The organism is Metabacillus hrfriensis (assembly GCF_030127205.1).
GTDB lineage: Bacteria > Bacillota > Bacilli > Bacillales > Bacillaceae > Bacillus_P > Bacillus_P dongyingensis.
Genome location: NZ_CP126116.1, coordinates 3,497,626 through 3,555,296 on the forward strand (window position 1 = coordinate 3,497,626; position 57,671 = coordinate 3,555,296).

General features: G+C 40.8%; 62 protein-coding genes (1 of these 62 running past the window's edge). 8 read left to right on the forward strand and 54 right to left on the reverse strand.

What is annotated here, in order from left to right:
- Positions 1 to 13: 13 nt before the first annotated feature.
- A complete protein-coding gene (prli42, locus tag QLQ22_RS17320; RefSeq protein ID WP_307432596.1) occupies positions 14 to 106 on the forward strand; it encodes a stressosome-associated protein Prli42 in 93 nt (30 codons plus the stop codon).
- Between the two features lie 102 nt (positions 107 to 208).
- On the opposite strand, the gene QLQ22_RS17325 is transcribed toward prli42, so the two are convergent.
- The 9 genes from QLQ22_RS17325 to QLQ22_RS17365 form a co-directional block, all read right to left on the reverse strand.
- Positions 209 to 724 carry a L,D-transpeptidase gene (locus QLQ22_RS17325; RefSeq protein WP_284015262.1) on the reverse strand — a complete coding sequence of 172 codons (516 nt, stop codon included), beginning with the start codon at positions 722 to 724 and terminating at the stop codon, positions 209 to 211.
- Between the two features lie 20 nt (positions 725 to 744).
- Positions 745 to 1,728, reverse strand: a complete 984-nt coding sequence (locus tag QLQ22_RS17330; RefSeq protein WP_223436546.1) for an aromatic acid exporter family protein — start codon at positions 1,726 to 1,728, stop codon at positions 745 to 747.
- A gap of 216 nt (positions 1,729 to 1,944) precedes the next feature.
- Complete coding sequence (locus QLQ22_RS17335) at positions 1,945 to 2,667, reverse strand: amino acid ABC transporter ATP-binding protein (protein ID WP_223436548.1); 723 nt, start codon at positions 2,665 to 2,667, stop codon at positions 1,945 to 1,947.
- A complete protein-coding gene (locus QLQ22_RS17340) occupies positions 2,660 to 3,319 on the reverse strand; it encodes an amino acid ABC transporter permease (RefSeq protein ID WP_223436550.1) in 660 nt (219 codons plus the stop codon). Before QLQ22_RS17340 ends, QLQ22_RS17335 begins: the two co-directional genes overlap by 8 nt.
- Positions 3,320 to 3,544: 225 nt before the next feature.
- Positions 3,545 to 4,324 (reverse strand): transporter substrate-binding domain-containing protein, encoded by a 780-nt coding sequence (locus QLQ22_RS17345; protein WP_284015263.1) that lies wholly within the window; start codon positions 4,322 to 4,324, stop codon positions 3,545 to 3,547.
- 243 nt (positions 4,325 to 4,567) lie between these two features.
- Positions 4,568 to 5,005, reverse strand: coding sequence for a BrxA/BrxB family bacilliredoxin (locus QLQ22_RS17350; RefSeq protein ID WP_223436554.1), 438 nt, complete (start codon positions 5,003 to 5,005; stop codon positions 4,568 to 4,570).
- Between the two features lie 137 nt (positions 5,006 to 5,142).
- A complete protein-coding gene (meaB, locus tag QLQ22_RS17355; protein WP_223436556.1) occupies positions 5,143 to 6,162 on the reverse strand; it encodes a methylmalonyl Co-A mutase-associated GTPase MeaB in 1,020 nt (339 codons plus the stop codon).
- Entirely contained in the window at positions 6,159 to 8,321 is a 2,163-nt protein-coding gene (gene scpA / locus QLQ22_RS17360) for a methylmalonyl-CoA mutase (RefSeq protein ID WP_252207171.1), read from the reverse strand. The genes meaB and scpA overlap by 4 nt, the downstream gene beginning before the upstream one ends.
- A gap of 1 nt (position 8,322) precedes the next feature.
- Positions 8,323 to 10,215, reverse strand: a complete 1,893-nt coding sequence (locus QLQ22_RS17365) for a methylmalonyl-CoA mutase family protein (RefSeq protein ID WP_284015264.1) — start codon at positions 10,213 to 10,215, stop codon at positions 8,323 to 8,325.
- 401 nt (positions 10,216 to 10,616) lie between these two features.
- Between QLQ22_RS17365 and QLQ22_RS17370 the strand changes: the two genes are divergently transcribed.
- Positions 10,617 to 11,519, forward strand: a complete 903-nt coding sequence (locus QLQ22_RS17370) for a diacylglycerol/lipid kinase family protein (RefSeq protein WP_284015265.1) — start codon at positions 10,617 to 10,619, stop codon at positions 11,517 to 11,519.
- An 85-nt stretch (positions 11,520 to 11,604) separates the two neighbouring features.
- Here QLQ22_RS17370 and QLQ22_RS17375 read toward each other — a convergent pair whose 3' ends face one another.
- The 8 genes from QLQ22_RS17375 to QLQ22_RS17410 form a co-directional block, all read right to left on the reverse strand.
- Positions 11,605 to 12,912 carry a dihydrolipoamide acetyltransferase family protein gene (locus QLQ22_RS17375; protein ID WP_284015266.1) on the reverse strand — a complete coding sequence of 436 codons (1,308 nt, stop codon included), beginning with the start codon at positions 12,910 to 12,912 and terminating at the stop codon, positions 11,605 to 11,607.
- Positions 12,913 to 12,942: 30 nt separating this feature from the next.
- A complete protein-coding gene (locus QLQ22_RS17380; RefSeq protein ID WP_223436565.1) occupies positions 12,943 to 13,926 on the reverse strand; it encodes an alpha-ketoacid dehydrogenase subunit beta in 984 nt (327 codons plus the stop codon).
- 12 nt (positions 13,927 to 13,938) lie between these two features.
- On the reverse strand, positions 13,939 to 14,931 hold the full coding sequence (locus tag QLQ22_RS17385; protein ID WP_223436567.1) for a thiamine pyrophosphate-dependent dehydrogenase E1 component subunit alpha: 993 nt from the start codon (positions 14,929 to 14,931) through the stop codon (positions 13,939 to 13,941).
- A 45-nt stretch (positions 14,932 to 14,976) separates the two neighbouring features.
- Positions 14,977 to 16,398, reverse strand: coding sequence for a dihydrolipoyl dehydrogenase (gene lpdA, locus QLQ22_RS17390; protein ID WP_223436568.1), 1,422 nt, complete (start codon positions 16,396 to 16,398; stop codon positions 14,977 to 14,979).
- Positions 16,399 to 16,415: 17 nt separating this feature from the next.
- A complete protein-coding gene (gene buk, locus QLQ22_RS17395; RefSeq protein ID WP_284015267.1) occupies positions 16,416 to 17,531 on the reverse strand; it encodes a butyrate kinase in 1,116 nt (371 codons plus the stop codon).
- Between the two features lie 81 nt (positions 17,532 to 17,612).
- Complete coding sequence (gene bcd / locus QLQ22_RS17400) at positions 17,613 to 18,707, reverse strand: branched-chain amino acid dehydrogenase (protein WP_252207174.1); 1,095 nt, start codon at positions 18,705 to 18,707, stop codon at positions 17,613 to 17,615.
- Positions 18,708 to 18,758: 51 nt separating this feature from the next.
- Entirely contained in the window at positions 18,759 to 19,649 is an 891-nt protein-coding gene (gene yqiS, locus QLQ22_RS17405; RefSeq protein ID WP_223436574.1) for a phosphate butyryltransferase, read from the reverse strand.
- Between the two features lie 146 nt (positions 19,650 to 19,795).
- Positions 19,796 to 21,856, reverse strand: coding sequence for a sigma 54-interacting transcriptional regulator (locus QLQ22_RS17410; protein WP_252207175.1), 2,061 nt, complete (start codon positions 21,854 to 21,856; stop codon positions 19,796 to 19,798).
- A 151-nt stretch (positions 21,857 to 22,007) separates the two neighbouring features.
- On the opposite strand from QLQ22_RS17410, the gene QLQ22_RS17415 reads away from it, so the two are divergent.
- Complete coding sequence (locus tag QLQ22_RS17415; protein WP_223436578.1) at positions 22,008 to 22,262, forward strand: DUF2627 domain-containing protein; 255 nt, start codon at positions 22,008 to 22,010, stop codon at positions 22,260 to 22,262.
- Between the two features lie 16 nt (positions 22,263 to 22,278).
- Here the strand turns inward: QLQ22_RS17415 and QLQ22_RS17420 are convergent, their stop codons facing one another.
- Positions 22,279 to 23,001: a glycerophosphodiester phosphodiesterase gene (locus tag QLQ22_RS17420; RefSeq protein ID WP_284015268.1), complete on the reverse strand. Its 723-nt coding sequence runs from the start codon at positions 22,999 to 23,001 to the stop codon at positions 22,279 to 22,281.
- Between the two features lie 46 nt (positions 23,002 to 23,047).
- Between QLQ22_RS17420 and QLQ22_RS17425 the strand changes: the two genes are divergently transcribed.
- Positions 23,048 to 23,194, forward strand: a complete 147-nt coding sequence (locus QLQ22_RS17425) for a YycC family protein (RefSeq protein WP_284015269.1) — start codon at positions 23,048 to 23,050, stop codon at positions 23,192 to 23,194.
- Positions 23,195 to 23,795: 601 nt separating this feature from the next.
- Here the strand turns inward: QLQ22_RS17425 and QLQ22_RS17430 are convergent.
- The 26 genes from QLQ22_RS17430 to QLQ22_RS17550 form a co-directional block, all read right to left on the reverse strand.
- A complete protein-coding gene (locus QLQ22_RS17430) occupies positions 23,796 to 24,236 on the reverse strand; it encodes a cell wall hydrolase (RefSeq protein ID WP_284015270.1) in 441 nt (146 codons plus the stop codon).
- A 469-nt stretch (positions 24,237 to 24,705) separates the two neighbouring features.
- Positions 24,706 to 24,864, reverse strand: a complete 159-nt coding sequence (locus QLQ22_RS17435) for a YjcZ family sporulation protein (protein WP_223436586.1) — start codon at positions 24,862 to 24,864, stop codon at positions 24,706 to 24,708.
- Positions 24,865 to 25,168: 304 nt separating this feature from the next.
- On the reverse strand, positions 25,169 to 25,288 hold the full coding sequence (locus QLQ22_RS25195; RefSeq protein ID WP_223436587.1) for a multicopper oxidase domain-containing protein: 120 nt from the start codon (positions 25,286 to 25,288) through the stop codon (positions 25,169 to 25,171).
- Between the two features lie 103 nt (positions 25,289 to 25,391).
- On the reverse strand, positions 25,392 to 26,183 hold the full coding sequence (spo0A, locus tag QLQ22_RS17440) for a sporulation transcription factor Spo0A (protein ID WP_223436589.1): 792 nt from the start codon (positions 26,181 to 26,183) through the stop codon (positions 25,392 to 25,394).
- A 302-nt stretch (positions 26,184 to 26,485) separates the two neighbouring features.
- On the reverse strand, positions 26,486 to 27,775 hold the full coding sequence (gene spoIVB / locus QLQ22_RS17445; protein ID WP_223436591.1) for a SpoIVB peptidase: 1,290 nt from the start codon (positions 27,773 to 27,775) through the stop codon (positions 26,486 to 26,488).
- A 225-nt stretch (positions 27,776 to 28,000) separates the two neighbouring features.
- A complete protein-coding gene (gene recN, locus QLQ22_RS17450; RefSeq protein WP_284015271.1) occupies positions 28,001 to 29,725 on the reverse strand; it encodes a DNA repair protein RecN in 1,725 nt (574 codons plus the stop codon).
- A gap of 31 nt (positions 29,726 to 29,756) precedes the next feature.
- Positions 29,757 to 30,206: a transcriptional regulator AhrC/ArgR gene (gene ahrC, locus QLQ22_RS17455; protein ID WP_223436595.1), complete on the reverse strand. Its 450-nt coding sequence runs from the start codon at positions 30,204 to 30,206 to the stop codon at positions 29,757 to 29,759.
- A 127-nt stretch (positions 30,207 to 30,333) separates the two neighbouring features.
- Positions 30,334 to 31,176, reverse strand: a complete 843-nt coding sequence (locus QLQ22_RS17460; protein ID WP_252207176.1) for a TlyA family RNA methyltransferase — start codon at positions 31,174 to 31,176, stop codon at positions 30,334 to 30,336.
- A gap of 3 nt (positions 31,177 to 31,179) precedes the next feature.
- Positions 31,180 to 33,072, reverse strand: a complete 1,893-nt coding sequence (gene dxs / locus QLQ22_RS17465) for a 1-deoxy-D-xylulose-5-phosphate synthase (protein WP_223436599.1) — start codon at positions 33,070 to 33,072, stop codon at positions 31,180 to 31,182.
- Between the two features lie 306 nt (positions 33,073 to 33,378).
- Entirely contained in the window at positions 33,379 to 34,263 is an 885-nt protein-coding gene (locus QLQ22_RS17470; RefSeq protein WP_284015272.1) for a polyprenyl synthetase family protein, read from the reverse strand.
- Positions 34,263 to 34,496 (reverse strand): exodeoxyribonuclease VII small subunit, encoded by a 234-nt coding sequence (locus tag QLQ22_RS17475; RefSeq protein ID WP_070876663.1) that lies wholly within the window; start codon positions 34,494 to 34,496, stop codon positions 34,263 to 34,265. Before QLQ22_RS17475 ends, QLQ22_RS17470 begins: the two co-directional genes overlap by 1 nt.
- Entirely contained in the window at positions 34,489 to 35,841 is a 1,353-nt protein-coding gene (xseA, locus tag QLQ22_RS17480) for an exodeoxyribonuclease VII large subunit (protein ID WP_284015273.1), read from the reverse strand. The genes QLQ22_RS17475 and xseA overlap by 8 nt, the downstream gene beginning before the upstream one ends.
- Positions 35,842 to 35,855: 14 nt before the next feature.
- Positions 35,856 to 36,731, reverse strand: coding sequence for a bifunctional methylenetetrahydrofolate dehydrogenase/methenyltetrahydrofolate cyclohydrolase FolD (gene folD, locus QLQ22_RS17485; protein WP_223436604.1), 876 nt, complete (start codon positions 36,729 to 36,731; stop codon positions 35,856 to 35,858).
- Positions 36,732 to 36,762: 31 nt separating this feature from the next.
- On the reverse strand, positions 36,763 to 37,155 hold the full coding sequence (gene nusB / locus QLQ22_RS17490; RefSeq protein WP_223436607.1) for a transcription antitermination factor NusB: 393 nt from the start codon (positions 37,153 to 37,155) through the stop codon (positions 36,763 to 36,765).
- A 201-nt stretch (positions 37,156 to 37,356) separates the two neighbouring features.
- Positions 37,357 to 37,764: an Asp23/Gls24 family envelope stress response protein gene (locus tag QLQ22_RS17495; RefSeq protein WP_223436610.1), complete on the reverse strand. Its 408-nt coding sequence runs from the start codon at positions 37,762 to 37,764 to the stop codon at positions 37,357 to 37,359.
- A 23-nt stretch (positions 37,765 to 37,787) separates the two neighbouring features.
- Complete coding sequence (accC, locus tag QLQ22_RS17500; RefSeq protein ID WP_223436611.1) at positions 37,788 to 39,140, reverse strand: acetyl-CoA carboxylase biotin carboxylase subunit; 1,353 nt, start codon at positions 39,138 to 39,140, stop codon at positions 37,788 to 37,790.
- Positions 39,141 to 39,151: 11 nt separating this feature from the next.
- Entirely contained in the window at positions 39,152 to 39,649 is a 498-nt protein-coding gene (gene accB / locus QLQ22_RS17505; protein ID WP_223436613.1) for an acetyl-CoA carboxylase biotin carboxyl carrier protein, read from the reverse strand.
- 253 nt (positions 39,650 to 39,902) lie between these two features.
- Positions 39,903 to 40,487 carry a SpoIIIAH-like family protein gene (locus tag QLQ22_RS17510; RefSeq protein WP_223443539.1) on the reverse strand — a complete coding sequence of 195 codons (585 nt, stop codon included), beginning with the start codon at positions 40,485 to 40,487 and terminating at the stop codon, positions 39,903 to 39,905.
- A gap of 17 nt (positions 40,488 to 40,504) precedes the next feature.
- The gene (spoIIIAG, locus tag QLQ22_RS17515; protein WP_223436615.1) at positions 40,505 to 41,158 is read right to left on the reverse strand and encodes a stage III sporulation protein AG; all 654 of its coding nucleotides are present in this window, start codon (positions 41,156 to 41,158) and stop codon (positions 40,505 to 40,507) included.
- Complete coding sequence (gene spoIIIAF / locus QLQ22_RS17520) at positions 41,151 to 41,783, reverse strand: stage III sporulation protein AF (RefSeq protein WP_252207178.1); 633 nt, start codon at positions 41,781 to 41,783, stop codon at positions 41,151 to 41,153. The genes spoIIIAG and spoIIIAF overlap by 8 nt, the downstream gene beginning before the upstream one ends.
- Positions 41,784 to 41,795: 12 nt before the next feature.
- Positions 41,796 to 42,965 carry a stage III sporulation protein AE gene (spoIIIAE, locus tag QLQ22_RS17525; protein WP_223436618.1) on the reverse strand — a complete coding sequence of 390 codons (1,170 nt, stop codon included), beginning with the start codon at positions 42,963 to 42,965 and terminating at the stop codon, positions 41,796 to 41,798.
- A gap of 26 nt (positions 42,966 to 42,991) precedes the next feature.
- On the reverse strand, positions 42,992 to 43,381 hold the full coding sequence (gene spoIIIAD, locus QLQ22_RS17530; RefSeq protein ID WP_223443542.1) for a stage III sporulation protein AD: 390 nt from the start codon (positions 43,379 to 43,381) through the stop codon (positions 42,992 to 42,994).
- 12 nt (positions 43,382 to 43,393) lie between these two features.
- A complete protein-coding gene (gene spoIIIAC / locus QLQ22_RS17535; RefSeq protein WP_029279768.1) occupies positions 43,394 to 43,600 on the reverse strand; it encodes a stage III sporulation protein AC in 207 nt (68 codons plus the stop codon).
- Positions 43,601 to 43,621: 21 nt separating this feature from the next.
- Entirely contained in the window at positions 43,622 to 44,137 is a 516-nt protein-coding gene (spoIIIAB, locus tag QLQ22_RS17540) for a stage III sporulation protein SpoIIIAB (protein WP_223436620.1), read from the reverse strand.
- Positions 44,130 to 45,053, reverse strand: coding sequence for a stage III sporulation protein AA (gene spoIIIAA / locus QLQ22_RS17545; protein ID WP_252207179.1), 924 nt, complete (start codon positions 45,051 to 45,053; stop codon positions 44,130 to 44,132). The genes spoIIIAB and spoIIIAA overlap by 8 nt, the downstream gene beginning before the upstream one ends.
- A 72-nt stretch (positions 45,054 to 45,125) precedes the next feature.
- Positions 45,126 to 45,407, reverse strand: a complete 282-nt coding sequence (locus tag QLQ22_RS17550; protein ID WP_223436624.1) for a YqhV family protein — start codon at positions 45,405 to 45,407, stop codon at positions 45,126 to 45,128.
- Between the two features lie 116 nt (positions 45,408 to 45,523).
- On the opposite strand from QLQ22_RS17550, the gene QLQ22_RS17555 reads away from it, so the two are divergent.
- Positions 45,524 to 45,700 carry a hypothetical protein gene (locus tag QLQ22_RS17555; protein ID WP_223436626.1) on the forward strand — a complete coding sequence of 59 codons (177 nt, stop codon included), beginning with the start codon at positions 45,524 to 45,526 and terminating at the stop codon, positions 45,698 to 45,700.
- A gap of 20 nt (positions 45,701 to 45,720) precedes the next feature.
- Here the strand turns inward: QLQ22_RS17555 and efp are convergent, their stop codons facing one another.
- The 4 genes from efp to QLQ22_RS17575 all read right to left on the reverse strand — a co-directional run bounded on the left by efp (position 45,721) and on the right by QLQ22_RS17575 (position 48,462).
- On the reverse strand, positions 45,721 to 46,278 hold the full coding sequence (gene efp / locus QLQ22_RS17560; protein ID WP_223436628.1) for an elongation factor P: 558 nt from the start codon (positions 46,276 to 46,278) through the stop codon (positions 45,721 to 45,723).
- Positions 46,279 to 46,328: 50 nt separating this feature from the next.
- Positions 46,329 to 47,390 carry a M24 family metallopeptidase gene (locus QLQ22_RS17565; RefSeq protein ID WP_223436630.1) on the reverse strand — a complete coding sequence of 354 codons (1,062 nt, stop codon included), beginning with the start codon at positions 47,388 to 47,390 and terminating at the stop codon, positions 46,329 to 46,331.
- Complete coding sequence (gene aroQ / locus QLQ22_RS17570; protein ID WP_223436632.1) at positions 47,380 to 47,832, reverse strand: type II 3-dehydroquinate dehydratase; 453 nt, start codon at positions 47,830 to 47,832, stop codon at positions 47,380 to 47,382. The genes QLQ22_RS17565 and aroQ overlap by 11 nt, the downstream gene beginning before the upstream one ends.
- Positions 47,833 to 47,916: 84 nt before the next feature.
- On the reverse strand, positions 47,917 to 48,462 hold the full coding sequence (locus tag QLQ22_RS17575) for a YqhR family membrane protein (protein WP_284015274.1): 546 nt from the start codon (positions 48,460 to 48,462) through the stop codon (positions 47,917 to 47,919).
- A 298-nt stretch (positions 48,463 to 48,760) separates the two neighbouring features.
- Here QLQ22_RS17575 and QLQ22_RS17580 point away from each other — a divergent pair, with 298 nt between their 5' ends.
- A complete protein-coding gene (locus QLQ22_RS17580) occupies positions 48,761 to 49,708 on the forward strand; it encodes a DUF1385 domain-containing protein (protein ID WP_223436636.1) in 948 nt (315 codons plus the stop codon).
- A gap of 42 nt (positions 49,709 to 49,750) precedes the next feature.
- On the forward strand, positions 49,751 to 50,128 hold the full coding sequence (locus QLQ22_RS17585; protein ID WP_223436638.1) for an SA1362 family protein: 378 nt from the start codon (positions 49,751 to 49,753) through the stop codon (positions 50,126 to 50,128).
- Positions 50,129 to 50,135: 7 nt separating this feature from the next.
- Here the strand turns inward: QLQ22_RS17585 and QLQ22_RS17590 are convergent, their stop codons facing one another.
- From QLQ22_RS17590 to QLQ22_RS17605, 4 genes are all read right to left on the reverse strand, one after another.
- Entirely contained in the window at positions 50,136 to 51,020 is an 885-nt protein-coding gene (locus tag QLQ22_RS17590) for a patatin-like phospholipase family protein (protein ID WP_223436640.1), read from the reverse strand.
- A gap of 179 nt (positions 51,021 to 51,199) precedes the next feature.
- Positions 51,200 to 51,631, reverse strand: a complete 432-nt coding sequence (gene mntR, locus QLQ22_RS17595) for a transcriptional regulator MntR (protein WP_223436641.1) — start codon at positions 51,629 to 51,631, stop codon at positions 51,200 to 51,202.
- 129 nt (positions 51,632 to 51,760) lie between these two features.
- On the reverse strand, positions 51,761 to 54,319 hold the full coding sequence (locus tag QLQ22_RS17600) for a vitamin B12-dependent ribonucleotide reductase (protein WP_284015275.1): 2,559 nt from the start codon (positions 54,317 to 54,319) through the stop codon (positions 51,761 to 51,763).
- Positions 54,320 to 54,644: 325 nt separating this feature from the next.
- Positions 54,645 to 55,481, reverse strand: a complete 837-nt coding sequence (locus tag QLQ22_RS17605) for a lipoate--protein ligase family protein (RefSeq protein ID WP_284015276.1) — start codon at positions 55,479 to 55,481, stop codon at positions 54,645 to 54,647.
- 220 nt (positions 55,482 to 55,701) lie between these two features.
- On the opposite strand from QLQ22_RS17605, the gene QLQ22_RS17610 reads away from it, so the two are divergent.
- Positions 55,702 to 56,073: a rhodanese-like domain-containing protein gene (locus QLQ22_RS17610; protein WP_223443545.1), complete on the forward strand. Its 372-nt coding sequence runs from the start codon at positions 55,702 to 55,704 to the stop codon at positions 56,071 to 56,073.
- A gap of 89 nt (positions 56,074 to 56,162) precedes the next feature.
- Here QLQ22_RS17610 and gcvPB read toward each other — a convergent pair whose 3' ends face one another.
- Both gcvPB and gcvPA read right to left on the reverse strand, forming a co-directional pair.
- The gene (gene gcvPB, locus QLQ22_RS17615; RefSeq protein WP_223436647.1) at positions 56,163 to 57,623 is read right to left on the reverse strand and encodes an aminomethyl-transferring glycine dehydrogenase subunit GcvPB; all 1,461 of its coding nucleotides are present in this window, start codon (positions 57,621 to 57,623) and stop codon (positions 56,163 to 56,165) included.
- Positions 57,616 to 57,671: the 3' portion of an aminomethyl-transferring glycine dehydrogenase subunit GcvPA gene (gene gcvPA / locus QLQ22_RS17620; protein ID WP_284015277.1), read on the reverse strand. It continues 1,291 nt past the right edge of the window; only the last 56 of its 1,347 coding nucleotides appear in the window; its start codon lies beyond the right edge, outside the window; its stop codon occupies positions 57,616 to 57,618. The genes gcvPB and gcvPA overlap by 8 nt, the downstream gene beginning before the upstream one ends.

A 57,671-nucleotide genomic window follows, 5' to 3' on the forward strand; every position in this document is an offset into this window, starting at 1 on the left:
AGGAGTGAAAATTATGTCTAAAAGATTTCAAAAAGTGGTTATTTATCTGATGCTTGCCGTAATGATTGCCACAACTTTACTTGCTGGAATGAGTATGTGGTTTTAATAGAAAAGCGGCTTTGCCCGTTTAGCTCTGGCCTGGCATCGTGAAAAATCGTAATCGGCATATGACCGGCATTTAAAAAACAAAAAAGGTGATTCCCTCAGGTCAGGAATCACCTTTTTTCATTGCTCCTTTTTCTGCAGCAATTTCTTCAAACGGCTTGTCGTTTTTTGTTATAAATACTTTTGTTCCAATTGGAATATGTTCAAACAGAATTTCTACTTCCTCATTGTACATGCGCACACATCCCTGTGTAACAAAGGAGCCAATTGAATCTTCATTATTCGTTCCGTGAATGCCGTACGTTCTGCCATCTGAACCTTCCGCGTCGAATCCAATCCACCTGGTGCCGAGCGGATTTTTAGGGTCACCGCCCGGAATGTTCTTTTTTCGGTAATACGGATCTGCCGCTTTCACGGTGATGGTGAATTCCCCTTCGGGTGTAAGCTCTTCATTCTTGCCTGTAGCAACGTCAAATACTTTCACTACCTGACCATTATCAATAAATGCAAGTTCGTTTGTCTCCTTATTGATAATGACATATGGATCGCCGACAGATGGATTTTCTCCAAGCGGCCAAAGCGGAGAAAGGAACATGATGAATAGAAGCAATGGCTTCATTATGAATCACCCTTTTTTCTTTATGTTGCACGGGAAGGGCGAAATTCATGCTCTGCAATTATGCCTTTAAACTGACTTTTTAAAACAAGATACTGCTCCATCTCCCGCACAAAGTGCAAGAGAGCAGCTCTTGCTTCAAATTCTTCGCGTGTTTCAGGAAGCGGCATCTCTTCAAAGCTTTTTCTCATATGATGCAGCTTGACTAAAAACTTGTGTGCCGTATTTCCAGGATGTATCGCTTCTCTTACTTCCTGAATAAATTCAGCGATAATTTGCGCCTGATCAACGGTCACATTAATAGAAGTAATAATTGGGAGAACACGTTCAATAATTTCAAATTGTTTTTCCCTCATCTTGAAATAGTGGTAGTAAAGATTTTCATGCCTCATAAAGTGGTTTTCCACATCTCTGAATGCCAGAGTTTTTGCTTCATTAATTAATTGAGCGGTCTCCGTTATTTCTTTACCGTCCCATGAACTATCGTTTGAAAGTAAATATTCCTCGATCTCCAGAAAGATTTTTGAAAGATTATCTTCAATTTTCAGCTGATATTCCTTCAGCTTTTTATCAACACTTGGCATATAAAGGTTCATAATCAGGGCCACCCCTATTCCAGTGGAGATAAGTGCGATTTCATTCAAAACAAGGCTGAACGTAATATGTGAGGATGTGTATAAGTGCAAAATGATGACGGAACTAGTTACAATCCCTTCTTTTGCATGAACAATCACAGTCACAGGGATAAAGAATAATAGAAGAAGTCCGATGACAAAAGGATAATACCCAATTCCTTCAAAGAAAACAAAAGAAAAAAGAATGGCAATTAAACAGGCAAAAAATCTAGCCCAGGAAGTCTGCAATGATTTTTTCTTTGTTACCTGAATACAGAGAATCGTTAAGATTCCGGCTGAGGCAAAATTATCAAGCTGAAACAGCTGTGCCAGACTGATGGCAAACGCTGCTCCCAATGCTGTTTTAAGTGTGCGGTATCCGATTTTAAACATTTGCTTTCCCCTTGCTTCATCATTCTGTTTATTAGTGTAACCAAAAGAAGAATGATTTTTTGAATAATTTACATGTTCGCTGCTGAAGATTCTTTTTTGAGCAGTTAATGAAAAGGCGTTTCTTTTGAATTCGATATCTATAAATGAATAGGTCTAAATCATTAGAAAGCGCCAAAAAGAAAAAGATGATCATCATGATCATCTTTTACTTTAGGATTATAGCATTTTTTCAAGGAAAATTTGAGCACGTTTCGTTTTAGGATTTGTAAAAAATTCCTTAGGCGGTGCATCTTCAACTAAAATGCCCTCATCCAGAAAGAGGACTCTGTCTGCTACTTCTCTTGCAAATCCCATTTCATGGGTAACAATTGCCATTGTCATACCTGAGAAAGCCAGATTTTTCATAACCTCTAACACTTCCTTGACCATCTCTGGGTCAAGAGCAGAGGTCGGTTCATCAAACAACATAACCTCCGGGTTCATCGCAAGTGCTCTGGCAATGGCAACCCTCTGCTTTTGTCCGCCTGATAACTTGCTTGGATATACTTGAGCTTTTTCAGCAAGACCAACTTTCTTTAAAAGCTCGTGCCCTTGTGCTTCTGCTTCCTTTTTAGAAGTTCCCTTAACAGTTAATGGAGCGTATGTTAGGTTTTCAAGAACGGTTTTGTGAGGAAAAAGATGAAAATGCTGAAAGACCATGCCAACATTTTGACGTACTTTGTTTATATCTGTTTTGGGATTCGTAATATCCTGATCTTTAATCCAAACATGTCCGTCTGTAGGGTCTTCCAAACGATTTAAACAGCGGAGAAAGGTTGATTTTCCGGAGCCCGATGGCCCAATAATCGCCACTACTTCTTTTTCAGCAATAGATGTAGTGATTCCTTTCAGCACTTCTAATTTCCCAAATGACTTATGAAGCTTGTCTACTTTAATCACTGCGCGCCATTCTCCTTTCAACGAGTTTGCCAAGGAGCGTTAATATGATAACCATGACATAATAGATTAAACCCGCAATTAAGATCGGTTCAAAATAACGGTATGTTTGTCCGCCGACAATATAAGAACTTCTCATAATATCCTGAACTCCAATGATGGTTACAATAGCTGATTCCTTTGTCAGTGTAATGAACTCGTTCATTAAGGCAGGAAGAATATTTTTAATGGCCTGAGGGAAAATGATATCCTTCATCATCTTTGAATAAGGAACACCAAGAGCCATCGCAGCTTCGCGCTGACCTTTATCGATTGCCATGATGCCTGCTCTGATTACCTCAGAAATATATGCACCTGAATTCAGGGCAAAAGTTGCAACTGCTGCAGGATAAGGATCAATCTCAAAGCCAAGTATTTGCGGTGCACCATAATAAATAATTAATAATTGCAGAATGAGCGGCGTGCCGCGAAAAACGGACGTATATGCGTCAGCAATCCACATCAGCGGCTTAATTCTGCTGATCTTCATGAGAGCAAGAATGACAGCCAGAATAAATCCAATTAAAGCAGAAAGACCGACAATTTTCAATGTCACAGGTATCCCTTGAAGAATAAAGGGTATGGAAGGCGCTATAGCCGGAAAATCCAGATTCATTTTTCATGACACTCCTTTCTGTATAGGGAAATAAAAAACGTTCAACATTCGTTCCGTTGAACATTTATTTATAGAAAAAATTTTGAGCAATGTTGCCCTGGCTCAATCGCCCCAGCGCCTCAGCCAGAACAAATCCCGCAAAAAAGCCAAACACGGACTTTTCTGCAGGATTATTATCTGTCATATCTGCGCTAAACGGGCAATTCCGCTTTTCTTATGTTCTGCTTATTTTGCTTCTCCGCCGAACCATTTTACTACTAATTTTTCCAGCTCGCCGTTTTCTTTCATTTCCTGAAGTACTCTGTTGAATTCTTCAGTATATTTGCTGTCTTTAGGGAAAGCAATCGCAGAACCTGCTTCTTCCGTTTCCCCGTCTTCAATTGTTATGCCTTCTAACTCTTTATCCTTTTCAAAATAGCCTTTTGCTACAGTATCTTCAATAATTGCTGCATCGAAACGGCCTGATTTCATTTCTTGGATAAGTTCAGGAATTCTGTTGCGGTTTTCAACTTTGATATTTACTTCTTTAGCAATTTCTTCCGCTTTGCCCTCTTGGATGGAAGAAAGCTGAACACCAACCGTCTTGCCTTCTAAGTCTTCAACAGATTTAATGCCGCTGCCTTTTTGAGAAATAATCATATGTTTAGCTGTATAATATACATCTGAGAAATCCACGCTTTTTTTGCGTTCTTCCGTTGGCGTCATCCCAGCTAAAACCATATCAGCCTTCTTAGCCTGAAGTGCTGGAATTAAACCAGTGAAATCCATGTCTTCTACTTTAATTTCGTAGCCAAGCTCTTTTCCGATTGCTTTTGCAAGATCAACATCAAATCCGATGATGTCACTGCCTTTTGCCGTATCAATGTACTCAAACGGAGGATAATCTGCAGATGTTGCCATTTTTAATACCTTTTTCTCTTCTCCTGATCCATTGTCTGAAGATCCGCATGCAGCAAGAACTCCAATTACTAAGATCGAAATCATAAATAATAATACTTTCTTCATTTTCTTCCTCCTAGTTATTTTCTTAACATTCTAAATTTAATAATATTATCTTCTATAGAATAATATTTTACAAGCAATTTTTCACTAATAAATATCCGACTTAATGTATTTTAACACACACTTATAAATATGCAATATAAAGATAAATTATTTATTTTTATACAAAATTACTATAGTGGAAAAGAATGTTAAACTTTTCAGAAATAAAAAAACCACAAAAAAAACTGCCGTATTAACGGCAGCTTAAATTTCTTCACAATGCTGATCAAACGCTTCTTGAAGCTTTGATACAACACTCATTGGATCGTGTCCTTCAATTTCATGGCGCTCAACCATAGCCACAAGCTTGCCGTCTTTTAACAGGGCAAAAGATGGTGAAGAAGGCGGGTATCCAGTGAAATGCTCTCTTGCATATGCTGTTGCTTCTTTATCCTGTCCTGCAAAAACAGTCACAAGACGGTCAGGTCTTTTATCATAATGAACAGAGTGTGCAGCTGCAGGTCTTGCAATACCGCCTGCACAGCCGCAAACCGAGTTGACCATCACAAGGGTTGTTCCCTCTTTTTTAAACGTTTCTTCCACCTCTTCAGGTGATGTCAATTCTGTATATCCTGCAGCCGTGATTTCTTTTCTTGCCTGTGCGACTACATCATTCATAAACATATTAAAATCGATATTCACGTCATAATCTCTCCTTTGCTTACAATAAATACATTTTACCAAGATTTGCGGTAAATGACCACCGAAATGCGGAACTGCATGTATAGCGCAGGCAGACAGATAAGGCTCCGCCACCAAAGCTTCGGCAGAAAAACCGCTTATCTGCTTAAAAAAGCAGAAATCAGCTCTTTCACACTGCCTGAAACCGGCCGCTTTCCTTCCACCACGTCTTTTTCATAGTTCAGCATATTGCCTTTTATATAGCTATGCTGAAAAAAGTGATGCTTCAGCTGTTCCTGAATCATTTCATAGAGCCATTCCTTCTGCTGAAGTTTCCTTCTGCCTTCAAATGTTCCGTTTTCTTTCGTTTCATTTGCGAAAACGGTTATTGTCTCCCATATTTCGCGTATTCCTGTTTCATAAAGGGCAGAAGCGGTCACTGCTTTAGTTTCCCATCCTTGTGTATAGGATTTTAGAAAATGAAGAATATGATTGTACTCTTGTTCAGCTTTTTTTGCATTTTTAAGGTTATCTCCATCTGCTTTGTTGACAACCACGAGATCGGGAAGTTCCATAATTCCTTTTTTCATTGTCTGCAGCTCGTCTCCGGCACCGGTCAATACTAATAAGAGGAAAAAATCGACCATGCCCCTTATTGCAAACTCCCCCTGCCCGACACCCACCGTTTCAACGAGAATCACATCGTACCCTGCCGCCTCGCAGACAATAATGGATTCCCTTGTTTTTCTCGTTACCCCTCCAAGTGTTCCGCTTGATGGAGAAGGTCTGATAAAAGCATCAGGATTACGGGAGAGCCTCTCCATTCTCGTTTTATCACCCAATATACTTCCTTTTGAAACCTGGCTGCTCGGGTCGACAGCAAGCACTGCAACTTTATGTCCGAGACTGCACAAATACGTCCCGAAAGCATCAATGAACGTGCTCTTTCCTGCACCCGGAACCCCTGTTATCCCAATTCTTATGGAAGAGGTCTCTTTTTGCTGAAGCTCTTCAATCATTTGCTGCGCTTTTTCAAAATGTTTTTCGGCGTTGCTTTCCACTAGAGTGATAGCCTGCGCAACAGCCACTCTGTCGCCATTTTGCACACCCTCAATATACTGCTCTGCACTCTTTTCAATGCTTCCCGCTTTTTTACGCTTTTGAGGACTTCCTGTCATTTTTCTGCATCCTCATAGCCAAGTCTTTCGTAGATCTTCTCAAGCATCACTTTTGCTGCATTCGGAATAACGGTACCGGGTCCAAATATAGCAGATGCCCCGCTGTTTAATAAAAATTCATAATCCTGATAAGGAATCACGCCCCCGACTATCACGACAATATCTTCTCTGCCGAGCGCCTTCAGTTCTTTTATTAATTGAGGAAGAAGAGTTTTGTGGCCGGCAGCAAGAGAACTCATGCCGACAATATGAACATCATTTTCAACTGCCTGTGCAGCAGTTTCCGCCGGTGTTTGAAATAAAGGACCGATATCCACATCAAAACCAAGATCTGCATATGCCGTTGCCACAACTTTTGCTCCGCGGTCATGACCATCCTGGCCCATCTTGGCAATTAAGATGCGGGGTCTTCTTCCTTCTAACTCAGAAAATTCATCTGTCATTCTTCTTACACTTTCGATTTCTTCTTCATTTGAAAATTCAGAGCTGTACACACCGCTGATGGAACGGATCACTGCCTGATGCCGTTTGGATGCCTTCTCAACCGAATCGGATATTTCGCCTAAGGTTGCTCTAGCTCTTGCTGCCTCTACAGCAAGCTCAAGCAGATTGCCTTCTCCGCTTCTTACAGCTTCTGTTAACGCTTCAAGGGTTTGGTCCACCTTGACCTGATCGCGTGTATCCTTCAAAGTCTGAAGTCTCTCAATCTGTTTTCTTCTTACTTCTGTGTTATCAATATTTAAAATTTCAATCGGGTCTTCTTCCTCCACTTGAAATTTATTGACGCCAATAATGGTTTCCGTTCCGGAATCTATTTTAGCCTGGCGCTTGGCTGCTGCTTCTTCGATTTTCATTTTAGGCAGTCCTGTTTCAATCGCTTTTGCCATTCCGCCAAGGTTTTCAACCTCTTCGATATGCGCCCAGGCCTTATCCATCAGCTGTTTTGTAAGTGATTCTACATAATAAGAACCGCCCCATGGATCGATAACATCACATATTCCGGTTTCCTGCTGCAAATAAAGCTGAGTGTTTCTGGCAATGCGTGCTGAAAAATCAGTTGGAAGAGCGATGGCTTCATCCAGAGCATTGGTATGAAGTGACTGGGTATGTCCCATAACGGCGGCATGGGCTTCAATGCATGTTCTGACAACATTGTTAAATGGATCCTGTGCAGTCAAACTCCATCCTGAAGTTTGTGAATGCGTTCTGAGGGCCAGTGATTTAGGGTTTTTAGGATCAAATCCCTTCACAATTTTTGCCCACATTAATCTGGCAGCCCTCATTTTTGCCACTTCCATAAAATAATTCATGCCGATTGCCCAGAAAAAAGAAAGTCTCGGAGCAAATTGATCAATATCAAGTCCTGCTTTTAACCCTGTCCGAATATATTCAAGCCCGTCGGCCAAGGTATATGCGAGCTCAATATCCGCTGTAGCACCCGCTTCCTGCATATGGTACCCGGAAATACTTATGCTGTTGAACTTTGGCATATACTTCGCTGTATATTCAAAAATATCCCCTATTATTCTCATCGATGTTTCAGGAGGATAAATGTATGTATTCCGGACCATATATTCCTTTAAAATGTCATTTTGAATGGTGCCTGCAAGTTTCTCCTTTGAAACACCCTGTTCCTCAGCTGTCACAATATAAAATGCCATAATGGGCAGGACAGCTCCATTCATCGTCATCGATACAGACATTTGATCCAATGGAATTTCATCAAAAAGGATTTTCATATCAAGAATGGAGTCAATAGCTACGCCTGCTTTACCCACATCCCCTTCGACCCGCGGGTGATCTGAATCGTATCCTCTGTGCGTCGCGAGATCAAAAGCGACTGATAAACCCTTTTGTCCCATTGCCAAATTCCGCCGGTAGAAAGCATTGCTGTCTTCTGCGGTTGAAAAACCGGCATACTGTCTGATTGTCCACGGTCTGTTCACGTACATGGTTGAATAAGGACCTCTCAGAAATGGCGCAATACCCGGATAACTGTCCAAATAAGGCATATTTTTCCTGTCTTCTGAAGTATAAGCAGCTTTTAAAGGAATTCCTTCATTCGATTTAAAAGGTTCTGCAGCGTGTCCGTTCTCCTGATTTTTTTCAGCAAAACGATCGCTGATCAATTCTACATTTGCAAAATTAATTCGAGCCATTTTACGATACCCCCAGTTGAAACTGCAATTTTTTCAAGAAGACATAAACATCCATCCCCTGATAGATGCATTCATGAATGCCGGACTGATCAAGCTGATCTTTATTAAGGCGGCCCGCTGCGTAAACATTGGCGCCTTGGGTTACTTGTGTAAAATCAAACGATTCGTATGCCTCATCTTTCCCGCATACGATTATAGGCTTGTCCACTGAAGAGCATTCAGGCTGATCAGGCTTCAAGATCACAGCTTCTATTCCTCCTGCAGAAAGCATACCTGTAACAAAATCAAGTCTTGGTTTATAGTCAAGCAGCTTTCCGAGCACCATAATATTAACTTTCGGATAATGCCCGAAAATGCTTTTGTATTTAATTGAATCAGCCCTTAATCCTTCGAATTGTTCAGCAAGCCTCATTGAGGTCAGAGATTTCAATTCAGCCATGGACTTGTCACTAAATATTCCTGCATTTATTTCACTTGCTTTAACCGTTTTTGCTTCTATCATCCAATCTTTCAATCTCTTGCCGGGATTATTCTCAACAGCTTCTGTAATAGGGATATACGCTTCAGCTTTTTGGATTTCTCTTTCGGGCTCCTGCAAATTCGCATAATGGTTCGTTCCTATCAGCTGTACGTTTCGTTTATTGACATCTTCCAGCCTTCGAGCTAGAAGTCCACGCAATTTGTCCTGAATATAATTTTGCCTTGCTGCCTGCACGAATCCGCCCATGGTTTCGATAGACTGAATTTCCTTCCAGGCAAGATCTGCAAGCTCTGCTGTTAGCTCTTCAATGTACCACGAGCCGCCTGCAGGGTCAGCGACTTTAGACAGCAGACTTTCTTCTTTTAAAATATAATGAGTATTTCTTGCAATCCTGTCACCTGTTTTACTGACTTCTCCAAGCACTTCATCAAAAGGTGCGACTGTTATGCTGTTCACTCCGCCGATAGCGGCTGAAAATGCTTCTGTAGTTGCTCTCAGCATATTTACGTGCAAATCATGCTTTGTTTTGTTAAAAGAAGATGCTGCAGCATGTAAAACGATTGGATGACGATCGGGACTTGTCCCGAATGCTGCCAAAATGGTTGCCCATATTTTTTTAGCCGCTCTGAACTTGGCAATCTCGATAAAAAAATGAGATCCGGCTGAGAAAGAAAAGCCGACCCTATCAGCAAGTTTATCAATGGAAAAACCGCGTTCTTTTAATGCATTAAAAAGCTCAATTGAGTTGGAAAACGTATATGCCAGCTCTTCTCTTGCAGATCCCCCCGAATTATGGAACATTTCACCATCAAATAAAACAGCTCTTACATTAGGCAAATTCTCCTCATCCAGTATCGTGATCATCTCGGCGAGCAATTCTATCTTCTTAGCTGGAGGAAGCAGATCCGTTCCGCCAATCCATTCTCCATATGGATCAAAAGCGAATGTGCCTCTACATTTCTTGTTTTTCAAATAAGTAATAAATAATGGGAAAAATCCGATATTGCCCTGCAGTGAAAGATGGAATTCTATTTGTTCCAAATCAAGCCCATCAAATGCTGTGCAAATATCCTGATAGGTTTCTAAATACCCAATGTGTTCTAAGTGAATGATATCCTGTCCACGCTTCATGGCTTCCCGAATTTCTTCATTTAGCTGTTCAGGTGTTTTTGACCGCTGAAGCTTTTGGCTCACAGACCATTCATTTTTCTCCTGGGCTGTCATACCAAGTTTTTCCCCGCTGAATTGCGTATTGTGCTCAGTATATAATGGATTTAGTGTAATGCCTTCATATGTTTTTTTTGAAAGACTTTGAATGCTTTTCCCCTTTAAAGCTTTCTCAGCCTCTTCCACCCACATTTGTTCGGATGCTTTTTCAAAATCATTTATTTCGTGATTGATTCTTTGCTTCATCCTACTGCTTCCCGGATAGGAAGCCCACCCCCTTGACGCAAAAGAATGCGTTTACATTTTTGAAAATAGTAAAAACTTAATCTATTTCATTTTATTATACCTTTAGGAAATCAGCAATTCCAATTCACTTTTGAAACCTTAAAGCTTAGTGAGGCGTATTTATTAAATAAATGTTTCAATTATATAAAGAGAGGTTAATTTAAAAATGAAGAGAAAATTCGGAGAAAAAAAGAAACGGAAAAAATAGGGGAAATTAGGTGTTCGACACTTTACTGGTGTGTACCCGACCTCATTGAATTTCTAATTCTTCTTCCGTTTAGAATCCTTATCTCTACTATAAGGTTCTTTATCAATTTACTAAATTTCTAAAACTATTCTGTAAGCTCGTAAGGGGTTTTTTTATGGCAAAATATAAAAAAGGCATGCTGATCTATAATGGAAATGCCGGCCAGAAAGATGCTGAAAAAACACTTGGCGTCTGCGTTCCGATTATTTCCCTGCATGTGGAACAGCTATTGCTGCTTCAGACTTCAAAGCCTCTTGATGCACAGAAATACTGCAGGAAGCACGGTGAAGACATGGACATCGTGATTATTCTTGGCGGGGACGGCACGGTGCATGAGTGTATCAATGGACTTGGAGGACTGATTCAAAGGCCGGTAATCGCCATTTTGCCAGGCGGCACATGCAATGACTTTTCAAGAACGCTTGGCATTCCGCAAAACTTAAAGAAAGCTGCTGAAGCATTGTTCGCTGGCAAAATTCAGGGTACGGACGCTGCTGAAACAAGCAGGGGTTACTTCCTCAACTTTTGGGGAATCGGTCTTGTGGCTGAAACATCTGAAAATATTAATGACACCGAAAAAGCTCTGTTCGGAAAAGTCAGCTATTTTTTGAGTGCCTTTCGAACGATTAAAAGCATGAAGCCTTTTCACTTCAAACTGAAGCTTGATGATACCTGGATTAAAGATGAAGCGATCATGGTGCTGATCGCCAATGGCAAAATCATCGGCACTAATGTGCTGCCTTATCCCGATATCAAAATCGATGACGGTCTCGCCGATATTTTCATTATCAAGGAAGCCAGTTTTTCTCTTATCAAAGAAGTTATGACAATGAAAGACAACATTGAGTGGGATCATATTGATTCTCAGCTGATGCACTATCAGGCAAGAAGCATGCAAATTGAAACAAAAGAAGAAATGAGCGTTGATACAGACGGTGAGGTTTATTCAAAAACACCGGAAACCATCACGATTTTACATAATCATTTTCAAATGCTCGCTCCTAAAGATGAAAAATAAGGAACGCAGTACAAATACACTGCTGATTTTATTCTTCCATAAAACAAAAAAAGCCATCACATGACTAAATGTGATGGCTTTTCTATTAATAAACAGAAGTCGTGTCTTTAGACGTATTCTCTAAAATTTCTTTTACTCTGGCCAGGAACCTGCCGCACACTAATCCGTCAAGCACACGATGATCAAGCGACATGCACAGATTCACCATATCCCGCACTGCAATCATGCCGTTGTTCATTACAACAGGACGCTTTACGATTGATTCCACCTGAAGAATCGCAGCCTGCGGGTAGTTGATGATTCCCATAGACTGCACAGATCCAAATGAACCTGTATTGTTTACAGTAAAGGTGCCGCCTTTCATTTCATCTGCAGTTAATTTACCTGCACGGACCTTGCCTGCAAGTTCAGAAATTTCACGGGCTATGCCTTTAATTGTCTTCTCATCTGCATGCTTAATCACCGGCACAAACAGAGCATCATCTGTTGCAACCGCGATAGAGATATTGATGTCTTTCTTCTGAATAATGCTTTCGCCAGCCCACATAGAATTAATTTGCGGGAATTCTTTTAGTGCTTGAGCGACAGCTTTGACGAAAAACGCAAAGAATGTAAGATTAAATCCTTCTTTTTGCTTGAATTCATTCTTGATAGAATTGCGGTATTCAACCAGATTGGTTGCATCCACTTCAATCATCGTCCAGGCATGAGGTGCCTCGTGCTTGCTTCGAAGCATGTTAGAGGCGATCGCTTTGCGGATGCCAGTAACAGGAATTTCAATATCTCCCGGCTGTGCCGAAACAGAAGCTGCAGCTGGTTGTGCAGCTTTCTGAGGTGCAGCTGCAGGTACATTTTGCTTTGCTTCAGCTTTAGCTGGCGCTTCTTGAACAGCTGCATTTCCCTTGTTTCCTGATGACGGGATATTCCCGCTCTCAATGATTTGCTGCAGGTCTTTTCTTGTGATTCTTCCGCCGGCGCCTGAACCGGTAACCTGTTCAAGATCAATGTCGTTTTCCTGGGCCAAGCGCAGGACAGCAGGAGAATATCGTTTCTTATTTGACTGATCCGTTTGCTGTTCAGGCTGCTCTTTTATTGTTTCCTCAGAAGCCGGCGTGACGGGTTCATTTTCTGCTGAATTCCCTTCGCTTCCTCCGCCGACTTCGACTTTACAAATGATTTCGCCGACAGCAAGCGTATCGCCCTCATCTGCAACCAATTCTTTGATTACGCCTGTAAATGAAGATGGAACCTCTGCATTTACCTTATCTGTCATAACCTCAGCAATCGGATCGTATTTGTTTACTGTATCACCGACTGATACAAGCCATTTACTGATGGTGCCTTCCGTTACACTTTCCCCAAGCTGGGGCATGGTCATCTGTTCAACTGCCATGTCTGTTCCCTCCTCAAATGAAAATCTTATTTAAAATTCAGCAAGCTTCCGCATAGCCGCTTCAACTTTATCTGGATTGATCATAAAATATTTTTCCATTGTTGGAGCATATGGCATTGCCGGCACATCAGGACCTGCAAGACGCATGATTGGTGCATCCAAATCAAATAGGCAGTTTTCAGCGATGATGGCTGACACTTCGCTCATGATGCTTCCTTCTTTGTTATCTTCCGTCAGTAAAAGCACTTTTCCTGTTTTAGATGCAGCTTCAATAATCGCTTCTTTATCCAGCGGGTAAACTGTGCGCAAATCAAGAATATGCGCTGAAATTCCATCTTGCGCAAGCTTTTCTGCAGCTTGGAGAGCAAAATGTACGCACAAGCCGTAAGTGATAATTGTAAGATCTTCACCCTCGCGCTTTACATCAGCTTTTCCGATCGGCAGCACATAATCATCATCCGGAACCTCGCCTTTGATGAGACGGTAAGCTCTTTTATGCTCAAAGAACAGAACTGGATCATTGTCTCTGATTGCAGCCTTTAACAGTCCTTTAACATCATAAGGAGTTGAAGGCATCACAATTTTAAGACCCGGCTGATTGGCAAATAAAGCTTCGACCGATTGAGAGTGATAGAGAGCACCATGTACGCCGCCGCCATAAGGAGCACGAATCGTAATCGGGCAATTCCAATCATTGTTTGAACGATAGCGGATTTTGGCTGCCTCTGAAACGATCTGATTGACTGCAGGCATGATAAAGTCTGCAAATTGCATTTCTGCAATTGGTCTCATTCCGTACATGGCTGCGCCAATTCCTACACCTGCAATCGCTGATTCTGCAAGCGGAGTATCAATGACACGCTCTTCTCCAAACTTGTCGTACAATCCAGCTGTTGCTTTAAAAACTCCGCCTTTTTTGCCTACATCTTCCCCAAGCACGAAAACTTTTGGATCACGTTCCATCTCTTCACGAATCGCCATCGTGACAGCATCTATATAAGAAATGACTGGCATTGTTCTTCCCCCTTACTCTGCGTATACGTATTTAAGTGCAGACTCTGCATCTGCATATGGAGCACTTTCAGCGTAATCTGTTGCTTCGTTTACAACCTTCATAATCTCGTCATGAATTTCTTTTTCCTTCTCATCGGTCATGACGCCAGTCTCTTTTAAATAAACGGCAAATTTTAAGATCGGATCATTCTTCTTAGCTTCTGAGACTTCTTCCTGTCCGCGGTATGAACGGTCATCGTCATCACTTGAGTGAGGAGTTAAACGGTATGAGATTGCTTCTATCAGTGTAGGGCCCTCTCCGCGGCGCCCTCTGTCTGCAGCTTCTTTTACAGCCTGGTACACTTCAAGCGGGTCATTTCCATCCACTGTATAGCCAGGCATTCCGTAGCCAATCGCACGGTCTGAGATTTTTTCGCATGCAACTTGCTTTTCGTATGGAACGCTGATTGCATATTTATTGTTTTCACACATAAAAATGACAGGAAGCTTATGTACTCCGGCAAAGTTTGCTCCTTCATGGAAGTCTCCCTGGTTTGATGATCCTTCTCCGAACGTGACAAACGTAACAAGATCCTTCTTCTCCATTTTGCCGGCAAGAGCAATTCCAACGGCATGAGGCACTTGAGTTGTAACCGGTGATGAGCCTGTAACAATGCGGTTTTCTTTTTGTCCAAAGTGACCTGGCATTTGGCGTCCGCCTGAGTTTGGATCTTCTGCTTTTGCAAAACCCGAAAGCATCAATTGCTTTGCAGTCATGCCAAACGCAAGAACAACACCCATATCCCGGTAGTAAGGTAGTGCATAGTCTTTTTTGCGGTCAAGAGCAAACGCAGCACCAACCTGAGCCGCTTCCTGTCCCTGACATGAAATAACAAATGGAATTTTTCCTGAACGGTTCAACAGCCACATGCGTTCATCGATTTTGCGCGCCATGACCATTGTTTCATACATTTCAAGAACATCTTGATCAGATAAACCAAGTGTTTTATGACGATTCTCAGCCATCATTTTGCCTCCTCAAAAATCAGTATGTAAGGGACATGATCCCTTTTAAGAGTGGATTGCTTTCCCATCAACTGCAAGTGCCGCTTCACCTATTGCTTCAGATAGCGTTGGATGAGGATGAATGGTTTGTCCAATTTCCCAAGGAGTTGCATCAAGCACCATAGCAAGCCCTGCTTCAGATATCATATCTGTCACATGTGGTCCAATCATATGAACACCAAGGAGATCATCTGTTTTTGCATCAGCTATTAATTTGACAAACCCATCAGATTCCCCAAAAACAAGCGCTTTGCCGATTGCACGGAATGAAAATTTGCCTGTTTTCACTTCAAAACCCGCTTTTTTCGCTTCATCTTCTGTATACCCGACGCTTGCAATTTCAGGTGTACTGTATACACATCTGGAAACTTTTTTATAATCAATTGCAGAAGGCGTATGTCCTGCAATATGCTCAACAGCTGTAATGCCCTCATGTGAAGCAACATGCGCAAGCTGAAGGCCGCCTACAACGTCGCCAATCGCATAGATATGTGATTCTTTAGTCTGCATGAATTGATTCGTTTTAATAAAGCCATTCTCAAGCTGAATATCTGTGTTTTCAATGCCGATGCCTTCAACATTTGCCTGACGTCCGACTGAAACAAGAATTTTTTCAGCAGAGAAGGTTTTTACATCACCTTTATGTTCAGCACTGATAGAAACAGCTTTTCCTTTTTCAAGGGTTTCAGACAGCACTTTAGCACCTGTTACAACGTTAATTCCTTTTTTCTTAAGCAAGCGCTGCATTTCTTTCGATATTTCAGCATCTTCAGTAGGCAGGATACGATCTGCGTACTCAAGTACAGTGACTTCCAGTCCAAAATCAGACAGCATAGAAGCCCACTCTATTCCGATTACCCCTCCGCCTACAATAATGATTGATTTAGGCAGCGATTCAAGCACAAGAGCTTCATCAGACGTTAAAACAGACTCACCGTCAATTTCCAGACCTGGCAGACTGCGGGGTCTTGAGCCTGTAGAGACAATCACATTTTTAGGAATAAGCATTTCATTTTCCTCGCCGTTATTCATCTCAACAGAAATTGTTCCGGGCATTGGAGAGAAAATAGAAGGACCCAAAATACGGCCAGTTCCTTCATAAACATCAATTTTCCCTTGCTTCATTAAATGCTGAACGCCTTTATGAAGCGTATCAATAATCGATTGTTTCCGTTCCTGAACCTTCGTGAAATCAAGCTCAACTCCTGAAGTAATAACGCCAAACTCTTCGCTTCTTTTTGCAGTTGCAAATACTTCTGCACTTCTGAGCAATGCTTTGCTTGGAATACATCCCGCATGAAGACAAGTGCCTCCAAGTTTTCCTTTTTCAACAATGGCTGTTTTTAAGCCAAGCTGGCTTGCGCGAATTGCAGCTACATATCCGCCTGTTCCCCCGCCTACAATGACGAGATCATAATCTGTTGCCATACTGATGCTCCTCTCTATTAAATCTGGTTGTAGATCTTAGAGTTCACTTTTTTATTTGGATATTCTTTCACCTCTTCTTCACCTCTGAGAACGCGAAGAGCTCCTTCCGTTAATGCCTGAAGTTCATTTTCACCTGGAAATACATTCACATCTGCGATCCAGTCTATGTAGGAAGAGATTTCTTTAACGAATTTTTTCCCGTAGGCAAGACCGCCTGTTAGAATAATCGCATCAACTCTCCCTTTTAAAACGGAGCTTGCTGCACCTATTTCTTTGCCGATTTGATAGGCCATTGCATCAAATATCAGTTTAGCCTTTTGATTTCCTTCAGCAATCATGCGTTCTACCTTCTGGCCATCATTGGTGCCAAGATAACCAACAAGCCCGCCATTGCCGACAAGCATTTTCATAACTTCCTCGCGATAGTAGTCACCTGAATAGCATAGATTCACCAGATCTCCAGCAGGAACTGTCCCTGCACGTTCAGGACTGAATGGTCCATCTCCATGCAGGCCATTGTTGACATCAATTACTTTCCCGAGCTTGTGAACTCCGACCGTTATCCCGCCGCCCATATGAGCCACAATCAAGTTCATTTCGCTGTATTTTTTTCCGTACTGCTGAGCAACTTTTCTCGCAACGGATTTTTGGTTTAATGCATGAAAAATGCTCTTTCGTTCAATAGATGGAACTCCGGATACTTTCGCGATCGTTTCCATTTCATCAACAACGACCGGATCCACAATGAAAGAAGGAATATTTAACCCGCCGGCTATTTCAAATGCTATGATGCCTCCCAAATTTGAAGCGTGCTGTCCTGCAAAACCGATGCGAAGATCGTGAAGCATTTGTTCATTCACATGATAAGTTCCGCCCTCTATTGGGCGGAGCAGTCCGCCTCTTCCGCATACTGCGCTTAATTTAGAGATATTAATGCCTTCTTCATCCAGCGTTTCAAGTATAGTCTGTTTCCTGAATTCATATTGATCAATGATGCTGTTAAAGGCATTTATTATATCCGCATCATGCCGGATTGTTTTTTCAAAAATAGATCGTTCATTATCAAATACACCAATTTTCGTCGAGGTTGAACCGGGATTTATGACGAGAATCCGATATTCTTTTTCTTGCAACTTCTAAAACCTCCAAATATGAGAAAGATCAGACAGCGTTCTTACACGCTGTCTGCGTATCTCATCTCAAAAAATTGCCTATTAGCGTCGGCTTAAAATGTGCTGGCCATTTTGCAGAAACTGGCTGCGTGAATTTCTCATTCTTTCGATGCGCTCTTCAGCCAGACGATCAGCAGCCGCATATGTCGGGATGCCGTCTCGTTTTGCAATTTCAAATACTCGTTCAATATTTTGATAAATGCCCTCTACTTTTTTCATTGCTCTTTCGCTGTTGTACCCAAGCAGCTCATCTGCTACGTTTATCACGCCGCCTGCATTAATGACATAGTCTGGTGCGTATGCAATTCCCATTTCATGAATCGTATCGCCATGACGAGTTTCTCTTAACTGGTTATTGGCAGCACCTGCAATGACCTTGGCTTTAATTTGAGGAATTGTATCGTCATTAATAGTAGCTCCAAGCGCACATGGTGCATAAATATCGCAGTCCACTCCGTAAATTTCATCAGGATTTACTGCTTTGGCACCGAAAGCTTCAACAGCTCTTTGAACTGCTTCTTTATTAATATCCGTCACAATCAGCTGTGCGCCTTCTTCGTGCAAATGTCTGCAGAGGTTGAAAGCAACGTTGCCGACACCTTGAACTGCAACAGTCTTGCCTTCCAATGAATCTGTTCCAAACGCAGCTTTTGCAGCAGCTTTCATTCCGCGGTATACACCGAATGCCGTTACAGGTGAAGGGTTTCCTGAAGATCCGAAAGCAGGTGAAATACCCGTTACAAAATCTGTTTCTTCGTGGATCAAGTCCATATCTTCCACAGTAGTGCCTACATCTTCAGCCGTAATATAACGGCCATTTAGTCCTTGAATGTAACGGCCGAAAGCGCGGAACATTTCTTCATTTTTATCTTTGCGCGGATCCCCGATGATGACTGTTTTTCCTCCCCCAAGGTTTAACCCTGCGGCTGCATTTTTGTAAGTCATGCCTTTAGCCAAACGAAGAGCATCTTCAATAGCATCGGCTTCTGAAGCGTATGTCCACATGCGCGTTCCGCCAAGTGCAGGACCTAAAGTTGTATCATGAATAGCGATAATAGCTTTTAAACCTGATTGTTTATCTTGGCAAAAAACCAATTGCTCATAATCATATTGTTCCATATATTTGAAAATTTCCATGTGTAAATCCTCCTAATGTTCTTTTCATATTCTTAAGTTTAGCTTTTTCCCTTAACTTGAACAAATCGCCAAAGCGAGCGAATAAAGTTTGCTTTCGGCTGAATCAGCACGGCTTGTTAAAACAATCGGCGCTTTTGCCCCTGCAACAATGGCTCCTACTTTTGCATTTGCAAAATACATGAGCGATTTATATAAAACATTTCCAACTTCAATGGTTGGTACTAAAAGGATATCAGACTGTCCTGCCACTTCGCTTTTGATGCCTTTATGCTCTGCAGCTTCAAATGAAACAGCATTATCAAGTGCAAGGGGACCATCAACGATACAATCTTTAATCTGGCCTCTTTTGTTCATTTGCGTTAGAGCAGCAGCATCAATCGTTGCCTGCATGGAAGGATTTATAACTTCAACAGCTGCAAGCGGAGCCACCTTTGGAATGTCTATTCCAATCTTCCTTGCAACCATGACAGAATTTGCAAGAATTTGCTTTTTCTGGTCTAGATCTGGTGCAAGATTCATTGCTGCATCCGTTACAATTGTATATCTGTCGTAGCCGGGCACCTCAAAAACAGCAACATGTGAAAGAATTTTGCCTGTTCGAAGTCCGTATTCCTTGTTTAAAACAGCCTTTAAAATAACGGCAGTCGGAACATTTCCTTTCATTAAAACATCAGCTTCATTTTGAAAGACAGCTTTAACTGCAAATTCTGAAGCCTGGTCAACGGATCTTGCATGCCTAATTGAAAACTTGTTTACATCCGTACTTCTTTCTTGAAGCATGATTTCGATTTCTTCTTTATTTCCGAACAAAATAAAATTGGCAAGCCCCCGCTCTGAAGCCTCTATAACTGCTTCAAGCACTTCTGCATCTTCTGCAGATGCAACTGCTACCGTTTTGTTCTCAAGCCGGGCTGCTTTTTCTAGCAGGTCTTCTAAGTTCATCGTGTTTTCAATCCCTTCAAGATGTATTCACAGCACCCGTTATTTTATAATGCAAGAAGCGTGCCAACATAATAACATGTAAACGCTTCATCTTTTCATACAGAAAACATGCATTTTTTTTCATACCTTGCAATTAATTGCATGCATTACTTTGCAAGATTGTATTTTTCTATTTTATAATACAGGTTTCTAAGCGAAATACCTAATGAAAGGGCGGTTTTTGTCCGATTAAAGTTATGCTTGTTCAGTGCTTCCCTTATGAGCACTTCCTCAAGCTGCTCTATGGATTCTGCAAGAGTTTGATTGCCTGCACTTTCTATGGGATAGGCTTTTCCGCCTGACTTTTTTTCATCATTCTGCGCAAGTTCCGGCAAATGCGTAGCGGCAATTTCCATTTCATTGTATTTCATAAAAATCATGGCTCTTCCAATGACATTCTCAAGTTCTCTTACATTCCCGGGCCAGCTGTGCGCAACAAGCCTGTCCAAAGCTGATTCTTCAATTCCTTCAATACTTCTGCCATAGTCCTGATTTAGTTTCCTGATTAGGTGCTCAGCAAGCATTGGGATATCTCTTTTTCTGTTCCTGAGCGGTGGAATGGAAATTGGGTAGCGATTTAATCTGTAATACAAATCTTCTCGGAAAGTGCCGTCTGCCATAGCTTTTTCTATATTAATATTTGTTGCGGCAATGACTCTCACATTGATTGGAATGGACTTTGTCGAACCGACCCTGACAATTTCTTTTTCCTGCAGCACCCGAAGCAGTTTGGCCTGTACATTTGCCGAAAGTTCTCCAATTTCATCCAGAAAAATGCTCCCTTTATTGGCTTCTTCAAAAAACCCTCTTTTTCCGCCCCGTTTCGCTCCTGAGAATGCCCCTTCCTCATAGCCAAACAGTTCACTTTCAAGCAGTGTTTCTGAAATAGCCGCACAATTCACACGGATAAACTTGTTATACTTCCTGTCACTTGCGTTATGTATCGCATGGGCAAATAGCTCTTTTCCTGTCCCTGATTCCCCTCTGAGAAGAACAGTCGCAGGTGTTTTAGCTCCAAGCTTGGCCTGCTCAATCGCAAGTTTGATTTCTTCGCTTGCTCCAATGATATCTTCAAAGGCATACTTCGCTTCTAGTGTTCTGATAATTTGTCTGGCCCTGTTCAATTCTGTTGTTAAAGTTTGGATCTCGGACATATCATGAATAATGCCTACACTTCCTTTTAGTATCCCATCCACAATGATCGGAGCTACATTTACAATGACATCTTTCTTGCCCGGACCCACCTTCATCCTCACGCCTCTTACAGGTCTCCTCGTTTCAAGAACCTTCATATGCATGCTTTCACCTTCAGAAATATCAGCCGTTGCAGGCTTTCCCAGCACTTGTTCTTCTGTCAGGCCAGTCATCCTTGAATAGGCAGGATTGATTAGAATTCCTCTTCCTTCTTCATCTACAACAGAAATGGCCTCGTCAGATGATTGAATGATGGCCTGAAGGAGCGTTTGAATCTCCTTTAAGTTCGTCATCTCTTCTGCCAGGTTCACTATATCAGTGATATCTTTAAACAAAGAAAGGGCGCCGAGCAGTGCTCCTGTGTCATCAAAGATCGGGATCCTCGTCGTAATGATTTTAAGACCATTTTCAAGAACCTGTTCCTGATTCATTTCGACTTCTTTTGTTTTCAGAATCCTAGGAAGCTTGCTTGAAGGAATCATCTCTTCGATTAGACGGCCAATTACATCTCCCTTTTTTAGCCCTGTCATCCGCTCTGCTGTTTTATTAAATAGGATAACCCGTTCCTTATCATCAATGACGATCATGCCATCATTCGTTGAATCAAAAATAGTTTCATGTTTATGTGTTATATCCTTTAAAGCTGTAATCAAATTTTCTTTCTGATTGATAAGATTGGAAATGATGTGAGCGACAGTGCCCGGAATAATAACCGTATTCCTGCTTCTGCATTTAAGAAGGTCCTCAAAGACCTCATTGCTGCCAGTTGCCTCTATGACAATATTGATCTTATTGGATAAAAGCGGCTTCCATTCAGAACTTGTCAAGATTCCCAGCTTTTTTGCAAGCTGCATTCCTGGCGCATCCGGCTCAATATCCACAACCGCTATGATTTCCATAGCTTTTATTTCCATAAGCATTTTGAGCAGTGTTGTCCCGCCTTGTCCCGCCCCCACCAACAAGACCTTTTGCATAATGATTACCCCTTACCGTTTTATGTAATATATAATTATAAATGATTTTTGCAAAATTTTGCACAGTTTCATCATATCAGTTTTTGTTCACTTGACAAATTGTTTTTTTCGTTGAACAATTTAAAAGAAGAAGGGGAAAGGATTACAAAAAATGATACGAATTTTCGCTCTATTAATAATGGTGATACCTGGAGTTTTGGCAGGCTACGGCATTAAATTAATGCGTGACATGCTCTTCGGTATTCTTCAGGCACCTTTTCCAAACCTATGGCTGCAATTTATTGCCGGGCTGCTTTTATTTGCAGGAGGATTAAGTTTTGTTGCAGGATTTATTTTTTACCGTGACCGCAAACGAAATAAAGTGCAGAAAAAATTTCAGAAAAACAAAAGAACCCCGTTAGTTTGAGATAAACGGGGTCAAATTATTTCTTTTTTAACGATAAAGCTTTTTCGGGATAATCCGTGAAAAATCCTGCACACTCTGCTTTAAAAAGGAATTGCATTGTCTGCTCATCGTTGACAGTAAAAGGACGAACTTGAATACCGTTAGCCTGAGAATGGAAGATGACATGCGGGTCAGCGGCATAATGAACAGGATGGATCGCTCTTGCTGAGAGTGTCTTAGCATAATTCCATGGTTCAAACAGCCTTTCGCTTAAAAGAGCTGCTGTTTCCAGTTCACTTGAGATTCTATGACACAGCATCAGGCTTTCATGGTTAAAAGATGAGAGAATGACTCGATTTTGCAGTTTGTAAGTGAAAATCTGCTGTATCACCTTTTCTTCAAGATCCTGATATGGAATCCGGTCATTTTTAAGTTCAATATTCAGAAGAAAATCTGAAGAACTGCTCCATGCCAGCACTTCTTCAAGGGATGGGATAAATGCTTTTCCGGAGTACTCAGGAAAAAGATAGCTTGCATCCAGGTTTTTAAGCTGCGAAAAGGTTAAGTCTTTTACAAAACCTTTGCCATTTGTAGTACGGTCAACCGATTCATCATGAATGACAACTGGAACTCCGTCCTTCGAGAGGTGAACATCTAATTCAATTCCATCTGCACCTGATTCAATCGCTGCCTTAAAAGAAGGCATCGTATTTTCAGGACAGGTACCTGCAGCACCGCGGTGTCCAAATATTTTGGTCAAAAACATCACCTGTTTCATTATTTTTTGAAAGGAGCATGAAAGACCTATGAGACCACTACCAATATCAGCTGAAACAGCGATAAAGCTTGCTGAGGAACTAAACGTGCCGATTGAACAAATCATGCATATGCCTCAGCATATCCTTCTTGCTAAGCTCGCTGAAATGCAGAATAAGAAAGACAATAACGAGTAAAAGGCTAAGAACCCAATTTCAGTTGATTGGGTTCTTTTTTATCATCCAGCTTCTAAGATTCTATCCCTATCAAGAAGCTTTATCAGCTTTAGAAAAATTTCCTTAACCTTTTCTTAACTGTATTTTAGCATCTTCATATGTAAAGAGGTAGCCCCAAATTGGAAAATTTTTCTTAGGCATTGTTACTTTCTCTGTTTTCAAACTTCTTCCACACCAACTATATGAACATGATTTTTTCTTAATAAGATCTCTTGTTTCTTTACTTCTTTTCACTGGTTGAACTTTTTGAAAGTCTCTGTAATTTTTTCTTCAATATATGCAATGTGTTCCTCATAAAAATATCTTACGAAATAAAAAGGGAACTTCCTGGTTAGCAGGTGATCCCTTTTTTTATATATCAAATATTTAGAAATAGTATTTTATCCAAGAAAGCAAGATTTTGAAAAAGTGTACAACTAAAGGGTTTCAATCTTTTTTTCTGCAGACAGCTGATACATTACCTACAGGAGTTGCATTGAATGAATATGGTTGGCTACAAGCACCTGCTACTAAAAATTTTGTATTCGCAGCACCAAAAAGGCAAATTACAATAAAACTTCACCTAACCGCTATAAACAGTATCACATGTTCCAGGTTTAGGTTCATAATAACAATGTTGTTTAAATTGACCCGCAAAAGGTTGACCGTACCATGTTGGAGGGCATGGAGCATATGGATTAAAATACCAAAGAGCATATTTCCCTGGGTGCTGTCTCCAATAATCCAAATTCTGTTTTGCTAATCTTTTTTCAACAGTTCTCGCTCTATTATAAAATACATTACCTTTTTGAACAGCTTCAAAAGAATAATTTCCTCCTTGTACATGAAAAATGACTTGTGGAATTGATCTTAAATTTTTAAAGTCTAAACAATTTGCTTTAAGACGATTAACAATTACATTGCCTACATATAACATTCCTTGTTTTCCTTCACCTTCGGCTTCTGCTCTCATCATCCTTGCCATTAAATCAACGTCTGAATTTCGGTAACTTACTCTTGGCATTTTTTCACCCCAAAAATATAGTATGAAAAAAAACCTGCATTGATGTCATTGTTTATAAAATAAGAATGCTTAGTTTTTAAGTAAGATGAAAACTATGGCATTCTTTTTTACACCTTTATTCAACTAAACTGCCCAAGTCCTTAATAAGGAAATCGCGATCACACTGTGCTGCAATCGCCACCTTTACATAAACTGCTCCTTTAGTTTCGAATAGCATTCAATAAGAGGCGGTTTAATTGCCTCCTTTAATGGAATAACTACAATATGGACTCAGTCCTAAATTTGCTCACTCAACTTATAACTTACGCACCCGTTAATTGAACAAGTATATGCTGCTTTTCAATCCAATCTTCAGCCGGTTTTAATTAAAAAGTGTGGAAATTGAATATTAATTGTGATCATTAACAATCGGATTTAAATAAGATGACACCAGTTCAATACTGAAGTCATCTTATAAAATAAATATGATTTAATATCGACCAATAAAGCTAGCACCAATAATGATTAGTAAAATAAACAGGACAACAATTAGTGCGAAGCCACCACCGTAGCCACCGCCGTAGCCACCGCCGTAACCACCACAGCAACGACCGCCGTAACCGCCGCCAAAACCACCATAGCCAAACATCCATATCACTCCTTTTAAGCATTTATTTGGAGATTAATCCTGAAAAAGTGACTTCAATGATAATAATCCCTAAATATACTATGTAGAGCATGTAATAATGATTGGGTTGCAATAAGTGAATAAACATATATTAAACTGTAATTCCCCCTGCAGCATGGCCCTTACAGCGGTTTTAATGTCAAAATTTTTGGAGGTACTCAGACTGGAGATAGTAAATATAACTGCCTCTTCAGCGGAAAAATTCATGTTACGAGTTCAACTTGTACATAATTGATTTTGATAACTAGAATCTTTAAGGCAATACTTAAACGGATCTCATCATTTCAATACCCGCATGTTCAAGTATATGGCAATGCCATACATATCCAGGACCAAGGCTGGAGGTAAAGACAAAATAAAAAGACCAACGAATTTTTTTGTTCATTGGTCATTCCAGAAAAAGTTTATAGGTTTTGAAATCGATATTTAGTATAAATTCTAAAAATTCGTTGGCTTACAAGACACCTGCTTCTAAGATTCTATCTCTCTCAAGAAGCTTTATGCTCTAAACGCAATTTGTCAGCGACCATTGCGATGAATTCAGAATTAGTTGGTTTAGCTTTAGACATGCTTACTGTATATCCGAATAAAGAGGAAATGGATTCAATATTCCCCCGGCTCCATGCTACTTCAATCGCATGACGGATTGCACGCTCGACACGGCTTGCTGTCGTATTATATTTTTTGGCGATATCAGGGTATAGTACTTTCGTTATAGAACCGAGCAGTTCAATATCATTATAAACCATTGAAATGGCCTCTCTTAAATATAAATAGCCTTTAATGTGAGCAGGAACGCCTATTTCGTGAATAATGCTTGTAATGTTTGCATCAAGGTTTCTTCCTTTATTTTCTGACTGGGATCTGAGAGAGGAGTTCGATCTTGAAAGAATCGGTGCTGCTGATTTACCGCTGACTTGTCGAATATGATTGACCAGGTTTTCCATATCAAAAGGTTTTAAAATGAAATATGAGGCACCAAGGTCAACTGCTTTCTTCGTAACATCTTCCTGTCCAAAGGCAGTCAGCATAATGACGTTAGGCTGTTTGGATTTTTCCATCTCCCTCACTTTTTCTAAAACAGCAAGTCCGTCCAGATGAGGCATGATAATATCCAAAACAAGCACATCAGGGTCTTTATCCTTTAACATATTCAGACACTCTTGTCCGTTATATGCAATGCCAAGCACTTCCATGTCTTCCTGACTTGAAATAAATTCATCCAAAAGCCCCACTAACTCGCGATTATCGTCAACGACACACACTTTTATATTCTTCAATTAAGCTTCCTCCTCAGTCTTCATTTCCCGCCTAAATCGATAGTATCTCTATACATCATTCTAAATGAGAATTTCGACAATGCAACATAAATTCCTCTTATTTTTTTAAAAAATACCAAAAAAATGAAATTTCTAAATTATTCTTCAATTTCCTCACGATTTCGACGTTTTACACTATTTAACATTTCCAAGGTTAAACAGTTTTGTCGAAAAATCTTCTTTCACTTATTTTACCTAATTGTGAACGATAAATAAAGCCAAAAAAAATAGCTGTTAAGAAACTTGTCTCAACAGCTAATTTATCAGCTCGCTTTTTTTGCATCTTTATGATAAATATCAATGCCCGCTTCGCTCAGCATCCATTCGATATGAACGCCATAACCTGAAGTTGGGTCATTTACAAATACATGTGTGACGGCTCCTATCACTTTTCCATTTTGAATAATCGGGCTGCCGCTCATCCCTTGAACAATTCCGCCTGATTTCGCTAAAAGCGCCGGGTCGGTAATCTTTATAACCATCCCTTTAATAGCAGGAAACTTTTGAGGAGTTGAACTGACAATTTCCACATCAAATTCTTCCACTTTGTCCTGATCGACTACCGTCAATATGTGAGCCGGACCTTCCTTTACTTCGTTGGATAACGCGATTGGCATCGGCTCATCATAAAGACCATTTGACATGTCCTCATTCAGCTTGCCAAATATTCCGAATGGGCTGTTGCGCGTAATATTGCCGATCACTTGACGGTCGCTTGAAAACCTTGCCAGCTTTTCACCAGGATTTCCGTTGCTTCCTTTTTCAATCGATGTCACCGTAGATCTGACAACTTGGCCATCCTGAACGACTATCGGCTTTTTCGTATCCATATCTGAAATCACATGGCCCAGAGCCCCATATTTTTTTGAATTAGGATCATAAAATGTCATGGTCCCAATTCCTGCTGCAGAGTCACGTATATATAAACCAATTCGGTAGGCACGTTCATTCTCATCTTTAAGAGGAACTAATTTCGTTTCAATTTCTTTATTTTCTCTCGATATGACTAAATCCAAAGGCTTGCCTGTTTTTCCTGCATCCTGAATAAAAGGTGTTACATCACTCATGTTTTCGACTGTAGAGCCATTTATCTTTTTTATAATATCACCGACTTGGACACCTGCAATTTCGCCAGGTGATTTTTTACCTTCGGCTGTTTTAATTTGATGATGACCTACAACCAGAACACCAAGCGTATTCAGTTTTACACCGATTGATTGGCCGCCTGGTATGATTTTAAAATCTTCAAGCACTTTTACATTCACTTTTTTAATTGGAATACCGGCTAAATCAAATACTATTTCGCCAACTCCGCTTTGCTTGCCTTCAATCTGAAGGGATTCAGCGCCAGTTTTAATAGAAAAAACATGTTCTGAATCGCCGGAGTTTGCACCAGCCTGCAGAGATGTTTCCATTGATAATTGCTGATTTTCAAATACGGTTAAAGAATTTGGCAATTGAATGTATTCTTTAACAGGTTTTACAAATCCTAAACTCATTAAAGAAACAAGGAGAATACAACCAATTATTTTTCTAATTTTATCAAAGCTCAAATATACACACTCTCCTCGCTCCTGACACCACACCAATACATTGGCTACATTCATTAATTTTGCCTTCTGAAGGCGCATTTATAACTGATATAAAAAGAAAATGTTGCTGATTTGATGTATAACGTGTTTAATGCACAGAAAAAAGGAAGGGATTGAATCCTTCATCCGGATATTCCGGTCTGTATAGCCGGCAAACAAAAAAAATACTGCCGATGATGGCAGTATTTACAGGCTCTTGACCGTATCAGCAAGAGCCAGCAGTTCTTTTGCATGCTGTTTTGTTAAATCCGTTACTTCAACGCCGGCAATCATCCTGCCGACTTCTTTTATTTTTTCCTCTTCTAAAAGAGGTTTTACGCTTGTTTTGGTTCTTCCTTTAACTGTTTCTTTTGAAATGAAAAGGTGTGTATCGGCCATTGCCGCAACTTGCGGAAGATGTGTAATACAAAGCACTTGCGAACCGACAGATACTTTATAGATTTTTTCTGCAATCGCCTGGGCGACACGGCCGCTGACACCTGTATCCACTTCATCAAAAATAATTGAGGTGACACCCTGATGCTTTGAAAAGATGCTTTTCATTGCAAGCATGATTCTTGAAAGCTCTCCGCCAGAAGCAATTTTAGAAAGCGGCTTTAATGGTTCTCCAGGATTTGTCGATATGTAAAATTCCGTTTCATCCACACCATTTTCACCAAATTTCGCAGGGACACCATCAATTTGAGGTGCATCCTTGCTGCCTTGCCTAACACTAAAAACAACTTCAAATTTTGTTTTTTCCATATATAATTCTTTCAGCTCCCGCTGAATTTGCTTCGTCAGCTCAGCAGCACTTTTTTTCCGGACGGCTGTCACGTTCTTTGCTTCAACGATAAGATCTTTCACAAGGCTGTCTAACTCGTTTTTCAGCTTGAACAAATGACTGTCACGGTTTTGGATTGTATCTATTTCCTCTTCAATTGCTGCTGCATATTCAAGGATTTCTTCTACATCCTGTCCGTATTTTCTTTTGAGATGCGTAATTTCGCCAAGTCTTGTTTCAATTTCATTCAACCGCTCTGGATCAAATTCCAATTGATCGAGCTCATTTCGAATCTGAAAGGATAAATCCTCAAGCATGTAATAGCAGTTCGAAATGGTTTCGGACATTTCTTTCAGCGAGTCATTAATAGCTGATACCTCTTCTAATTGACTCATGGAATGTCCAATATAATCTAGCCCTCTTTGCTCGCCGTGCAAGGCATTATAGCTGTTTTGAAGTGATTCAAATATTTTTTCAAAGTTGGATATTTGGCTTTTTTCCTCCATAAGCCGCTCATCTTCTTTGATTTTCAAATCTGCCTTTTCTATTTCTTCAAGCTGAAATTGAATCAAGTCAAGCCTGTGGGCCATTTCCTGTTCATTTTCAGACAGCTGTTTTATTTTTTTCACGAGCTTAGCATATGTATTGTAAATTTCTCTGTATGAAGCAAGAGCATGATTAATTTTTCCGGAACCGAACTGATCGAGAAGCTTCCAGTGATTTTCTTCGTTCATAAGCTCCTGATTGTCATGCTGTCCATGAATATCAATAATCATTTGTCCGATTTCCCTGAGAATTCCAATGGTTACAAGCTTCCCGTTAATACGGCAGATGCTTTTTCCCGAGGATGAAATGTCGCGTCTTAAAACAATCATGCCGTCGCTCGTGTCGATTCCAAAATCATTGCATCTGTCTATACATGGATGTTTTTCATCATCAAGTAAAAAAAGACCCTCTAATTCAGCACGTTTCTCCCCGTAACGAACAAATTCAGATGAGCCTCTTCCGCCGACAAGCAAATGGACGGCATCAATGATAATGGATTTCCCTGCTCCGGTTTCTCCAGTTAGTACTGTCAGCCCTTTCTCAAAGGAGACAGTCAATGATTCAATGATTGCAAAGTTTTTTATTGAAAGTTCCGCTAACACAGCGCCGGATCCCCCCTCAAATGTTTCATTATTACAGCATATCTAGAAAACGCTTAGAAATGGTCGCAGTATCCTCTGGCGACCGGCAAATGATGAGAATCGTATCATCTCCGCAAATTGTGCCCAAAATCTCATTCCAATCAAGATTATCAATTAACGCCCCTATGGCATTTGCGTTCCCCGGCAATGTTTTCATGACAATGTTATGCCCTGCTGAATCAATTTTTACGAAGGCATCCATTAAAGCCCGCTTCAGCTTTTGCAGCGGATTAAAACGCTGATCTGCCGGAAGGCTGTATTTGTATCTGCCGTCAAGCATAGGCACTTTAACGAGATGAAGCTCTTTTATATCCCTTGAAACAGTGGCCTGTGTCACGTTGAAGGCAGCTTCCTTAAGCATGTCCACTAACTCATCCTGAGTTTCAACTTCATTATGAGTAATCAGCTCGCGGATTTTTATGTGTCTTTGACCTTTATTCATTAGGCACCCCTTGTTAACTGTATGTTTATACTGAATATGTTATATGATATCTGCAAAAAAGTACACGTTTTTGTCGAAGTGTGTGTTCTTATTTTAATCAAAACAAACAGGAATAATAGCTGCTCTATTATTCCTGTTCCGATTTTTTGCTCTTTAGTTCATCATGGGCATTTTCCACAACACTGTCGATTGTATTTGGCAGCCTCATTGTCCCAGACTCGTCTGACCCATTCCAGCGCAGATGCAGCAGGAATTCAATGTTGCCGTCTCCTCCTGTTATGGGAGAAAAAGACAGATTACAGCAGTCATATCCTTCTTTTAACGCGAAATCAGTAATATATTCCAAAACCATCCTATGCGTTTTTGGTTCTCTGACAATCCCTTTCTTGCCCACCAGTTCCCTTCCGGCTTCAAACTGAGGTTTAACAAGAGCGATGCAGTCACCGCCGGCAATAAGAATTTTTTTAAGTGCAGGCAAAATTAATGTCAGAGAGATAAACGAAACATCTATGGAAGCTATTTCAGGCAGTCCTTCCGTAAAATCAGCAGGAGTGGAATATCTGAAATTTGTCCGTTCCATCACAACAACCCGTTCATCCTGACGAAGTTTCCACGCAAGCTGATTATAGCCAACATCAAGGGCATATGACAGCTTGGCCCCATTTTGCAGGGCACAATCAGTAAATCCGCCAGTTGAAGAACCAATATCAAGGAGAATTTTATTTTCTACGGTAAGATCAAATTCCTTTAATGCTTTTTCAAGCTTCAATCCGCCCCGGCTTACATAAGGCAGCATATTGCCCTTAATGGTAAGATTCATGGCCGGATCCACTTTCTCGCCCGGCTTTTCAACTCTTTCTTCATTTGCATAAACAAGCCCCGCCATAATGGCGCGCTTAGCTTTCTCTCTCGTTTCAATCAGCCCTCTTTCAACGAGGAGAATATCAATTCTTTCTTTTTTCGAACCCATTCACTAAACCCTTTTCTCTTTCGCTTTTGATATGCTTAATATCCGTTCCTCTGCGTGAGCAGCTGTTAAACCTATTTCATTCATCAGTTTACTTACACTGCCATGCTCAATGAAACGGTCAGGAATGCCCATTCGGTCTATAACAGCATCTGAATAGCCTTGCTCTTGAGCAAACTCAAGCACTGCACTTCCAAATCCGCCTTGCAGAACAGCCTCTTCGATTGTCAGCACCGGTAATTTTTCAATAAAGATCTGTGAAAGCATGGCATCATCAAGAGGTTTGATAAATCTTGCATTGACAACACGGACCGAAATGTCTTTTTCCGCCAGGCTTTCTGCAGCCTGCATAGCCATTTCAATCGTGGTGCCGAATGTCAGAATAACAGCATCTGTCCCCTCTCTGATTACTTCCCAGGTTCCAATAGGAATTTCTTTTAACTCATCATCCATTTTCACGCCAATTCCATTCCCTCTTGGATAACGAAGCGCTATTGGTCCTTCATTGTATTTGAGCGCAGTATAGACTAAATGCTGCCCTTCATTTTCATCTTTTGGCATCATGATTACCATGTTCGGCAAATGTCTCATGAACGCGATATCAAAGACACCCTGATGCGTCTCTCCATCAGCACCAACTAATCCCGATCGGTCAATTCCTATGAACACATTCAGGTTTTGACGGCAAATATCATGAACAACCTGATCATAAGCACGCTGAAGGAAGGTTGAATAAATGGCCAGAAACGGTTTCATATCTTGAGTTGCAAGGCCTGCAGCTACAGTTGTTGCATGCTGTTCTGCTATTCCTACATCAAACATTCGGTCAGGAAACTCGCTTGCAAAGCCTTCAAGCTTTGAACCGACAGGCATAGCTGGTGTAATTGCAACGATACGATCGTCTTCACGCGCCATTCTTCTAACTGTCTCACTGACAAGACTGCTCCATGCAGGGCCCGCTGTTTCACCTTTTACAAAATCTCCCGTTTCAATCTTATATGGGCCAGTTCCATGCCATGTTCCAATTTTATCTGTTTCTGCAGGCTGATAACCCTTGCCTTTTTTTGTAATGACATGCAAAAGTACAGGTCCTTTTGTTTTCTTTGCATACTGCAGATTTTCAAAAAGATCATCATAATTATGTCCATCTACAGGTCCAAGATATGTAATTCCAAGCTCCTCGAAAAAGATGCCTGATACAAGCATATATTTTAAGCTGTCTTTTACTCGTTCGGCAGTAGCTGCAAGCTTTCCGCCAACCGCAGGGATTTTTTTAAGAATATATTCAAGCTCATCTTTTACCCATTGATATTTGCCGGCAGTTCTTAATTTTCCAAGCACATTATGAAGAGCACCGACATTTGGTGCGATTGACATCTCATTATCATTTAAAATGATGATCATATCTTTTTGTTCATGTCCGATATGATTAAGTGCTTCAAGAGCCATACCTCCAGTCAGGGCGCCATCCCCGATAATCGGCACGATATGATCTTTCGTTCCCTTTAAATCTCTTGCAATGGCCATGCCCATTGCTGCAGATAAAGAAGTGGAACTGTGTCCTGTTTCCCAAACATCGTGTTCACTTTCGTTGCGTTTAGGAAATCCGCACAGACCCTGATATTGTCTGATTGTATCGAATTCGCATGCTCGTCCAGTCAATATTTTGTGAACATACGATTGATGCCCGACATCCCACAGGAATTTATCATTTGGGCTGTCAAATATTTTATGCAAAGCAATTGTCAGTTCCACAACACCGAGGTTAGGACCGATATGTCCGCCGCTGACAGAGAGCTTCTCAATTAAAAATTTACGGATTTCAGCACTCAATTGCTCAAGTTCATTATTTGATAGCTTTTTAAGGAATGAAGGGTCTTTAATGGATAACAGATCCAAATGGATCACTCACTTTCAGTTCATTTTCTACCTGGTTCTTTTAGTATAAAATAGCCGCTAACACAGCTGTGATAACGGCGACATTTGCAGCATTTCATGAAATTCTATTTTCATCCTGGTATCCCGCGCTGTTTGGAAGAGATATGTATAAAATATGGTGTAAGTATAACATACCGTTATAAAAACCTCAATTTGATGGTGTGCTATAACAGATTGAAGAGGTTTTCATGCAGTTGGAGAAACGGAATAGAGGGGGGAAAAACGTTTATAACCAAAAACGTGACAATCAGCTGTCACGTTTTTGATTTAATGATCTCTTGAAGCAATTAAATCGCATAATTCTTCAAGTAACCCCGATTGGATGTTTATATTTGCCAAAATGGCTTTAGCATGGCTGATGTGATCTTCAAGTTTCTGTTTTGCACCTGGTAAAGTCAGCAGGGACGGATAGGTTGTTTTTTTATTTGTTTCATCCGATCCGACAGGTTTTCCTATTTTAGATTGCTGGCCTTCAATGTCTAAAATATCATCCTGAATTTGAAAAGCAATTCCAATGTGATAGGCAAACTCACGCAGCTTTGCGATTTCATCATTGGATGCTTCAGCTAAGATTGCTCCTGCGATAATGCTGAAAGCCAATAGTTTTGCCGTTTTATGTTCATGAATATACTCTAATTCTGAAAGCGGCAGGTTTTTTGCTTCCCCCTGCATGTCTGCCACCTGACCGCCGACCATTCCTTCAATGCCTGAAGCTTTTACTAATTCGCTGATCAATGCAAGGCGTTTCTCTGCAGAGATGTCCTGCTGATCGGCTATAAGACCAAAACTGTGGGTCAACAGACCGTCTCCTGAAAGAATAGCGAGCGCTTCTCCGTATACTTTATGATTTGTTGGTTTTCCCCTTCTCAAATCATCATCATCCATTGAGGGAAGGTCATCATGAATGAGGGAATATGTATGAATCATCTCCACTGCACAAGCAGCAGGAATACCAATCTCTTCACGCTTTCCAAAAGCATTCAGCACAGCTAATACCAGTGCTGGACGAATCCTTTTGCCTCCGGCGCTCAGTGAATAAATCATCGCTTCCTTAATAGAAGCAGGACCTTTAAGGCCGCTGACGTATAAAGGCAATTTCCCCTCAATTAATTCTTTTCTGGAAGAAAGAAAATTTTCTAGAGACAGCGTCATTACTCTTCCTCCTGCAGATCAAAAGGAGCAAGCTCTCCGTCCTCGCGGAGAATCTGATCCATTTGCTTTTCAACCGTCTGCAGCTTATCATGGCAAAGTTTTGAAAGCTTCATCCCGTCTTGAAAATAAGCAATTGCTTTCTCTAAAGGCACATCGCCCTCTTCAAGCTTTTCAACTATTTGTTCAAGCTCTTCCATTGCTTGTTCAAAAGTAGCTTCTTTTTTTTCACTCATAAGCTTTTCGTTCCTCCACTCCTGTAACTTGGCAATTAACATGCCCGTCCTGCATTTGAATGTGAAGTTTATCACCGGTTTTGACTTGTGAGATGCTTTTCACGAGATCTTCGTCCTGATAAGCAATGCTGTATCCGCGCTCCATTATTTTCAGCGGGCTCAGTGCGTTCAGGCTTGCAGCCATTGACTGAAATTCAGTCTGTTTTTGACGCAGCAGAACGGACATATCTCTAGTCATTTTCTTTATCAATTGCTGATGCTTCTCTTTTTCACGATGGATTTGTTCACGGGGATGCAGACGGTATAACCGTTTTTTTAATTGATCAAAATTGTCCTTTTTCAGCTGAATAGACCTAAGGCTTTCTTTTTGCAGTGACTCTACTAAATCATCGAGCTGCTGTTCCTTTTGCTGATACAGCTGCTTCGGATATTTGAAGGCATACGACTTTTGGTAGTAGGCCAATTGCTCTTTTTTCGCTGAAATCTTTTCCTGCATAGCACGCAGCAAACGTGTTTGCCTATTGCTTGTCCGCTCCAGCAGCTCTGCAAAATGCGGCACTGCAAGCTCTGCAGCTCCCGTTGGAGTAGGCGCCCTTAAATCGGCAACAAAATCTGCGATTGTATAATCCGTTTCATGTCCCACTGCCGAGATAACCGGAACTTTGGAACTGAAAATTTCTCTTGCAACCATTTCTTCGTTAAAAGCCCATAATTCTTCAATGGATCCACCGCCGCGGCCAACAATAAGCACGTCCAGATACCCTAATGCATTGGCCTGCTTAATCGCTTTGACAACTGATGGGCCAGCATGGATTCCCTGCACAAGTGCAGGGAGAATGATGACTTTTGCAGAAGGATAACGGCGCTTGATTGTAATTAAAATATCCCGGACTGCAGCTCCCGTAGGCGAAGTAATGACACCTATTGTTGAAGGGTATTTAGGAATCGGCTGTTTGTGCTTTTGATCAAACAGCCCTTCTTGTTCGAGTTTCTTTTTTAGTTCCTCATATGCAAGGTACAGACTTCCAATACCGTCAGGCTGCATTTCTTTCACGTATATTTGATAGGTGCCGCTCGGTTCATACACCGAAATTTCGCAGCGCAGCAGCACTTTCATGCCATTTTCAGGCTTGAATTTAAGCGATGAATTTTGACCTGCAAACATAACGGCTGCAATTCGCGCCCCTTCATCCTTTAATGTGAAATACATATGGCCGCGGCTGTGCATTTTAACATTCGAAAGTTCACCCTTCACCCAAATATCCTTCAGGTGGGGATCGACATCAAATTTTCGTTTAATATACTTTGTTAATGCCGTAACTGTCACATGCTTGATTTCACTCATTGAGCAGGACTCCTTTAAAGCTCTTTACTTACCTGCAGTCTAACAGCTGAAATTCTTGCTGATTTTACTACATTGTGAGCAAGCATTGTAATCGTCATCGGACCTACTCCGCCCGGAACAGGAGTGATATGGCTGGCGATTTGCTTCGCATCTTCAAAAACGACATCTCCGCACAGCTTCCCTGTTTCAAGCCTGTTCACACCAACATCGATAACTACAGCATTCTGTTTTATATGCTCGCCTGTTATGAAATTAGCTCTGCCCACAGCTACAACCAAAATATCGGCTTGCTTCGTTACTTCTTTTAAGTCTGGAGTTCTTGAATGACAATACGTTACGGTAGCATGCTCATTCAAAAGCAAAATACCGACCGGCTTACCTACGATATTGCTGCGTCCTACCACTACAACATGTTTGCCGGCAATTTCAATGTTTGCAGATTTTATCATTTCTACGATTCCTGCAGGTGTACAAGGCAAAAAAGTATCTTCTCCGATCATCATTTGTCCGATATTCAGAGGATGAAATCCATCTACATCTTTTGCAGGAGAAATTTTTTCAATGACTGCTTTTTCTTGAATATGGTCCGGTAATGGAAGCTGAACTAGGATGCCGTGGCAGCTTTCATCATGGTTATATTTATCAATAACATCCAAAAGCTCTTCTTCTTTCATTGTTTCAGGAAAATGTTCAAGCGTGAATGCCACCCCGATTTCTTCTGACGCTTTCTGTTTTCCTTTAATATAAGAAATAGATGCTGGATGATCGCCTACTAAAATTACGACAAGTCCTGGTACGACACCTTGCTCTTTTAATTCTTTCACTTCTTGTGCAAGCTGTTTGCGTTTTTCCTGTGCTAATTCTTTTCCGCTGATTATTGAAGCTGTCATTGTTTTGTTCCTCCTCGGATGTTATGATTGCTTATTTTTCAATAGTATGCTTAATGTTTGAGAGGACACCATTAATAAACTTAGGTGATTGATCATCCCCAAAAGTTTTTGCGAGTTCAATTGCTTCGTCGAGAGTTACATTAACTGGAATTTCATCAATATACATCATTTCGTATACCGCAAGACGCAGTACAGATCGATCTACATTTGCAAGTCTTTCGAGTTTCCATTTCACTAAATGAGGTTTAATTTGCTCATCGATCTCTGCCATATGCTCAATTGTTCCTAGAACAAGAGCAGTCATAAACTCATCCAGATCTTCCCCGTCAAGCGCATGAGACATCGCTTCTTTTGGTTCAATATCACTTACATCTATTTGAAAGAGTGCCTGCAGCGCTTTTTCCCTTGCTAATCTTCGTTTCATTTGTTCTTGCTCCTTTATGTACAAAAATGTCGAAATGTCATAAAAAGATAATACCATATTTCACTGACAGAAGCACATCGTTAAAAACGTTTTCTGCTGAAATACCGAATAAAAAACTTCATACACATTTTATTATTCGTAGTTAATCAAATGTTCAATCTATTTAAGAAAAAAAAAACCAAAGGAAGATCTCCTCTGGCTTTACATTTCCTGGTCAATTTCAATTTCCTGAGACTTTGTTTCAAACTGAATTCCAACTACATGGATGTTGATTTCATTGATTTCAAGTGCTGTCATGTTGTATAAAGCTTGTCGCGTATTATCCTGAATGCGCTGAGCAACTGTAGGAATTGAAACTCCGAACATCATGACACAATATACATCAATCGTAATTCCATCTTCTGAAAGATCAACTTTTACACCTTTACCGTGATTCTTTTTCCCTAAACGCTCAACTACGCCAGATGCGAAGTTGCCGCGCATTTGGGCAACGCCTTCTACTTCGGAAGCTGCAATCCCGGCAATAACCTCAATGACCTCAGGAGCAATTTCAACTTTGCCAAGACCATTTTCTTCATGAGTCATTTCAAGTAATTTGTTTTCTTTCAAGAATCAGCACCTCCATATATTTTTCAAGCTTCCATTACTTTATGGATTTCTAAAAATTTCGTATTAAACTCTCCTGAAACAAACGTTTCATGTTCAAGCAGCTTTTGATGAAAGGGAATCGTTGTTGAAATCCCTTCAATCACAAATTCACCAAGGGCGCGTTTCATTCTCGCGATTGCTTCCTCACGCGTTGCACCATACGTAATCAGTTTCGCAATCATCGAATCATAGTATGGCGGAATTGAATAGCCCGGGTACACAGCTGAATCTACTCTAACACCCAGTCCTCCGGGCGGCAAGTACATTTCTATTTTACCAGGTGACGGCATAAAATTCTTCTCCGGATTCTCCGCGTTGATACGGCATTCGATGGACCAGCCATTGAAGACCACATCTTCCTGTTTAACTGAAAGGGCAGATCCTGATGCTACTTTAATCTGTTCTTTGATCAAATCAATGCCGGTTACCATTTCAGTCACGGGATGTTCTACTTGAATACGTGTATTCATTTCCATGAAATAAAACTTATTTTCAAGATAATCAAAAATGAATTCTACCGTTCCCGCTCCTGTGTAATTTACAGCCTCTGCTGCTTTAACAGCAGCTCTCCCCATGATCTCGCGCATTTCCGCCGACAATGCAGGAGAAGGTGTTTCTTCAAGCAACTTTTGGAGCCTGCGCTGAATTGTACAATCTCTTTCACCTAAATGAATGACATTGCCAAGCGAATCCGCCATAACCTGAATTTCCACATGTCTGAAATCCTCAATGTACTTTTCAATATAGACGCCTGGATTGCCAAAAGCAGTTGCTGCTTCCTGCTGAGTAATTTGAATGCCTTTAATCAGCTCTTGTTCCGTTTTTGCAACGCGGATGCCTTTTCCGCCGCCGCCTGCTGTTGCTTTGATTATAACAGGATATCCGATATCATTAGCAAGCGAAACAGCGTCGCCTGAATCTTTAATAATTCCCTGTGAACCTGGAACAATTGGAACTCCCGCTTTTCTCATCGTTTCTCTTGCAACATCCTTGGTTCCCATTTTTGAAATCGCGTCTGCGCTTGGTCCTACAAAGATTATGTTGCATTCCTGGCATAGCTCTGCAAAGTCAGCATTTTCAGCTAAAAACCCGTAGCCCGGGTGGATTGCATCACTGCCTGTCAATGTTGCAACACTAATAATGTTCGTGAAATTCAAATAGCTGTCTTTTGACGCTGTCGGTCCGACGCAAAATGCTTCATCTGCCAGCTGGACATGTAAAGAATCTCTGTCTGCTTCTGAGAAGACTGCAACCGTCTCTATTCCAAGTTCTTTGCATGCCCGAATAATCCGAACCGCAATTTCTCCTCTGTTTGCTATAAGCAATTTCTTAATCATAGTTTCTCTCCTTACTCTGGTCTGACAAGGAATAATGGCTGACCGTATTCAACAAGCTGACCATTTTCAGCTAAAATCTCAACAATTTCCCCTTTTACTTCTGCTTCAATTTCATTAAACAATTTCATTGCTTCTACGATACAGACAACTGAATCAGAAGTAATTTTAGATCCTACTTTTACATAGTCGTCTGTTTCCGGTGAAGATGCAGCATAAAACGTTCCTACCATTGGAGACGTGATTTTATGTAATGATTCTTCCTTAACAGGGGCCTCGGCTTCTTTCTTAGGCTCCTCTTTTATTTCCTGCAGTGCTGCCACAGCTTGCGGAGCAGGGATTGGATTCTGTTCTGCTGCTGCAACTGATGTAATGCGATTTGCAGGTTTCTCTAATTCATCTAAATGTTTTTTTAATTTGATTTTTGACCCTTCATGTTCATACGTAAATTCATCGATAGAAGACTGGTCAATGAGTTTGATCAGTTCTCTGATTTCTTGTATCTTCAACATCTGCTGGCACCCCTATTCAAATTCTTGATGATTTAGACCATCTTTTTCGTTTTATAATCTAGTACTAAAACTTAGTCCTATTATATATCTTACGACAGGTGAGTCATGGAATTCAATATTAATTCTTTCCTTAGGAAGAGGATCTTAAAATGAAAGACTACTTTAAATTATAAGTTAAATTTAACAAATATGAAACGATTACACCAATTAAATAGAAAATCCCCGTGTATCAGACACACGGGGAAGTCGCTATTTATTGATTAGAAGGCTCCAATGTAACCGCTACATCTTCCATGCCTTTCATTTCACTGCTTACTAATTGAATAATTTTATTTGCTTCGGATGCTGAGCTCTCTTTCGCTTTCACGGTTACTTTTACTTTCTCTCCTTCGATGCGGACTAGAGCATCGTCATAGCCATTGGATTTGATGAATGTCTCAAGAATCTCCTCATTTGCCACCGCTTCATCGATCGCATTCATTTCATCTCTTGCAGCACTTTTTTCAGCGGCTGAAACATCTTTGCTTGCCACGATATCCTCTAAGCTTTCTTTTCTTGCACTTCTCGTATCTTCCAGCTGCATGCGCATTGTAGCAAACAGCTCATCATTTGAGACCGATACAACAGTTCCATCTTCTGCTTCTTCGATTGTTACTTCCCCTTTATCGCTTTCTTTTTCTGTTTCTTTATCAGCGTCTGCTTTTTCATCTTTTTCAGCCTCTGCCCCAGTCAATGCCACATCGTTTTTCACTTCATCAGGTGTTGTAATATAGTAGACAGATAAAACTACAACCAAACTTAACATTGTTAATAACCAAACCGTTTGTTTTTTAAGCATCATTCATGAATCCTCCTCTATTTCCCTTTTTTAGCTGCAACTGCAACGCGGTGGCTCGGTACCCCAAGCACTCTTGTTACAGCTTCAACAATTGATTTTTTTATTTGAATGTTATCAGCACCCGCAGCAACAACAAGCACTCCCCTGATTTCCGGTTTTTTAGTCTGAAGGATGATTGGGGTTTCCTGCTCTCCCTTTCGGATAATGACAACGGATTCTTCAGTAGATCCATCTTCGACCGTCCTCTTTCCGCCTTGAGGATCCGTCTCTTCTGTCGTCTGGCTTTGCGACACGCTGTTTTTTTCAAGAATTTGCTCTGATGTGGCATCTACATTGACGACTACAAGTGCATTCTCAATTCCGATCATTGAATCGAGCGCTTCTTTTAATTGATTTTCATATTCCTGTTCATATTTATCGATAGACCCTGATCCCCCGTTTTCATCAGAGGGTTTAAAAACATCGGCATCTTTTTCAGTTGATGATGTTAGACCGGATACTTGCGACACCTTCGGCAAACTTGCCTCATTTGTAAAAAGATTGCTGACAAGCATAAAACCTATGCCAAGTGCCAAAACGATTAATACATAGTGATATTTAGTCGGTTTTTTGCCGTTTTCTGTGTTCAGCATGCTTTTTAACTTCTCAAACAAATTCTTTGGATTACTCATCTGTGCTGCCCTCCCCTCCTTCCATTTTCAAGGAAATCTTCTCAGGGTCAACTTCCCAGATACTTGCAAGATATGCTTTAATCTCTGATGCCCGCCTGATTTGATTTTCTTTTTGAGTCTCTGCTGTTTCTGCTGCACCCAGGTCAACTGGCTGAATGGTTTCAACTGCTTCAGATCCTGCTTCCTCTGCTTCGAGTGTTACCTCTATGCCCTGCAGACTTTTTTGAATTTCTTCAAACGGTTCATCTACAGAAAGAGAGATTTGTTTAATCGTTACATCATAGCTTTGCACCAGCTCCTCTTTTGCCTGTGATTTTAATTGGACAGCCATGTTTTCTAAAATATATGCATCATTAGATGCTTGTATTTCTTTTTTCTGCAAATCGATCATTTTTTTTATTTCTTCTTCTTTTGCAGGCGATTCCATTTGTACATCTGCTACAAGCGTATTGATGTCTGCAGACAATAATTTGAAGATCGGCGAGAGAATGATGACGATAAGCAGAAGACTGATGACCATCTTTGCGTACTTTTGCATAGCTGAATTGGGCAGCAGCAGATCAAGGATGACAGCAAGCATAATAAATAGAATGATATTCGCTATCCATTCTGTTAAAAAAGACATGCCTTCATCCTCCTATCGCACCATCATGGTAATATTTCCAGCTGCAATAATGACCGTAATACTTAAGAAAAACATTAATGAAACAATGGCAAGTGCTGCAAAAATATAAATCACGCTTTTGCTGATGATATCGAGGCATTTAATTATCGGGCCTCCGCCAAGCGGCTGCAGCAGAGCAGCCGTAAATTTATAGATAAAGGCAAGTGTCAGTACCTTTATTGCAGGAAATGCAGCGATAAAAAGCAGGATCGCAACACCGATAATTCCAACCGTATTTTTAAGAAGGACTGAAGCACTTATGACTGTATCCGTTGCATCGGTAAACATTCTGCCAAGCACCGGAATAAAGTTGCCTGTGACAAACTTAGCAGTCCGAATTGCCATTCCGTCAGATACTGCTGCAGATGCCCCCTGAACAGAGATGACACCGAGAAAGACTGTTAAAAAAGTCCCGAGAAGCCCAATACTGATATTGCGAAGCAGCTGTGCAAGCTGGGTCACTTTATATTGATCTGTCAATGTGCTTACGATGCTTAACAGAGCTGAGAGGAATAACAGCGGCAGGACGATCTTTTCAATCAATACCCCGCTTGTGTTCATAAGGAAGAGGATGACTGGATGGAAAAACGCTGCTGAGATAAGTCCTCCAGAAGCCGCCATGAGCGCGAGAAGCAGCGGAATCAGCGCCAGGATAAAGCTTGTCATCGTTTGGATGGCTTCCACTGTGTATTCGATCGCTATATGAAAACTATTAAGAGCGATGATCATCAGCACCATATATACAAGCGCATATGCTACTTTGCTTACAGTACTTTGGCTGAATGCTTCCTGAAGCAGCTGAAGAAGCATGCTGAAAATCGTCAGCAGAATAAGAGTCCCGAGGAGTTTGCCGTTTGCAATAATTTCATGAAAAATGTATTTCAAAAACGCTTTTGACCATTCCTGGAAGGACAATTCCTTTTCTCCATTTAGAAATTGAAGCAAGCTTCCCTTTTGACTCTCAGGAAGATACCCTCCATACTCTGTCATAATGTCATCCCAGAATTTTTTGATTTCCTGAATTCCGAGCTTGTCTATTTGCTGATCAATTAAATCCTGCTGCGGTGGAGGGGGTGAAGCTTGTACAATGACAGGAAAAGAAAAAAAGAATAAAAAGAAGATGGCGATGATTCCTTTTTTCATTTTACTCACCCCTTATAGCCTCGCTATTATGCCGGTATTAATCCGATAATTGTTTCAATAATGACAGTTAAAATAGGAACAGCCATGGACAGAATCAAGATTTTTCCGCCGAGCTCAATTTTTGAGGCAATGGCGCCTTGTCCGGCATCTTTTGTCATTTGGGCTCCAAACTCTGCTATATATGCAATTCCGATTATTTTTAAAATGGTTTCTACGTACATCATGTTTATATTTGCATTCAGCGCAATTTTTTCAATCATCGTGATAATTTGGGAAACCTGATCAACCAGAAATAAAAAGATGACGCAGCCGACAAATACGACAAGCATAAAAGCATATGTCGGCTTTTGTTCTTTTACGATTAACGCGAGAAAGGTTGCAACTAAACCAAGTCCGACAATCTGGATAATTTCAATCGCAGAGCCCCCCTATCCCTGAAAGAGGAAGACTGATTTTATTTTTTGGAACAGATCCTCAACAATGGAAGCTACCATAAACAGAATGTAGATAAACCCAAGCAATGTGACCCATTGTGCATACTCTTTCTTTCCCATTTGATCAAGTATCGTATGAAGAAATGCTACAACAATTCCGATTCCCGCTATCTGAAAAATGATATTCACATCTACTCCCATTGCATATAATCCTCCTGACTGCTACATCAATAAAATAACGAGCAATAATCCAGATAAAAAACCTAAGCTTTTCAGCATTGTTTCATAGCGGCTTTGTTTATCGAGAGCGTCGGCTTCCTCTCTTTCAAGATGGGTTAAAGTCAGACGAATATGTTTTTGCTGCGAGATAATGTCGTGCTGTCCGAGCGTCTCGCCAAATTGCTTTAAAATTTCATATTCCCCCTGCTTTAGCGCCGTCATCCGCCAAACTTCCTGCAGGCTATTCTCCCAAGCTGCTTTGACGCTCGTATGCCCTGCGGACAGCCGTTTGGAAAAGTCCTCAAAAAACCATGAGAGAGGCTTAGGCATCTGCTTTGATAAAGTAGCTGCCGCTTCCCTCAGGGGGGTGTGGGCATACATAATTTCTGCCTCAAGGGCCTGCAGAGCAACCTTAAGCTGCCTCAGCTGCCTCGGCCGCTCACTGATATGCTTCGCCACTTCAAACCCTGTCCAGGTTGTAGCAAGCAAAATAAATACAGCTCCAAGTATTTTAATCATGACAGGCTACCCGATCATTTCGAATCAGCCGTCTATCAGCATCCAGTATTTTTTGAACCGTACCAGGACCTCTTGTTCTTGAGAGCTCTATATATCTTCTAAAAATGCCATGCTCAACCAAAGGCCTGATCGACGGGCGTGAAATGACGTCGTCAAGCGAATAGCCGTGAACAGAAATGAAAAGCCCGACTCCTGCATGAACGGCCTCTAATATAGCTTCGGTATCTTCCATTCTGCCTGCCTCATCCACAACCAGCACATCCGGGCTCATTGACCTGATCATCATCATCATTCCCTCTGCTTTCGGACATGCATCAAGCACGTCCACTCTTTCGCCGAATTCATGCTGGGGAATTCCATTGATGCAGCCTGCAATTTCTGACCGCTCATCCACAATCCCTACTTTTACGGAAGGAATATTGCCTATTCCCGTACTCATAACCCTTGCAAAATCACGGAGCAGTGTTGTTTTCCCTGTTTGAGGAGGACCGATAATCATTGTATTCATCCAGGCTTTATGATAGATGCTGGATATAAAAGGTTCAGCAATGCCCTTTTTCTGTTTTGCTACACGAATATTAAAGGATGTTACGTTACGAATCGCTTTAACAGCACCATTTTCAGTTATAACACGTCCGGACAGCCCCACGCGGTGTCCGCCCTGAATGGTAATAAAGCCCCGCTTCAGCTCCTCTTCAAGTGTATAGATGGAGTATTGGCTCAGCTCATTCAATAGAGTTATTCCGTCTTGATATGTAGCCTCGCAAGGCAAAAACAAAGGGTCGCCTGCTACTACAATTTCAACTCTTTTCAAAATCCTAATGCGGATCTCTTCCATTTTTTCAAGCGCTTCCCGGGGCAGGTTCAGCACGTGTTTTCTTATTGTTTCAGGAAGCATCTCTGTAATCTCGTTCAATTGGCTTCCTCCTTGCATAGTCTCTTGATACTCTCATGTTTATGCAGGCTTGGACACAATATGACTTCTATGTTACTTATAGACTCCAATTAATATAAAAGACACTCCGATTGCGATAAATATCAGTTTTGCATAAGAAAGCTGCTCTGCAATCTGAAAGATTCCTATTGTCATGGTTAAAATAAAAATAATCGGACCGACTATGGCCAGTAAGGAATTAATTAATACAGCTTTGCGCACATCGTTGAAAACGAGCATCAATATAGCTGCCGTCATTTCAATACTTGCTGATAAAAATCTTAAGAGAGCCATTGATCTTACTGCCGGATCTAAATTAGCGAGGTAGTGTTTCATCTTGTCCTCCTCCATGGTTATTATTAAAACCTATGAAAGATGAAGCATGTTTAGACAAAAGAATTCTTGACAGAATTTTCAGAATTAATAATAATAGGTATAAAGGGGGATGTGTCATGGAATTTGGAGTGGAAGCTTATGAATTATATAATTATTTACAATGGTTCATTGGAATGATGATTTATATTTTCATACCGGCAGCACTTCTTTTCAGAGCGGGTAAAAAGAAAGAGGATAAGGGAAAAGCCTTCCAGACGCAGCCAATTTTAGAGGATACAAAAAACTCCATCTGAAAAGATGGAGTTTTTTGTGACTAAGCTCTTGATACGTATGAGCTGTCAGTAGTATTAATAATAAGAACGTCTCCTTCATTTACGAAGAAAGGAACGTTGACAATCAGGCCAGTCTGTACTTTTGCAGGCTTCGTTCCGCCTGAAGCAGTATCTCCTTTGATGCCTGGCTCCGTTTCAACAACTTCAAGCTCAACTGTGTTTGGAAGTTCAACTCCCAGAGTTTCGCTTCCAAACATCATGATGGAAACTTCCATGTTTTCTTTTAAGAATTTCAATTCGTATTCAATAGATGCTTCTGGAAGTTCCACTTGATCGTATGATTCATTATCCATGAAAACATGCTGATCACCATTTGCATACAAATATTGCATTTTTCGGTTTTCAATTTGAGCTTTCGCAACCTTTTCACCAGCGCGGAATGTTTTCTCCTGTACGGCTCCTGTACGCAGGTTGCGAAGTTTAGAGCGGACAAATGCTGCTCCTTTACCTGGCTTTACGTGCTGGAAATCCATTACGCGCCATATGCCATTATCTACTTCGATCGTTAAGCCTGTACGAAAATCATTAACTGAAATCATTTATGTTCCTCCTATGTAAATGTTGCTTTTTTAACGTTTGGAAGCTTTTATTATAAAATAATAAGCTCTTTTGGGGAATGGGTAAGCGACTCATTACCGCCCTCTTTAACAACTGTGTCATCCTCGATGCGCACTCCGCCAAGCTTTGGTATATAGATGCCAGGCTCGACAGTTACGATCATGCCGGGTTCAAGAACCGTTTCAGATTTGACAGATAGTGACGGCCCCTCATGAACTTCCATACCTAGACCATGACCTGTTGAATGGCCAAAATATTCACCATAGCCATTTTCGGAAATGTAGTCTCTTGTAAGAGCATCTGCTTCTTTTCCCGTCATGCCGGCTTTTATCCCATTCATTCCCCGCAGCTGTGCTTCGAGTACAATGGAATAAATCTTCTTCAGCTCATCACTTGGATCTCCAACTGCTATCGTTCTTGTAATATCTGAACAATATCCTTTGTAGTATGCGCCAAAATCAAGTGTTACAAAATCGCCTTTTTCAATTTCTTTTTCACTAGCTACACCGTGCGGCAGTGCAGAGCGATATCCTGATGCAGCAATAATATCGAATGAAGAAGAAACAGCGCCTTGTTTCCGCATGAAAAACTCAAGTTCATTTGCGACTTCAATTTCCTTCATTCCTGGACGAATGAATGTCAAAATGTGCTTAAATGCAGCATCTGCAATCTCCGCAGCTTCCTTTAATATCTTAATCTCTGCTGCAGACTTAATCAAGCGTAACTTTTCTACCGCTTCCGAGACAGGAACAAACTCAATTTCTTTTAATTCAGCCTTATAAGCAGAGTAAGCTGCGAAGGATAAATCATCCTGTTCAAAACCTAGACGTTTAATCGATAGCTTAGCGGCTTGGGCTGCCACCTCTTCTAGAATCGGTCCTTTATGCTGAACGATCTCAAAGCCCTCAATTTGTTTTGCTGCCTGCTCTGTGTATCTGAAATCTGTAATAAATACAGCATGTGAATCTGTAATGACCGCAACACCCGACGAGCCAGTAAAGCCAGTCATATAACGGCGGTTGTAGCTGCTCGTAATAAGAATTGCTTCAACATCCAGTTCTTTTAACCTGTTTCTCATTTTCTCAAGCTTCATCTTTTTTCTCCCCCATCTTTTTATGTAATGCGAGTAAAGCATATTGATACCCCTCAAAACCAAGGCCGATTATTTGCCCTGCTGTAACTGGCGCCGTTACAGACTGGTGTCTGAATGGTTCGCGGCTATGTACATTGGATATATGAACCTCGATGACAGGAAGGGAAACGCTTGCAATCGCATCTCTTATTGCGTAACTGTAATGAGTAAATGCACCGGGATTAAGCACAACTCCATTATACTGCTCGTCTGCCTCATGAATCGCATCAATCAAGTCTCCTTCATGATTTGATTGAAAGCAAGTTATCTGGAATCCCTGTTTCTCTGCAAAAAGCATTAATTCACGTTCCAGGTCTGTAAGTGTTTTGCTGCCGTACACATCAGGCTCCCGCAAACCAAGACGGTTGAGATTTGGACCATTAATGATCAAGAAATGTCTCATAATAAAAACTCCTTGCTTAAATAAGCTTAAAAAAATAGAATGTTCAATTTATGAACATTCTACCATAATCACCGATTAGTTTCCTTAATGTTGAGGGGACGCCTGTGCATTTTTTTTGTTTTTTTTGCTTAAGAGTTCATTATGTTCAAACGAAATGGTATAGCCGACAAATACTCCATATAAAATATATAGACATATCGTCGTAATGGTAGTCAGCCTTTCAAGTTCAAATACTGATTTTAAATTAGGAAAAATCGGATTTAAAAGGAAGAACACGAGCGCCCATAAGGCCAGACCATAAGCAAGGCCAACAAACATAGATGAGAATCTTTTCAGAACAAGGTAATACAGAAGAGCCGTTCCAATGGAAAGAAAACCTATACAGAATACAGCGACAAAGTTGCCCATTGCACCATTTTTCCATTCCCCTAAAATAAAGGGCTGAAGCAATAAATTCGGACTTATTTCTGTTAAGTTCAGAACATATGCTAAATAACCAAGTAAACTCCAAAACACTCCGCCTGTAAAACCTGTAATCATAACTCTTCCTATAAAAGGAATCGATTCACCCGGTTTATCAGGATCATTTCTTTGTTCACCAACAGAATTTGATTGAAAATCATCTGTCATATGTACACCTCCTGTTTCTTAGTATGTGCAGAATTTCTGCTGCATCATGCAAAAAGGATGCAAACAGATGTCTAGCAAAGGGATGTGAGGTTATACTACTAAGAAAGCTGAATCGCCTGTTCAGCACCTGCAGGAAGATGTATTCTGAACTTTTTCTGAAAATATGTCAAATCAAAAAGAATTAAATACAACTGCCTAGAGGTTTATCCTGTTTTTATGTAGAATATAAACATAACATTCTCTGCAGCTTTGTTTAAAATCAGTCCAAAAAGAGAATAGATAGGTAGGTTGGTGAAAAATGTCAAAGCAGAATAAGCCTGCATATGGCGGGCAAGCAGTGGTAGAGGGCGTCATGTTCGGCGGAAAGCATCATTATGTGACAGCCATCAGGCGCAAAAACAAAGAAATCGACTATTTCCGGTTACCGCGAAAATCAAGCAGTATGATGTCTAGCATTAAAAAGATTCCATTTATTCGCGGCATCGCAGCTATAATAGAAGCAAGCGCAAATGGAACGAAGCACCTGAATTTTTCAACTGACAGGTACGATCTGGATCCTGAGGAAGATGAAAAACTCAATCAGCCTAAAAAAGAATCAAAATTGACCATGATTCTCGGAGTTGCAGCAATAGGTGTCCTTTCCTTTCTCTTCGGGAAATTCATTTTCACTTTAGTGCCTCTATTTTTGGCTGAGCTGACAAGGCCCATTTTCCCATCAGATCTTGCACAAATTTTAATTGAAGGACTCTTCAAATTAATTCTTCTTTTAATCTATATCTATGCAATATCATTCACTCCGCTGATCAAGCGTGTCTTTCAATATCACGGTGCTGAGCATAAAGTCATTAATTGCTATGAAAATGCTCTGCCGCTGACGATAGAAAATGTTCAGAAGCAAAGCCGTCTTCACTATCGATGCGGAAGCAGTTTTCTGTTATTTACTGTCATTGTCGGAGTATTTGTCTATATGCTCGTTCCAACAGAACCGCTTTATGTGCGAGTCCTAAACAGACTGGCATTAATTCCTGTCGTGATTGGCATTTCTTTTGAGGTTCTTCAGTTTACAAATAAACTTAGAGACGTACCTGTTTTAAAATGGCTCGGATATCCCGGCTTAAGTCTTCAGCTGCTGACAACGAAAGAACCTGACAATGAACAGGTGGAAGTTGCCATCGCAAGCTTTAATGAATTGCTGCGAATGGAAAAGGAAACTGCAGAAGGTATAAAAACTGAACAAATTGTATAAGCTGAACTTCATTAATTCATTTTCATCTTGGGAGGTGGACTCATGAAAAATCGTGTGAATCCATTTGTGATGATTGTGTTAGCTCTTGGAGGCATCGGATTTCTGGTTACACTATTAACCAGACCAGGATTCCTCTTAAGAGAAATGCTGATCTACGTTATTGTTCTAGCCATCATCTATTTTGTTGTCCGTTACTTTACCAAACAAAGAATGGGAAAAGACTCTTCTTCTTACTCTAAAGCTGCTAAACAATCTAAAAAACGTTTCAGCGATCGCAATCAAAGCAGTTCCCATTTGAAAAGCGTTTCAACCCAGAAAAAGAACAGCAAAACATCTACTGCCCTTAAAAAGAAGCAAGCCTCTCACTTAACAGTGATTGAAGGCAAAAAAGGCAAAAAGAAAAGCAGGGCATTTTTTTAACCTGCTGTTAATACGTCCATTTTTTTAAAAATAGTTCAGTGCGGCTTCTTCCTAGCTCAATTAGAGCTAGTTTTTTTTGTTCAGTTAAGTTAAATTCAGTCTTTAAGATACTCTCAACTGGCAGAAAAATAATATTCTTTTCATGCCTGCTGGAAATATGTCTGGCATCATGTGCATCTTTCATTGTTTCAAAAAGAGCACCATACATTTCGATCGCATTACGAATATTGTTCCTAGGCCTCTCCTCTTCACTTGGACTCAATTTTATACCAAGAACCGGCCGCGCTTGTATGGTCTTCTTTTCTTTAAATAGCCAAATTGGAAAGTTGCTTAAAACTCCACCGTCTACAACAATATTGGTCCCTTCGGCAGAAGTCAGTTTGACCGGTTCAAAAAAATACGGAAGGCTGCAGCTCATAAGAACGGCTCTCGCAACAGAAAAACGTTCTGGTACAAGTCCATACCTTGGGAGGTCATCAGGCAGCACAATAATTCTGCCATTGGTCAGGTCAGAAGCAACGATTTTAAGGGAGCCGTGCCTTAAATCACCAAAGGTTGATACCCCTCTTTCCTTTAGCTTGCCCGCTATCCATTCTTCAAGCTTGCCGCCTTTATAAAGACCAAGCCGCCAATAAATATTCAGCCATTTCATAAATTTAAATGGAAGGATGGATGGATTTCGTTCTAAAAACTTTCCAAGATCCATGTCATCCATCATGGAAATAATTTCATCACTCCGATATCCCGCAGCAATGAAAGAAGCAATAATGGAACCTGCACTGGTTCCTGCTACCCTTACAAATTGCAGACCCCTCTGCTCGATAGCCTGATAAGATCCAATCAGAGCAAACCCTTTAATTCCCCCGCCAGAGAAGACGCCATCAATATACACAGAAGTTCCTCCCCCCTTCTCCCATTCTTACATTGTAAGTTGCAGTGGCGGGAAATAGACCTTCTGTACATGTTAATGGCAGCACTCTTTCCTTATTCCTTTACGCATCAGCTTATGATTCAGCAGCCTTATATCAAATTTACGCAGATAAAAAGACGGAAGCGAATGCTTCCGTCTTTTTATGAGTCGCTGTCCTGTTCGTTCTGTTTTTGTATAGCACGCAGTGTTTCTACTCGAGCTTCATCACCTTCAAAGAATTGGACAAGATCGCCGATGCGGTCAATTGCATTCCAGCTGAGATGATGCTCGATGCCTTCAACATCATTGTAAATTTTTTCTTCATCCACGCCGATCAGCCTCATGAACTGCTCCAGAAGTTCATGACGGTAAACAAGACGCTTTCCAATTTTTTTGCCTTTTGGCGTTAGTATGAGTCCACGGTATTTTTCATATATGAGATATTCATCTTTGTCTAGTTTTTGGACCATTTTTGTTACTGAGGAGGGATGAACGGATAGTGCTTCCGCAATATCTGAAACGCGGGCATATCCCTTTTCTTCTATTAATAAGTAAATTTGTTCAATATAATCTTCCATACTTGGTGTTGGCATGTGGTCCCCTCCAAAAAAACGTTCAAAACATAGGAAATCATTACAAGTGTACACTAGTTTAAGGGTGATGACAAGGAAGCTTTGATTCTTATCGCGAAAAGAAAAGAGCTGGAAATCCAGCTCTTTATCTTATAAACCACACTTTAATTGTGCTCCGCAGCTAGTGCATGTATTACAGCCGCCTATGTCTTCAACCGTACCCTCGCGGCATACCGGGCATGTATTTCCTACTTCATTGCCTATCGTGACATTTGTAGATCTTAAAGCCTGTATTGTATCAACAAGCACAACTTTTCCTTTTTCTTTTGCTGGTGCTTCTTCACTCTCAGAGAATGTGTTTTCTTCTGCTTTTAACGTCAGAACCTGCGTGTCACGGCTGCCGTCAACGTAAACCGTGCCGCCTTTTGCTCCGCCTTTATATAAACGTTCATATACTTTTTGAACTTTATCAACCGTATATCCTCTTGGTGCATTGACAGTTTTGCTGATTGAACTGTCAATCCAGCGCTGAATCACACACTGTGCATCCGCGTGAGCTTCTGCGCTGAGCTCCATTGCTGAAATAAACCATTTAGGCAGATTGGCTGGATCTGCTTCTGGATGCTGATCCAGATATTCCTGCACGATATCCGCTTTAACTTCAATGAACTTACCTAATCTTCCGCTTCTGTAATAAGAGAAAGAGAAGTAAGGCTCTAAACCAGTGGAGACGCCAACCATTGTCCCTGTGCTGCCTGTTGGAGCTACAGTTAATAAATGTGAGTTTCGAATACCGTATTCTTTAATGTCGTCTAAAAGATCAGCCGGCATTTTGCTCATAAAACCTGTCTTTGTGAATGCATCACGTAAACGGTTTGTTTCTTTTTCTGTTTCACCAGTCAAGAATGGGAAGCTTCCTTTTTCTTTTGCAAGCTCAACAGAAGCTTTATAAGCAGTTGTTGCGATGGTTTCAAAGACTTGGTCAATTAACTGATTGCCTTCTTCTGAACCATACTCTGTTTCACAGTAGATCAGCAGATCATGCAAACCCATTACGCCAAGACCTACACGGCGTTCGCCCAATGCCTGCTTCTTATTATCTTCTAAGAAATAAGGTGTTGCATCGATAACGTTATCCTGCATGCGGACACCGACTTCAACCGTTGTTTTCAGCTTTTCAAAGTTGACTGTATTGCTTTCTTTGTCTGCCATTTCAGCAAGATTGACTGCAGCAAGATTGCAGACAGAATAAGGTGCGAGAGGCTGTTCGCCGCATGGATTTGTTGCTACTACTTTTTGTCCATAAGCTTTAGCATTCGTCATATCGTTTGCATTGTCGATAAAGAAGATTCCAGGCTCTGCTGAATATGTCGCACAAATATTGATTAAGTTCCATAGTTCTTTAGCTTTAATTGTGCGGTATGTGCGGACTTTGTAGCCAAGCTTTTCCCATTCGCGGACATCGCCATGATTGTGCCACTCTTCGTTATAGGCTTTCATTTGCTCTTCATTATAGCTTTCCACATCAGGGAAGCGAAGCTCATAATCTGCATCACTTTCAACAGCATCCATGAAATCCTTCGTTAACGTAACTGAAATGTTGGCGCCTGTAAGGAATTCAGAATTATGAACGCTGTATGTTCCACCTGTAACCAGCTTCAGTTCTGCATCTTTTATAATTTTTTCGTTAAATCCGCCGAAGCCAGGAATTTGCTTATAGTTCACAATGCTCTGATACATCGCTTTTTCATCCTCTGTCAGAGGCTTGAACTTTAGTTTTTCCTGCGCATATTTCTTGATTGTCTCGTCATTCGTATTTTCAATTAAGTACCGTAAAATACGGGGATTTTGCATTTTAGAAATGATAAATTCGATAATGTCAGGATGCCAGTCGGCAAGCATGATCATTTGAGCGCCCCTGCGCGACCCGCCTTGCTCAACTAAGTGCGTCAGCTTCGCGATATCATCAAGCCATGATACAGAACCTGACGATTTGCCGTTCACACCGCGTGCTAGTGTATTTCTTGGGCGCAGTGTTGAACCGTTTGTTCCAACTCCGCCGCCTCTGCTCATTATTTCCATTACCTGCTTCCGATGCTCGGAGATGCCTTCACGGGAATCCTGTACAAATGGCATGACGTAGCAATTGAAGTAAGTAACGTCCGTACCTGCTCCAGCTCCGTACAATACACGTCCTGCCGGCACAAAGTTCAATCCGACTAATTCTTTGTAGAACTTCTGGAACCATTCATTCCGCTTCTCTTCTGTCTTTTCAACAGAGGCAAGTCCTGTTGCATTTCGTTTTGCGATTTGCTCATAATATACTTCAAGCGGCTTTTCAATGACATCTAGCGAGCGATAAATTACACCCGTTTCAACCTCTTCAGGCTTTTCAAGAGAATGGCGGTACTCTTCTTCGACCTGTACAGTTGCCATTTTCTTCTGCCAGTCTATTTCTAAAATATAGCCCAGTCCTCTTGCAGGGAATTTAGGATCTTCTTTAATTGTCAGAACAACGAAGTCCCCTTTAGACAGAGTCAGCTTTTCGGTGTCTTTAAATGTATATCGGTCAAGCATGACTAAACGGGATACACCTTTGTGGGTCAATTTCATATCATCAGTTATTGGGTGAACTTGGGGAAACAAGGAAATATCGTGGTTCAGCTTGTCTACATCAAGTTTTAAATTTTCATTAAGTGCAACGGTCATTCAAACAACTCCCCTATATATCTTGTACTTGATTTAATTTATCACAGTGCCACCTTTTTATCAATATATAGTATTATATTTTTGTTCAGCAATACTATATATAGATAAACAGGCAAACCTAATTTATTTTGTCAAATTAAAAACTGCATAAACGAGGCAGAAATAATGAGAAAAAAGAAGATAGGAACTTCATAATCACTTTTTTTGAAGAATTTTGTCGCTTGCAAAATCAGAAGAGAACACGAAGTTAGAAAAATAAGGAATGATTTGAAATAATTAGAAATCTCCAGAAAAAATAAACAAAAGCGACTAATGTTCAAGCCGCTTATCGTTTATAATTCCAGTCATCGGTATTATATTTTTCCATTGCTATTTTCTCTACAAAAGCATGTTCTTCAGCTGTCAAGGTATAAGGTTCGAGTGAGATATTCAGACCTATCTCAAAGCCCTTTTTAAATGCATTCTTTGCTTCCTCCACTGTAACAGGATTCTCACGCAATGCATTGACAGCAACTGCCTTACTTTTGAAATTTTTCTTCATTCGCTCTTTTACCCGCTCGCTTGGGTACTTAAACAGATTAAAAAGCATTTCTTCATCTATATCGAGCAAAATGGAGCCGTGCTGAAGAATGACTCCTTTTTGGCGAGTTTGTGCGCTCCCGGCCACCTTGCGTCCTTCTACCACAAGTTCATACCATGATGGTGCGTCAAAACAAACGGCTGACCGCGGATTCTTAAGTCCTTGTTTCTCTTCCTCCGTTCTCGGTACGGCGAAATATGCATCAAGTCCCAGCTCTCTGAAACCCTGAAGAATACCTTCTGAAATGACTCGATATGCCTCTGTTACTGTCTTCGGCATTTCAGGATGCTCTTCTGCCACTATGACGCTGTATGTCAGCTCCTTGTCATGCAGAACACCTCTGCCTCCTGTCGGTCTGCGCACAAAGCCCAGCCCATACTTTTTAACGGCATCAAGATCAATTTCTTTTTCGACCTTCTGAAAGTATCCTACTGAAAGAGTGGCCGGGTCCCATCCGTAAAAGCGAATCACCGGCGGGAAGATCCCCTGACTGTTCCAGTCTAGCAGCGCTTCATCTAACGCCATATTATAGGACGGGGAACAATTCCCTGAATCAATAAATCTCCATGTTTCCTTTGCCATCTTCATACCCCATTTTCCATGATAAGTATGTATTTCATTTTCTGTGCCTTTCATAGTCTATCAAAAATAAGGCAAGGTTGAAAATAATTATGTCTTATTCATAGATGACAATTTGATCCTGCTCTTATATAATAGTATTTGTCCAATATTTATTAAAGATCATTTGAACTTGTCTAAGAAAAGTTGCTTATAAAGGAGTCGGGTCAGCTTGACAACATGGATTTTTTTAGTGATTCTATTAGGTGCACTAGCAGCCTACACGATTTACTCTTATTTTTATCAGCGTAAAATCATGAAAACATTAACGGAAGAAGAATTCCGTGCTGGATACAGAAAAGCTCAGTTAATTGATGTTCGTGAGCCAAATGAGTTTGACGGCGGACATATTCTTGGAGCAAGAAATATTCCTTTATCCCAAATGAGACAAAGACATAAGGAAATCCGCAAAGATCAGCCTGTCTACATTTACTGTCAAAACACTGTCAGAAGCGGACGCACAGCTCAAATGCTGAAAAGAAAAGGCTATAACGATCTATACACCCTAAAAGGCGGCTTTAAGGGCTGGGGCGGTAAAATAAAAGCAAAGAAATAAGAGAAAGTCTGCAGTCTGTTCTGCAGACTTTTTTATGTATAAATAGAAAAAAGGATCCGCATGAAATGCGAATCCTTTTTGTCTGTCTTTTATTGCTTTTGATAACGCAAGATCGGTTTTCTTGCTGCTGTAGTCTCATCTAAGCGGCTGACAACTGTCGTATGCGGTGCTTCCTGTACAATTTCAGGATTTTCTTCTGCTTCTTTTGCGATCTGGAGCATTGCGTCAATAAATGAATCCAGCGTTTCTTTTGATTCTGTTTCAGTCGGCTCAATCATGATGCATTCTTCCACGTTTAATGGGAAGTAGATGGTAGGCGGATGATAGCCGAAATCAAGCAGCCTTTTTGCGATGTCAAGCGTCCGCACCCCTAATTTTTTCTGACGTTTGCCCGAAAGAACAAATTCATGCTTGCAGTGCCTGTCAAATGGCAGATCATAGGCTTCTGAAAGTCTTCTCATCATGTAGTTTGCATTTAAAACGGCATACTCTGTCACCGCTTTTAACCCGTCAGGTCCCATTGTCCGAATATACGTATAAGCACGGACGTTAATTCCGAAGTTTCCGTAGAATGGCTTCACCCGGCCGATGGACTGCGGACGATCATAATCAAACGTATATTTATTATCTCTTTTAACTAATACAGGTTTTGGCAGGTACGGAATCAGATCAGCTTTTACTCCAACCGGGCCAGATCCAGGGCCTCCGCCTCCGTGAGGACCGGTAAATGTTTTATGAAGATTTAAATGAACGACATCAAATCCCATATCGCCTGGACGTGCCTTGCTTAATACGGCATTTAAATTTGCACCGTCGTAATAAAGCTTGCCTCCTGCATCATGTACGATTTTCGCCATTTCTAAAATATTTTCTTCAAAAAGTCCTAGGGTATTAGGATTCGTCAGCATAAGAGCAGCTGTATCTTCCCCTACCACACGTTTTAAATCTTCAAGATCTACAAGGCCCTGTTCGTTTGATTTAACCGTAATTGTTTCAAATCCCGCTACAGTAGCTGACGCTGGATTTGTGCCATGAGCTGAGTCAGGAACAATCACTTTTGTCCGGTTAAAATCGTTGTTGGCTTCATGATAAGCACGGATCATCATCAGGCCAGTCCATTCGCCATGCGCGCCTGCTGCAGGCTGCAGTGTAACCTCATCCATTCCGGTAATTTCAATGAGATGCTCTTGAAGATCATACATAAGCTCAAGGGCACCCTGAACTGTGCTTTCATCCTGCAAAGGATGGATATGGGCTAAACCTGCCATACGCGCTACATTTTCATTGATTTTAGGATTGTATTTCATCGTACAGGATCCAAGTGGATAAAACCCGGAATCTACTCCATGGTTCCTTTTGGAAAGAGCTGTATAATGTCTCATAATATCAAGTTCGGAGACTTCCGGCAGTTCAGCTTCATCTGTACGCAAATATTCACTTGGAATTAATTCATCTGCAGCGATTTCAGGGATATCCATTGAAGGCAAACTGTAGCCTGTTCGTCCTGGTTTTGTCAGTTCAAATATTAATGGCTGATCCTGCTTATTCATGTCCATCCCCCAATTCATTTACAAATAGGTCAATTTCTTCTTTTGTAC

Coding starts and splice junctions, on each gene's coding strand:
- scpA (WP_252207171.1), bottom strand. CDS start 8,321: ATGGCTCGAATTAATTTTGCAAATGTAGAATTGATCAGCGATCGTTTT.
- QLQ22_RS17345 (WP_284015263.1), bottom strand. CDS start 4,324: ATGAAGAAAGTATTATTATTTATGATTTCGATCTTAGTAATTGGAGTT.
- QLQ22_RS17415 (WP_223436578.1), top strand. CDS start 22,008: ATGATACGAATTTTCGCTCTATTAATAATGGTGATACCTGGAGTTTTG.
- spoIIIAB (WP_223436620.1), bottom strand. CDS start 44,137: ATGATTAAAATACTTGGAGCTGTATTTATTTTGCTTGCTACAACCTGG.
- bcd (WP_252207174.1), bottom strand. CDS start 18,707: ATGGAAATTTTCAAATATATGGAACAATATGATTATGAGCAATTGGTT.
- QLQ22_RS17430 (WP_284015270.1), bottom strand. CDS start 24,236: ATGCCAAGAGTAAGTTACCGAAATTCAGACGTTGATTTAATGGCAAGG.
- lpdA (WP_223436568.1), bottom strand. CDS start 16,398: ATGGCAACAGATTATGATCTCGTCATTGTAGGCGGGGGAACAGGCGGA.
- prli42 (WP_307432596.1), top strand. CDS start 14: ATGTCTAAAAGATTTCAAAAAGTGGTTATTTATCTGATGCTTGCCGTA.
- QLQ22_RS17585 (WP_223436638.1), top strand. CDS start 49,751: ATGAAAAATCGTGTGAATCCATTTGTGATGATTGTGTTAGCTCTTGGA.
- spoIIIAG (WP_223436615.1), bottom strand. CDS start 41,158: ATGAGTAATCCAAAGAATTTGTTTGAGAAGTTAAAAAGCATGCTGAAC.
- aroQ (WP_223436632.1), bottom strand. CDS start 47,832: ATGAGACATTTCTTGATCATTAATGGTCCAAATCTCAACCGTCTTGGT.
- yqiS (WP_223436574.1), bottom strand. CDS start 19,649: ATGAACTTAGAAGACCTGCTAGAAAAAGCAGCCCGGCTTGAGAACAAA.
- QLQ22_RS17380 (WP_223436565.1), bottom strand. CDS start 13,926: ATGCCAGTCATTTCTTATATAGATGCTGTCACGATGGCGATTCGTGAA.
- QLQ22_RS17365 (WP_284015264.1), bottom strand. CDS start 10,215: ATGAAGCAAAGAATCAATCACGAAATAAATGATTTTGAAAAAGCATCC.
- accC (WP_223436611.1), bottom strand. CDS start 39,140: ATGATTAAGAAATTGCTTATAGCAAACAGAGGAGAAATTGCGGTTCGG.
- QLQ22_RS17410 (WP_252207175.1), bottom strand. CDS start 21,856: ATGCAAAAGGTCTTGTTGGTGGGGGCGGGACAAGGCGGGACAACACTG.
- QLQ22_RS17460 (WP_252207176.1), bottom strand. CDS start 31,176: ATGGGTTCGAAAAAAGAAAGAATTGATATTCTCCTCGTTGAAAGAGGG.
- QLQ22_RS17330 (WP_223436546.1), bottom strand. CDS start 1,728: ATGTTTAAAATCGGATACCGCACACTTAAAACAGCATTGGGAGCAGCG.
- QLQ22_RS17605 (WP_284015276.1), bottom strand. CDS start 55,481: ATGGCAAAGGAAACATGGAGATTTATTGATTCAGGGAATTGTTCCCCG.
- QLQ22_RS17425 (WP_284015269.1), top strand. CDS start 23,048: ATGAGACCACTACCAATATCAGCTGAAACAGCGATAAAGCTTGCTGAG.
- QLQ22_RS17375 (WP_284015266.1), bottom strand. CDS start 12,912: ATGGCAGTTGAACAGATGACCATGCCCCAGCTTGGGGAAAGTGTAACG.
- QLQ22_RS17600 (WP_284015275.1), bottom strand. CDS start 54,319: ATGACCGTTGCACTTAATGAAAATTTAAAACTTGATGTAGACAAGCTG.
- meaB (WP_223436556.1), bottom strand. CDS start 6,162: ATGACAGGAAGTCCTCAAAAGCGTAAAAAAGCGGGAAGCATTGAAAAG.
- ahrC (WP_223436595.1), bottom strand. CDS start 30,206: ATGAATAAAGGTCAAAGACACATAAAAATCCGCGAGCTGATTACTCAT.
- QLQ22_RS17555 (WP_223436626.1), top strand. CDS start 45,524: ATGGAATTTGGAGTGGAAGCTTATGAATTATATAATTATTTACAATGG.
- accB (WP_223436613.1), bottom strand. CDS start 39,649: ATGTTGAAGATACAAGAAATCAGAGAACTGATCAAACTCATTGACCAG.
- folD (WP_223436604.1), bottom strand. CDS start 36,731: ATGACAGCTTCAATAATCAGCGGAAAAGAATTAGCACAGGAAAAACGC.
- xseA (WP_284015273.1), bottom strand. CDS start 35,841: ATGAGTGAAATCAAGCATGTGACAGTTACGGCATTAACAAAGTATATT.
- QLQ22_RS17435 (WP_223436586.1), bottom strand. CDS start 24,864: ATGTTTGGCTATGGTGGTTTTGGCGGCGGTTACGGCGGTCGTTGCTGT.
- QLQ22_RS25195 (WP_223436587.1), bottom strand. CDS start 25,288: ATGAACAAAAAAATTCGTTGGTCTTTTTATTTTGTCTTTACCTCCAGC.
- QLQ22_RS17475 (WP_070876663.1), bottom strand. CDS start 34,496: ATGAGTGAAAAAAAAGAAGCTACTTTTGAACAAGCAATGGAAGAGCTT.
- gcvPB (WP_223436647.1), bottom strand. CDS start 57,623: ATGAATAAGCAGGATCAGCCATTAATATTTGAACTGACAAAACCAGGA.
- QLQ22_RS17580 (WP_223436636.1), top strand. CDS start 48,761: ATGTCAAAGCAGAATAAGCCTGCATATGGCGGGCAAGCAGTGGTAGAG.
- mntR (WP_223436641.1), bottom strand. CDS start 51,631: ATGCCAACACCAAGTATGGAAGATTATATTGAACAAATTTACTTATTA.
- QLQ22_RS17340 (WP_223436550.1), bottom strand. CDS start 3,319: ATGAATCTGGATTTTCCGGCTATAGCGCCTTCCATACCCTTTATTCTT.
- QLQ22_RS17550 (WP_223436624.1), bottom strand. CDS start 45,407: ATGAAACACTACCTCGCTAATTTAGATCCGGCAGTAAGATCAATGGCT.
- QLQ22_RS17510 (WP_223443539.1), bottom strand. CDS start 40,487: ATGCTTAAAAAACAAACGGTTTGGTTATTAACAATGTTAAGTTTGGTT.
- QLQ22_RS17385 (WP_223436567.1), bottom strand. CDS start 14,931: ATGGCTGAGAATCGTCATAAAACACTTGGTTTATCTGATCAAGATGTT.
- QLQ22_RS17575 (WP_284015274.1), bottom strand. CDS start 48,462: ATGACAGATGATTTTCAATCAAATTCTGTTGGTGAACAAAGAAATGAT.
- QLQ22_RS17565 (WP_223436630.1), bottom strand. CDS start 47,390: ATGAAGCTTGAGAAAATGAGAAACAGGTTAAAAGAACTGGATGTTGAA.
- nusB (WP_223436607.1), bottom strand. CDS start 37,155: ATGAAACGAAGATTAGCAAGGGAAAAAGCGCTGCAGGCACTCTTTCAA.
- spoIIIAF (WP_252207178.1), bottom strand. CDS start 41,783: ATGTCTTTTTTAACAGAATGGATAGCGAATATCATTCTATTTATTATG.
- spoIIIAE (WP_223436618.1), bottom strand. CDS start 42,965: ATGAAAAAAGGAATCATCGCCATCTTCTTTTTATTCTTTTTTTCTTTT.
- spoIIIAC (WP_029279768.1), bottom strand. CDS start 43,600: ATGGGAGTAGATGTGAATATCATTTTTCAGATAGCGGGAATCGGAATT.
- QLQ22_RS17325 (WP_284015262.1), bottom strand. CDS start 724: ATGAAGCCATTGCTTCTATTCATCATGTTCCTTTCTCCGCTTTGGCCG.
- QLQ22_RS17370 (WP_284015265.1), top strand. CDS start 10,617: ATGGCAAAATATAAAAAAGGCATGCTGATCTATAATGGAAATGCCGGC.
- QLQ22_RS17470 (WP_284015272.1), bottom strand. CDS start 34,263: ATGACGCTGTCTCTAGAAAATTTTCTTTCTTCCAGAAAAGAATTAATT.
- efp (WP_223436628.1), bottom strand. CDS start 46,278: ATGATTTCAGTTAATGATTTTCGTACAGGCTTAACGATCGAAGTAGAT.